49 protein-coding genes and 4 pseudogenes (2 of these 53 cut by a window edge) are annotated in these 57,671 nt (G+C 51.9%); 23 read left to right on the top strand and 30 right to left on the bottom strand.

All coding sequences use genetic code 11. The annotated features are described in order from the left end of the window. The 6 genes from ACFQI8_RS14390 to ACFQI8_RS14365 form a co-directional block, all read right to left on the bottom strand. A protein-coding gene (locus ACFQI8_RS14390) for a conjugal transfer protein (protein WP_390245941.1) crosses the window boundary here: on the bottom strand, nucleotides 1–3,003 show its 5' portion. 972 nt of this gene lie to the left of the window's left edge; the window shows 3,003 of its 3,975 coding nt (coding positions 1–3,003); its start codon is at nucleotides 3,001–3,003; the stop codon falls past the left edge of the window. Nucleotides 3,004–3,072: 69 nt separating this feature from the next. Continuing rightward, on the bottom strand, nucleotides 3,073–4,125 hold the full coding sequence (locus tag ACFQI8_RS14385) for a hypothetical protein (RefSeq protein ID WP_390245939.1): 1,053 nt from the start codon (nucleotides 4,123–4,125) through the stop codon (nucleotides 3,073–3,075). Between the two features lie 2 nt (nucleotides 4,126–4,127). After that, the gene (locus ACFQI8_RS14380; RefSeq protein ID WP_390245938.1) at nucleotides 4,128–6,026 is read right to left on the bottom strand and encodes a VirB4 family type IV secretion system protein; all 1,899 of its coding nucleotides are present in this window, start codon (nucleotides 6,024–6,026) and stop codon (nucleotides 4,128–4,130) included. Between the two features lie 2 nt (nucleotides 6,027–6,028). Further along, nucleotides 6,029–7,078: a hypothetical protein gene (locus ACFQI8_RS14375; RefSeq protein WP_390245936.1), complete on the bottom strand. Its 1,050-nt coding sequence runs from the start codon at nucleotides 7,076–7,078 to the stop codon at nucleotides 6,029–6,031. Beyond that, nucleotides 7,075–8,766, bottom strand: a complete 1,692-nt coding sequence (locus tag ACFQI8_RS14370; protein WP_390245934.1) for a hypothetical protein — start codon at nucleotides 8,764–8,766, stop codon at nucleotides 7,075–7,077. Before ACFQI8_RS14370 ends, ACFQI8_RS14375 begins: the two co-directional genes overlap by 4 nt. Before the next feature lie 27 nt (nucleotides 8,767–8,793). Then, entirely contained in the window at nucleotides 8,794–9,255 is a 462-nt protein-coding gene (locus ACFQI8_RS14365) for a hypothetical protein (RefSeq protein WP_390245932.1), read from the bottom strand. Nucleotides 9,256–9,425: 170 nt separating this feature from the next. Here ACFQI8_RS14365 and ACFQI8_RS14360 point away from each other — a divergent pair, with 170 nt between their 5' ends. Together ACFQI8_RS14360 and ACFQI8_RS14355 are read left to right on the top strand one after the other, a co-directional pair. Then, nucleotides 9,426–9,575 carry a hypothetical protein gene (locus ACFQI8_RS14360; protein ID WP_390245930.1) on the top strand — a complete coding sequence of 50 codons (150 nt, stop codon included), beginning with the start codon at nucleotides 9,426–9,428 and terminating at the stop codon, nucleotides 9,573–9,575. A 140-nt stretch (nucleotides 9,576–9,715) separates the two neighbouring features. Then, a complete protein-coding gene (locus tag ACFQI8_RS14355; RefSeq protein ID WP_390245928.1) occupies nucleotides 9,716–10,063 on the top strand; it encodes a hypothetical protein in 348 nt (115 codons plus the stop codon). A gap of 5 nt (nucleotides 10,064–10,068) precedes the next feature. Here ACFQI8_RS14355 and ACFQI8_RS14350 read toward each other — a convergent pair. Further along, nucleotides 10,069–10,618: pseudogene (locus ACFQI8_RS14350) on the bottom strand (IS6 family transposase); the annotation flags it as partial. Between the two features lie 373 nt (nucleotides 10,619–10,991). Here ACFQI8_RS14350 and ACFQI8_RS14345 point away from each other — a divergent pair. Further along, a complete protein-coding gene (locus ACFQI8_RS14345) occupies nucleotides 10,992–12,203 on the top strand; it encodes an orc1/cdc6 family replication initiation protein (protein ID WP_390245926.1) in 1,212 nt (403 codons plus the stop codon). A gap of 248 nt (nucleotides 12,204–12,451) precedes the next feature. On the opposite strand, the gene ACFQI8_RS14340 is transcribed toward ACFQI8_RS14345, so the two are convergent. Continuing rightward, the gene (locus ACFQI8_RS14340; RefSeq protein WP_390245924.1) at nucleotides 12,452–12,973 is read right to left on the bottom strand and encodes a DUF7970 domain-containing protein; all 522 of its coding nucleotides are present in this window, start codon (nucleotides 12,971–12,973) and stop codon (nucleotides 12,452–12,454) included. After that, nucleotides 12,973–13,854 carry a ParA family protein gene (locus tag ACFQI8_RS14335; RefSeq protein ID WP_390245922.1) on the bottom strand — a complete coding sequence of 294 codons (882 nt, stop codon included), beginning with the start codon at nucleotides 13,852–13,854 and terminating at the stop codon, nucleotides 12,973–12,975. The genes ACFQI8_RS14340 and ACFQI8_RS14335 overlap by 1 nt, the downstream gene beginning before the upstream one ends. A gap of 583 nt (nucleotides 13,855–14,437) precedes the next feature. On the opposite strand from ACFQI8_RS14335, the gene ACFQI8_RS19515 reads away from it, so the two are divergent. Then, the gene (locus tag ACFQI8_RS19515) at nucleotides 14,438–14,590 is read left to right on the top strand and encodes a DUF7837 family putative zinc-binding protein (RefSeq protein WP_465261718.1); all 153 of its coding nucleotides are present in this window, start codon (nucleotides 14,438–14,440) and stop codon (nucleotides 14,588–14,590) included. A 9-nt stretch (nucleotides 14,591–14,599) separates the two neighbouring features. Here ACFQI8_RS19515 and ACFQI8_RS14330 read toward each other — a convergent pair whose 3' ends face one another. Further along, entirely contained in the window at nucleotides 14,600–15,085 is a 486-nt protein-coding gene (locus tag ACFQI8_RS14330; protein WP_390245921.1) for a toxin-antitoxin system TumE family protein, read from the bottom strand. 5 nt (nucleotides 15,086–15,090) lie between these two features. Beyond that, a complete protein-coding gene (locus ACFQI8_RS14325; RefSeq protein WP_390245919.1) occupies nucleotides 15,091–15,636 on the bottom strand; it encodes a DUF7342 family protein in 546 nt (181 codons plus the stop codon). A 249-nt stretch (nucleotides 15,637–15,885) separates the two neighbouring features. Between ACFQI8_RS14325 and ACFQI8_RS14320 the strand changes: the two genes are divergently transcribed. After that, nucleotides 15,886–16,209 carry a DUF6788 family protein gene (locus ACFQI8_RS14320; RefSeq protein ID WP_390245917.1) on the top strand — a complete coding sequence of 108 codons (324 nt, stop codon included), beginning with the start codon at nucleotides 15,886–15,888 and terminating at the stop codon, nucleotides 16,207–16,209. Between the two features lie 430 nt (nucleotides 16,210–16,639). On the opposite strand, the gene ACFQI8_RS14315 is transcribed toward ACFQI8_RS14320, so the two are convergent. Both ACFQI8_RS14315 and ACFQI8_RS14310 read right to left on the bottom strand, forming a co-directional pair. Beyond that, a complete protein-coding gene (locus tag ACFQI8_RS14315) occupies nucleotides 16,640–17,482 on the bottom strand; it encodes a DUF6036 family nucleotidyltransferase (protein ID WP_390245915.1) in 843 nt (280 codons plus the stop codon). Further along, nucleotides 17,479–18,405: an HTH domain-containing protein gene (locus tag ACFQI8_RS14310; protein ID WP_390245913.1), complete on the bottom strand. Its 927-nt coding sequence runs from the start codon at nucleotides 18,403–18,405 to the stop codon at nucleotides 17,479–17,481. Before ACFQI8_RS14310 ends, ACFQI8_RS14315 begins: the two co-directional genes overlap by 4 nt. A gap of 667 nt (nucleotides 18,406–19,072) precedes the next feature. Between ACFQI8_RS14310 and ACFQI8_RS14305 the strand changes: the two genes are divergently transcribed. Then, entirely contained in the window at nucleotides 19,073–19,765 is a 693-nt protein-coding gene (locus ACFQI8_RS14305; protein WP_390245911.1) for a hypothetical protein, read from the top strand. Nucleotides 19,766–19,874: 109 nt separating this feature from the next. Then, entirely contained in the window at nucleotides 19,875–20,906 is a 1,032-nt protein-coding gene (locus ACFQI8_RS14300) for a DUF4238 domain-containing protein (RefSeq protein WP_390245909.1), read from the top strand. A 201-nt stretch (nucleotides 20,907–21,107) separates the two neighbouring features. Here ACFQI8_RS14300 and ACFQI8_RS19510 read toward each other — a convergent pair whose 3' ends face one another. From ACFQI8_RS19510 to ACFQI8_RS14285, 3 genes are all read right to left on the bottom strand, one after another. Continuing rightward, a complete protein-coding gene (locus ACFQI8_RS19510) occupies nucleotides 21,108–21,221 on the bottom strand; it encodes a DUF8053 family protein (RefSeq protein ID WP_465261717.1) in 114 nt (37 codons plus the stop codon). Between the two features lie 732 nt (nucleotides 21,222–21,953). Further along, nucleotides 21,954–22,568, bottom strand: a complete 615-nt coding sequence (locus tag ACFQI8_RS14290) for a RipA family octameric membrane protein (protein ID WP_390245905.1) — start codon at nucleotides 22,566–22,568, stop codon at nucleotides 21,954–21,956. After that, on the bottom strand, nucleotides 22,561–23,406 hold the full coding sequence (locus ACFQI8_RS14285; RefSeq protein ID WP_390245903.1) for a TIR domain-containing protein: 846 nt from the start codon (nucleotides 23,404–23,406) through the stop codon (nucleotides 22,561–22,563). The genes ACFQI8_RS14290 and ACFQI8_RS14285 overlap by 8 nt, the downstream gene beginning before the upstream one ends. 333 nt (nucleotides 23,407–23,739) lie before the next feature. Between ACFQI8_RS14285 and ACFQI8_RS14280 the strand changes: the two genes are divergently transcribed. The 5 genes and pseudogenes from ACFQI8_RS14280 to ACFQI8_RS14260 all read left to right on the top strand — a co-directional run bounded on the left by ACFQI8_RS14280 (nucleotide 23,740) and on the right by ACFQI8_RS14260 (nucleotide 33,198). Further along, a complete protein-coding gene (locus ACFQI8_RS14280; RefSeq protein ID WP_390245901.1) occupies nucleotides 23,740–24,375 on the top strand; it encodes an IS6 family transposase in 636 nt (211 codons plus the stop codon). A gap of 61 nt (nucleotides 24,376–24,436) precedes the next feature. Next, nucleotides 24,437–28,561 (top strand): Eco57I restriction-modification methylase domain-containing protein, encoded by a 4,125-nt coding sequence (locus tag ACFQI8_RS14275; RefSeq protein ID WP_390245899.1) that lies wholly within the window; start codon nucleotides 24,437–24,439, stop codon nucleotides 28,559–28,561. Between the two features lie 140 nt (nucleotides 28,562–28,701). Next, nucleotides 28,702–29,267: pseudogene (locus ACFQI8_RS14270) on the top strand (tyrosine-type recombinase/integrase). A gap of 168 nt (nucleotides 29,268–29,435) precedes the next feature. Then, the gene (locus tag ACFQI8_RS14265) at nucleotides 29,436–31,823 is read left to right on the top strand and encodes an AAA family ATPase (RefSeq protein WP_390245897.1); all 2,388 of its coding nucleotides are present in this window, start codon (nucleotides 29,436–29,438) and stop codon (nucleotides 31,821–31,823) included. A gap of 1 nt (nucleotide 31,824) precedes the next feature. After that, entirely contained in the window at nucleotides 31,825–33,198 is a 1,374-nt protein-coding gene (locus tag ACFQI8_RS14260) for a hypothetical protein (protein WP_390245895.1), read from the top strand. A 69-nt stretch (nucleotides 33,199–33,267) separates the two neighbouring features. Here the strand turns inward: ACFQI8_RS14260 and ACFQI8_RS14255 are convergent, their stop codons facing one another. Then, entirely contained in the window at nucleotides 33,268–34,482 is a 1,215-nt protein-coding gene (locus ACFQI8_RS14255; RefSeq protein ID WP_390245893.1) for a hypothetical protein, read from the bottom strand. Nucleotides 34,483–34,943: 461 nt separating this feature from the next. Here ACFQI8_RS14255 and ACFQI8_RS14250 point away from each other — a divergent pair, with 461 nt between their 5' ends. Then, the gene (locus ACFQI8_RS14250) at nucleotides 34,944–36,230 is read left to right on the top strand and encodes a Cdc6/Cdc18 family protein (RefSeq protein ID WP_390245891.1); all 1,287 of its coding nucleotides are present in this window, start codon (nucleotides 34,944–34,946) and stop codon (nucleotides 36,228–36,230) included. A gap of 364 nt (nucleotides 36,231–36,594) precedes the next feature. Here ACFQI8_RS14250 and ACFQI8_RS14245 read toward each other — a convergent pair whose 3' ends face one another. From ACFQI8_RS14245 to ACFQI8_RS14215, 7 genes and pseudogenes are all read right to left on the bottom strand, one after another. After that, nucleotides 36,595–37,197, bottom strand: coding sequence for a hypothetical protein (locus tag ACFQI8_RS14245; RefSeq protein WP_390245889.1), 603 nt, complete (start codon nucleotides 37,195–37,197; stop codon nucleotides 36,595–36,597). 252 nt (nucleotides 37,198–37,449) lie between these two features. Continuing rightward, complete coding sequence (locus tag ACFQI8_RS14240; RefSeq protein ID WP_390245887.1) at nucleotides 37,450–38,361, bottom strand: hypothetical protein; 912 nt, start codon at nucleotides 38,359–38,361, stop codon at nucleotides 37,450–37,452. Nucleotides 38,362–38,578: 217 nt separating this feature from the next. Further along, a complete protein-coding gene (locus tag ACFQI8_RS14235; RefSeq protein WP_390245885.1) occupies nucleotides 38,579–39,262 on the bottom strand; it encodes an FxLYD domain-containing protein in 684 nt (227 codons plus the stop codon). 149 nt (nucleotides 39,263–39,411) lie between these two features. Beyond that, nucleotides 39,412–40,140, bottom strand: coding sequence for a hypothetical protein (locus ACFQI8_RS14230; protein WP_390245883.1), 729 nt, complete (start codon nucleotides 40,138–40,140; stop codon nucleotides 39,412–39,414). A 309-nt stretch (nucleotides 40,141–40,449) separates the two neighbouring features. After that, entirely contained in the window at nucleotides 40,450–41,253 is an 804-nt protein-coding gene (locus ACFQI8_RS14225) for a hypothetical protein (protein ID WP_390245881.1), read from the bottom strand. Between the two features lie 288 nt (nucleotides 41,254–41,541). Continuing rightward, a complete protein-coding gene (locus ACFQI8_RS14220; RefSeq protein WP_390245879.1) occupies nucleotides 41,542–42,840 on the bottom strand; it encodes a hypothetical protein in 1,299 nt (432 codons plus the stop codon). A gap of 221 nt (nucleotides 42,841–43,061) precedes the next feature. After that, nucleotides 43,062–43,190: pseudogene (locus tag ACFQI8_RS14215) on the bottom strand (IS5/IS1182 family transposase); the annotation flags it as partial. Nucleotides 43,191–43,279: 89 nt separating this feature from the next. Here ACFQI8_RS14215 and ACFQI8_RS14210 point away from each other — a divergent pair. Continuing rightward, a complete protein-coding gene (locus ACFQI8_RS14210) occupies nucleotides 43,280–44,302 on the top strand; it encodes a hypothetical protein (protein WP_390245877.1) in 1,023 nt (340 codons plus the stop codon). A 419-nt stretch (nucleotides 44,303–44,721) separates the two neighbouring features. Beyond that, nucleotides 44,722–45,759 carry a hypothetical protein gene (locus ACFQI8_RS14205; RefSeq protein WP_390245875.1) on the top strand — a complete coding sequence of 346 codons (1,038 nt, stop codon included), beginning with the start codon at nucleotides 44,722–44,724 and terminating at the stop codon, nucleotides 45,757–45,759. 29 nt (nucleotides 45,760–45,788) lie between these two features. Here the strand turns inward: ACFQI8_RS14205 and ACFQI8_RS19505 are convergent. The 4 genes and pseudogenes from ACFQI8_RS19505 to merA all read right to left on the bottom strand — a co-directional run. Further along, a pseudogene (locus ACFQI8_RS19505) lies at nucleotides 45,789–46,043 on the bottom strand (DUF8053 family protein); the annotation flags it as partial. A gap of 255 nt (nucleotides 46,044–46,298) precedes the next feature. Then, entirely contained in the window at nucleotides 46,299–47,243 is a 945-nt protein-coding gene (locus ACFQI8_RS14195; protein ID WP_390245871.1) for a hypothetical protein, read from the bottom strand. Between the two features lie 184 nt (nucleotides 47,244–47,427). Next, nucleotides 47,428–48,627: a tyrosine-type recombinase/integrase gene (locus tag ACFQI8_RS14190; protein ID WP_390245869.1), complete on the bottom strand. Its 1,200-nt coding sequence runs from the start codon at nucleotides 48,625–48,627 to the stop codon at nucleotides 47,428–47,430. A gap of 407 nt (nucleotides 48,628–49,034) precedes the next feature. Continuing rightward, the gene (merA, locus tag ACFQI8_RS14185) at nucleotides 49,035–50,525 is read right to left on the bottom strand and encodes a mercury(II) reductase (protein ID WP_390245867.1); all 1,491 of its coding nucleotides are present in this window, start codon (nucleotides 50,523–50,525) and stop codon (nucleotides 49,035–49,037) included. Between the two features lie 78 nt (nucleotides 50,526–50,603). Here merA and ACFQI8_RS14180 point away from each other — a divergent pair, with 78 nt between their 5' ends. Together ACFQI8_RS14180 and ACFQI8_RS14175 are read left to right on the top strand one after the other, a co-directional pair. Next, on the top strand, nucleotides 50,604–50,945 hold the full coding sequence (locus ACFQI8_RS14180; RefSeq protein ID WP_390245865.1) for a winged helix-turn-helix transcriptional regulator: 342 nt from the start codon (nucleotides 50,604–50,606) through the stop codon (nucleotides 50,943–50,945). Nucleotides 50,946–51,124: 179 nt separating this feature from the next. Next, on the top strand, nucleotides 51,125–52,027 hold the full coding sequence (locus ACFQI8_RS14175) for a bile acid:sodium symporter family protein (RefSeq protein WP_390245863.1): 903 nt from the start codon (nucleotides 51,125–51,127) through the stop codon (nucleotides 52,025–52,027). Between the two features lie 103 nt (nucleotides 52,028–52,130). Here ACFQI8_RS14175 and ACFQI8_RS14170 read toward each other — a convergent pair whose 3' ends face one another. Then, the gene (locus ACFQI8_RS14170; protein WP_390245861.1) at nucleotides 52,131–52,865 is read right to left on the bottom strand and encodes a helix-turn-helix domain-containing protein; all 735 of its coding nucleotides are present in this window, start codon (nucleotides 52,863–52,865) and stop codon (nucleotides 52,131–52,133) included. 88 nt (nucleotides 52,866–52,953) lie between these two features. On the opposite strand from ACFQI8_RS14170, the gene ACFQI8_RS14165 reads away from it, so the two are divergent. The 3 genes from ACFQI8_RS14165 (at nucleotide 52,954) to ACFQI8_RS14155 (ending at nucleotide 56,017) form a co-directional block, all read left to right on the top strand. Further along, nucleotides 52,954–54,066 carry an MBL fold metallo-hydrolase gene (locus ACFQI8_RS14165; protein ID WP_390245859.1) on the top strand — a complete coding sequence of 371 codons (1,113 nt, stop codon included), beginning with the start codon at nucleotides 52,954–52,956 and terminating at the stop codon, nucleotides 54,064–54,066. Between the two features lie 3 nt (nucleotides 54,067–54,069). Continuing rightward, a complete protein-coding gene (locus ACFQI8_RS14160; RefSeq protein WP_390245857.1) occupies nucleotides 54,070–55,362 on the top strand; it encodes an MFS transporter in 1,293 nt (430 codons plus the stop codon). A 127-nt stretch (nucleotides 55,363–55,489) separates the two neighbouring features. Continuing rightward, nucleotides 55,490–56,017: a hypothetical protein gene (locus ACFQI8_RS14155; RefSeq protein WP_390245855.1), complete on the top strand. Its 528-nt coding sequence runs from the start codon at nucleotides 55,490–55,492 to the stop codon at nucleotides 56,015–56,017. Here ACFQI8_RS14155 and ACFQI8_RS14150 read toward each other — a convergent pair. Then, nucleotides 55,980–56,621, bottom strand: a complete 642-nt coding sequence (locus ACFQI8_RS14150; RefSeq protein WP_390245853.1) for a plastocyanin/azurin family copper-binding protein — start codon at nucleotides 56,619–56,621, stop codon at nucleotides 55,980–55,982. The two genes, ACFQI8_RS14155 and ACFQI8_RS14150, sit on opposite strands and share 38 nt — an antisense overlap. 146 nt (nucleotides 56,622–56,767) lie before the next feature. Between ACFQI8_RS14150 and ACFQI8_RS14145 the strand changes: the two genes are divergently transcribed. The 3 genes in view from ACFQI8_RS14145 to ACFQI8_RS14135 are tightly spaced (at most 4 nt apart) and all read left to right on the top strand, a layout consistent with a single transcriptional unit that may run on beyond the window. Then, the gene (locus tag ACFQI8_RS14145; protein ID WP_390245851.1) at nucleotides 56,768–57,118 is read left to right on the top strand and encodes a helix-turn-helix domain-containing protein; all 351 of its coding nucleotides are present in this window, start codon (nucleotides 56,768–56,770) and stop codon (nucleotides 57,116–57,118) included. A gap of 1 nt (nucleotide 57,119) precedes the next feature. Next, a complete protein-coding gene (locus ACFQI8_RS14140; protein WP_390245849.1) occupies nucleotides 57,120–57,407 on the top strand; it encodes a DUF7521 family protein in 288 nt (95 codons plus the stop codon). A gap of 4 nt (nucleotides 57,408–57,411) precedes the next feature. After that, nucleotides 57,412–57,671, top strand: partial view of a DUF7521 family protein gene (locus ACFQI8_RS14135; protein ID WP_390245847.1) — the 5' portion only. It continues 16 nt past the right edge of the window; 260 of the gene's 276 nt are visible here — the first part of the coding sequence; it begins with the start codon at nucleotides 57,412–57,414; its stop codon lies off the right edge, out of view.

The following is a 57,671-nucleotide window of genomic DNA, read 5'->3' as shown; positions in this document are numbered from 1 at the left end:
AGCTTCGAGGTCTGGATGGGTGGCTCTCGCGTCCGGTTTCTCACTGCCGTCTTGGGTGAGAATCGAGACGGTGAATCCCAGCGGTGACAACGCCTGTTCGATTTCGAGGAGTGCATCGTCGTGGTCCTGTCCACCAGCAGACCGCACATCGCCCGTATTGGGTGCGGCTACGGATTCACCCGCCTCTGTAAGTCGTACGATGAGCTCGTCAGCGTCGATATCGACCGTGGTGTCGAGCAAGCGCGACCGCTTGCGAATCTCGGTGAGCTCCTCGTAGGCAGGTGGCTCTGCCTCGACTCGCTCGTACAACTCTCGGAATGTCTCGTCGACCGTCTCGACACTCACCCATTCGTTATCGTCACGGACGCCATGGCGGAGTTGCACACTTCGGACGGTCTTCGCGATAGCGACGTCTAAGTCATCGGTGTGGACATCAAGGAGTTCACCAAGCTCGTCCGGCGTCCTCGCCGTTGGATCGGGTGTGTCTCGGGGAACGCCGAACTCTTGCTGCGTCCGCTCGTGCACCCGAGAGAGCGCATCTTGTAATCGCTGTTCTTCGGTGCCTGTGAGTGGTGAGTCACTTTCGGGATGCCCCGCTGGAATCGGGAGTGGTTCGATATTGAACGGATACGGACCCGTCTTGCCGAACGTCGGGCTCGGCAGCTGGGCAATCCACTCACCACGTGGGAGCGACCCAATCCGATTGGCGAATTCTTCGGGGGATAACTCCTCGAAGGCCATCGCATTCGCCAACTCGCGATCGACCTTGATCTTCCCGACGAGCAAGGTCCCGATGTTGTTGAGCAAGTTGAGATAGAGGCGTCGGCCACCCTCGGCTTGCATCTGTTCGGGGAACTGCATCGCCAGCCCAACCGAGAGACGGAAGCTGCGGCCTTTCTCGAGGAGATTGTTGAGGACCGGAGAGGCGGCCACAGAGGCTGCCTCGTCGATCATGAGGTTGACGACGTAGTCGTCGGGGCGTTGGGTCAGGTCGTCCTCGTTGGTCCGCAGTGCGTCTTCTAACATCGTAAGGATGAGTCCGGTCAGGATTTTCGCCGACTCGTCGCTTAGCCCCCCAAGGTCGAACAGAATGACCTGGTTACTATCGAGGATGTCTCTGAAATCAAATTGCTGAGCGGTGTTATCAAAAATTCGCCGAAGGTTGGGGTTCAGCGTGACGTACCCGAGGCGATTGGTCAGCCCATCAAGGACGTTCGAGAATGTGGTCTGATCCATCGAGACCCTCCGACGGAGTTCACGCCGAGCGGCAACGTCGGTCGTCTTTGGGAGGGCGTCCTCGTTCGGGTGTGGTGGGCCGGCCGCTCTGAGTTGGTCCGAGACATGTTCGAGTTGTTCGTGGCCGAAGTAGTCTGTGTGTTCTCGGTATGTGCCATTCTCACGGCCGTATTCCTCGTCGAACAGTGCAGTGATGAGTGACTGGATGAGGATTGGAGTGGTAGTTGCGCTCCGAACAACGTCTTTCCCCACGACGAGTTCGAGGATTTGCTGGTACTGGTCGGCCTTGCGCTTGACCGCGTCTATCCGTCGTACGCCACGCGAGAGCGCCGGTCGGAGGTCGAAAAACGAAAATCCAGGCAAGATTTCGGGAACTGGGAAATACAGCACGTTCTCCTCGAGATCGTCCATCCCGAAGCGCCGTCCATGGGCTCGCATGTAGTTTGCTGCCAACCCGTCGCCCTTGTGGTCGAGGACGATAACTGGACCATCGGTGTTAGAATACGCCGAAAGGATGTCGTTGAGCAGGGCTTTTGATTTCCCGCCACCAGTGGTTGCGGCTCGAAGATAGTGTGTGACCAGCGAAGAAGGCGGAATACACACCGGGGTGTCTTCGGGTGTGCCGTTTTCGTCGACGGGGTACCCAATCGTCATCCCCTCGCGCAACCTCGCCATGTGGTCGTGGTGTGGCAAAGGCAGCGAACTCTGACTCTCCTGTTCAGAGCGCGTTCGTCGTGCGCCTTCGACGCTCAGCTCGTTACCAGACGGGATGGTGATGAACTGCGCGAGTTCGTGGCCATTACAAATGAAATGTGGTGTGGTTTGTCCTCGACTCGTCTCAAGATCTCGATTGAGCAGTCGGTCGAACGTGTTGCGTGCGTGTTTCCGTTTCGTGCTTTCACGACGGCCATTATCTCGAAGGCGTTCACGCTCCACCTCGTAGAACTCCCCACCAATCGAGTCGAAAACCGTTTTCAGGTCATCGAGTTGGGCATCAACCACCGATTCATCTGTGTCGGTCGGCGGAACGGCGACTGCACGGAGATTGACGGTGAACGTTCGACGTGGGTTCTTGTCACCGAGTTCTTCGAGCCGCTGGGTTGTGGCATCGCTCAGGTGCTGTTGTTTCTCAGCCAACGTTCGCGTGTCGGTAAAGACGGTGCTGACGGCTTTGTCTATCCAGGTATCCGTCTGGTTCTGGAGGTTGAGCTTCCGATTCTCGGCTTTGGGTGACCAATCAGGCTTGCGCTGAAAGAGAACCTGGAAGGCGATTGGGGCTTCGACGTCTGCGAGTTCGTCGACGAGGGAAACGAGTGGGAGTGGGAGGGTATCGTCTACGAGCGGTGACTGGGAATCGTTCCGAGTGAGCAGCATCATCCAGTCATCCTTCCGCACGCTCGACCCCTGCCACCGCACGCCTCGTGGCGAAAGGTCATCACGAGTCAGCTCATCCGAGACGAGTTTCGACTCAACGTCGAAAGACTCCCGCGAGAGATCGAACGATGACGGGTAGATCCGTGTAAGCCGTTCTTCGAGTGTGTCGAGATGAATGTCGGCACCGTAGTAGAACTCAACTGGCTCATCAGTCCCCTCACTCAAAACGAGGAACTCAAACGTCGGTAGCGGACTCGAATGCAGCGGGTTTAGCCGCTGTGTAAGCGATGGCTGCTCGGCTGTGAGCTTGTGCAGACTCTCAAGAGCGGGGGGAATCCTGTTGGTCTGGAGTGTCTCAGAGGTCGGGGTGACTCGAATGTACTCACGGGTCATTCGAGGATACCTCTCTGGATGGTGTCTCCGGCGGTGTGACTGTCTGGGTGGTACGGCTGGCAGGCTGGGTTAATTGTCGTCATTGTCGCGAATACGAAAGATATCAAGCAGGCGGTCCTGTGCGGCGATACACTTGTCTCGAAACACCCGGTCGTGGGGCATTCGTGCGATGATATAGGCGGTGCTCACGGTCGGTGTGAGTGCTGCGAGGAGTGGTGTCGTGAGCGTCGGCAACGAGGCAAGGGGACCGACAGCAACGGCTGTGAGTGCAAGTACGAACCCATACCGCGTCGGGAACTCCCACAACTCACGTCGTGGTTCCCAGACCATCCGCACGAGGTCTAGTCTGAGTGCGTCTTTGATCTGGTAGGCGATGCCCAGCGACCCTACGAACCAGAGGATTTGCGCCCCGAAGCGTCGCCCAGCGGGTGCGTCGCCGACCGCGACGAGGATGAGCACAACTGCACCGTACAGGCCGATAACAGTGTAGACGGCAAGGGCGTACCACTTCGGCGGATTCCACTCGCCAGCCCAGCCCGTGGGGTCGTTGCGCTCACGCTCAGCAATGTGGGCGAAGTAGACTATTCCGAAAAGACCGGTGAACGCCCACGCGAGTGTGGATATGGACGTGTTGCGTATCCCAGTGATCGTTGTAATCGACTGGTCGAACCACTGCATACCCGTGTTTGGAGAGATGAACAGTGTACCAACGACTGCAGCAACAGGGGGAATGAATAGAAGTATCCCGACGAGAAGTAGTGCGAGAACCCCGAAGCGACGGGCGAAGAGGAAGCGTGCTGTTGGGTCAGTGAGGTAGTCTTTGAGAATGTGGGGCAGGTTTTGGGCTTTGCCGCGAAGTGACGTAGGTGGCAGTGGTTTCTCTTCTGCCCGCTTCTTTCGGACGGCTTCACGCCACCCATCGCGTTTCTCACAGCGGCGACAGAGGACTACGTGGTTCTCGGCAGTGAAGACGTTCGCCTCTAACAGAGCAATGATGAATGTGTCAAGGTCATTTCCATCAACTTCCCTTCCACAAGCTTCACAGTGGGAGCTCTCCCGGCCGAGAGCTTTCAGATATGCGCCAGCCATATCGTAATCCGGCTGAGGAGTGGCGTCTTTCATAGTTAGAACTGATTCGACGGACGTTTCGAAGACATCTCGATGAGTTGTGCCTCTTCTTCTAGCGCGGTTACTTTGACCGGGAAGGTTCCCTCGTCCTCAACCGAAACAAGTGCGTGGCTATACCCACGGTCTCGATCGCCGGGTTTTGCATTGCGAATGAACTCTGCCTCACGAGACGTCAACCCGAGCTTCGCGCGATTCTCTTCGGAGAGACCGGGAAGACGATAGAAAATCTTCATCGAACAGTTGTTCGCAATGGTCTCCGCTCGTGGGTGGACGAAGAAGTCCTTGAGTTCCTGGGTGATGAAATGGATGCTCAGATCATAGTGACGAGAGTGTCGCGTGGCACGGTCAAGCCACTGCAGACTCCCCTCGTGTTCCATGAGGTAATGCGCCTCGTCGATGGCGAGGATGACGCGCTTGTCTGTCTCCTTAGCTCGCTGGTAGACGTTGTCGAAGAGCAACTGCATCATCAACGCAATTTCACGGTCGGCCTCGCCTTGCTGGAGGTCAAGGTAGACAACCTTCTCACCGGAGATGTTGACCTCAGTCTTCCCCGCGAGGTTCGAGAATTCGCCATTGCCCATGAATGGGCGCATCGACATTCGAAGGTCGGCGGCGCGTTCTTGCCATTTCTCGACTTCCAATTTGGTTGGGTCAGCCGCGTCTGTATCGACCGAGTCAAGGAACGCTGCTGCGTCCTCTGCAATCTCGGCGAGGATCGAAATTACATCGCGAATCGTCGGACTCGCATTGCCGTGTGTGGAAGGGTCTGACGTGATTCCGTTGCGGCGGTAAGCATCTCGGACAGTGGTCCCGAGGACGGCGCGTTCTTTCTTGTCGAGGCCGTTGCCGACGTGAGCGAAGAACGTATCGAAGAAGCCCATGACACTGCTGAAACGCTGACTGAATGGGTCGATGTCGGGGACGTCACGCAGGACGTGCGCTGGTGTCTCCCTGATTTCGAGTGGGTTCAATCCTCGTGACCCACCGACCACGATATGTTCGCCATCGAGGGCATCGGAGAGACTGCGGAAGCCCTTCATTGGGTCGATCATGATGAGAATCGTGTCGGGGTCCTTTGCAAGCTGGCGCAGGTTCAGGAGCTTCGTCCCGAACGATTTCCCCGACCCAATCTTCGCTGCGGTGAGGATATTGTAGCCGTTTTGCCGGTCGAAGCGGTCCATGACAACCGGGGCGTCGGTCGTGGCGTGGTAGCCGACAAGTACACCACTTTCTTCGATAAGAGTACTCGCAGAGAAGGGGAACAACGCACCAGCAGCTTTGCCCAGCATCGGCGTCGTCTGTTGGAGCGTGTCCTTCGCAATCGGACTGTTGCTCACAAGGCCCTCGTCCTGAGTGTAATCGACGGACTTCGTGACCAGACGCTTCTTCATCAACTCCGACTGAAGACGGTTGGTCGTCTCTTTGACCTCCTTGTTCGTATCCCCACGAATAGTGAGGTAGACCGCGACCTCGAAAACCCGCTGTGAGCCATCGGTGAGTTGGGCAAGGACCTCTTTGTGCTCTTGGAGTCGGCGTTGGGTCGCCCCCAGTGATGCACCGCCACGCTGTTCTTTCTCTCGCCTCGTTGCATCGAGGTCCGTGATTGCACGCTCGAATTGCTTGATTGCCTGCTCCGACTCACGAGGACTGGCGTGAATGGAGATATCGATGTCAGCACTCGGGTGTGTCGTGAGCATATCGAGTAACCCGGGCGTTGCTGCTGCCGGGAAGTCTGCGAAGAACAGTGTCTTCGCCCAGCGGTCACCCGTCTGTGTGATGTCGGATTCGAGTTTGATGCTAGAGGGTGCAACGTTTTGGGCGTGCACTCGAATCTGGTCGTCCTCAGTATCGTTGGCTTCGAGACTGGTGAACCGTTCGATGAGGGTTTTGAGCATCTTCAGAACCTCCCCGAATCGTCGCCAGTCACAACGGGAATCGAACGAACCCGCTCATTTCGTTGGCCCTCACTCGGTCCGTAGTGGGTGCGTTCGCCACTCCAGTACTCTTCAAGTAGTGCCGAGAGTTCGTCGGCCGAAACACGTTCAGCGCCGCAGCCTTCGAGGTCACGGATACCGCTCTCGAGCGTACGGAGGCGACGTCCCAGTTCTTCTTTTTGTCGCTCGCGGATTTCCTCGTGTGTGAGCTGAGTGCTTTCGGCTCCAAACACCCGTATGAATCCGCCAATTACGGGAACATCACACAGTTTCGCCAGTGCACCACGGTCAGCAAGTTGTACTTCACGGATGCTGACGGGGATCAGGATGTGATACTCCCGGACACAGGTGCCACGGCTCTCGAACTCCGCCGGGAACCGCTCACGATAGACACGGATTATGTCTCCAAGAGCTGGGTTGTCGACGACGTCGGAATCGTCTAGCCGTTCACGATAGCCAGCAGTGATTCGATCAGGTTCAACTGGTCGGGCAGTCGAGTGAATCTGGAAATCAAAATCTAGTGCGTTCAGCACACTTCCAAATGAGTTGGCCATCGCCTCCCACTCTCTGTCAGTAGCGAGTGAGAGGTTGGCTGGACTCACGCGAAGTGCGGCGACGAGATAACCATCGGTACGCTCGACCAGATTCGAGACTGGCAGAAAGCGCTTGACTTGCGTGAGCGAATCGGTTTGTTTGGCGGGTGTTTCAGCGACTGCCGTTTTAGTGTGCTCTGCTCGTGAAAACATAATCATATCCGCCAACCATTGCTGTGGTGACTTGTGAGACGGGGTCACGAAAATGAACCCAGCGGTCAACAGGAGGATTCCAATCGTTGCGAGGAGTCCACCGATGTTCAGCCATTGGGGGGTTGCAAGCAGAATGAATCCACAGACAACCCCAGCCGGGAGGAATAGCTTCAGGTCGTTGAGACTGTAGTCGATTTCGATACCGAAGATCTCGTCACTCGTCCCGAACTCATCGAGGATTCGTCGAGGCGTATCGCGGTGACTCATTCGTTCTGCCCCCGCGTGTTGAAGACCGTTTCTCGACTCTCAGTAGTCTGTTGGGCGTACGAGTACGGGCCACCGTAACGTTGACTGGCGGCTGCCTCTCTCACGTCGTAGAACTGCTCGTCATCCGTACCTCGGAGTACAAGTGTCTCGTTCGAGAAGGCTTGTCCAATTCGTTCATAGCCTCTATTCAAGGCCCAGTCTCGTGAGACAGTCGCCCCACGCCCTGCATCTGTGAATTCACCGTGACTGTTGAAATATCCAGCCACGTACTTCTGGTCACTCGAAAGTTCGCGGGGGCTCGTGACTTCTGTCACGTCACGACGTTGTCGTACTGCGTCTCCTCTATTTGAAGAATGAGTCGACGACTCTGAAGCACCCATACTCGCCGTCACAGAACCACTCCGAGTAAGCCCACCTGAAGGGGTGCCCAGCGCACCGACTGCACTGGTTCCAGTCGAACTCGTGTTGTCGCTGGAAAACGGCGAGCCCACTATTGGATCTACACGCGGGCTAGAGGCAGCTGAACTCGCAGCACTCGTTGCTGCACTACTTGCTTTGCCGACCTTACTCGACGCACTCGCCAGAGTTGTCGCCGACACAGCACCGAGAACGCCAGCGGCCATCGACGAAAACGGACGCATCGAACGCATACCGACGAACAACATAATCGGCGATAAGAGTGCGATCACCCACAGACACAGCGTCAACAGCGCATAGACGCCGAGACCGGGGACAACTGACGCTGGGCCGGGCATGGAACTCCGAGCGGCGTTGATGATGGGATACCCAAAGCCCAACACGAGTGCTGTCGGGAACGGCAAGAACGCGACGGTGACGAAAAGATCACGCCCCATTTGGCCAACCTTCGAGACGATGCTCAGGGGGCCGAAATCGACCAATGAGAGGGCGATGAAAATGGGGAGTGCCGGGGCGAAAATGAACACCGACACCCACGAGAGGCCGAACACGAGTGCGATCAGGAGGAACAGCACACCCGACGACAACCACACGAGGATGATTCCAAGGCCTGCGGCGGCATTGTTCCCGCCAATCGATCCGAGGTCGGCTACAAGATCAGCACCATCTGGGGCAACCGCGAGGATCATGCCCTGTGAGAGATGCAAGACGACGGCGGCCCAGATCCACGAGGCGAGGATGAAGAACAGTCCAAACCAGCCCTTTTGTCGAAGTGTTTTGCTCCGGTGGGCTGCAGCCGAGCCACCTGGGAGGATCGTCGTGAGACGCAAAAGGACCATCCCAAAGCCCCACAGGGCAAGACCGATAGGTAGCCCTTTTGTGAACCACATATCGTAGGCTGTCCCCATCGGGGCGTTCGTGGGTCGGTCGACGAGTTCCATCTCACCATTTTGGAGGGGGACTGGCCGAGAGACGAGGAACTCAATCGACCACTCAGCGACGTCGCGAGCGAATTCAAGGTAGGCCTGTGCGATAGCTCGAATTGCATCAATGAAGCCGTTACAGACCTGTCCACTGACGGGGTTGATACCGCTACAGTAGTCTGCATCGTCGGCATCATCGCTGTTTTCATCACCGGACAATTGGTGGGGAGTGGTTCCGAGTTGCGCGTGACTTGTAGGGGCGTCGGCGGCGGCGAGGATAGGAACCACTCCAGCGCTCACGACGAGCGTCAATACAACCAGCACTGCGAGACGTGCGTTGTGTGTCATAGAAGAAAGACTCCGTGTGAAGTCCTCTCAGAAGAAGGGAACGAGACTGACACACTCAGCCGTCGAGGTCCCCGTGAAACCGATGAACATCTCGATGACGACGGCAAACAACGGCGTTGTCACCGCACTCATGGCGGCTCGGTTGCGCCAATTTTTGAACGTTTGAACCGACTGCGGGTCCTTCGGGAAGGCCGCAGCAGTGTGGAGAATGTACGAGAGGATTGCGGCCCCGATCATGAGCGTGCCCACGACCAGTGGGGCTGCTTGGTTGATCGTTTCGGCGAGTGGGGTACCACAGATACCACTGCCGACACCCTCCTGGGCAGCGGCAGTCGTACTCATCGTCACGACGATTAACCCAGCGGTGACGAGTGCGCGGCGACTGTATTTTAGCATATTTGACACGGGCGACGTTACGGTCAGTGAATTCATATCTGGTATTTGTAAATCGTTCGTTTCAGTCAATTTAAAGACCATTTTCCTAGACATTATGTCAGATTCTACCTAGGCGATGGGAATTATATTATTAGTATTTTTTGGCTAATTTTCAAACGATTGATGGGTGTGATGACCCAATCCTTTTGTAGTAGTTATTGACAGTCTTAGAACGCTATATGACACGTCCAAATGCGGATATTCCGGAGGGAGTTCACGGGAGTATGAAGGAGCTCGGCAAGATGTACGGGATCTCGACTGAAGAGGCCTATATTTTAGCTGCGAAAGTGCTGTTGAATCTTGAGTCAGGGATCGAGTACAATCCGGATGGCGAGCTCGTCGATACGTTCCTCGAGAAGCACGCTAATCGGTAAAGGTGAGACGGGTCCGAGTTGTGCACGTTTACACGAGCAGCAACGTACGTGATCCTCCCTCAGACTCCGATGTAGGAACAGGAAATGAGATTGAGTTGGCGTACAGAAAAAGATATTCAACAATAACGTTAGTAGAAGATATGGGTGATATCGAACCAGTCCGCGTGACTTTGGATTCAGGAAAAGAGCGGGAATACGATGCGGTTGTTCTGTTCGAGGATGTCGATTGGATGGATGAAAGTCCGTTTACACCAAATAAATGGTTGGTGGGAATTGACGAGGAGGCTGAGGTCTTGGATATAATTCAGCGAGAGAAGGTCTCAGTTATCCAGACGGAGCTTTACAGTATCAACAAGACAACTTTGGGTGAACTTGTTTATACACACCTACCGGATGATACCGACGACTTGTCAGAGGCTACTCAATTCACAAAGTTTGCTGAGGTTGCTAGAAGAGCACTGGGGCACGGATATTACGCGGAAGAATAGCTTAATTAGCGGAATAGGGGGCACTGTCTAGTTAGTGACCTCCTCACCGGGGTTCGTCCTTCGGGCGCTTGATGCGCTCGTTGGAAGTTATAGTATTGCACAAATTGTATGAGTCACTCGCGGGCGCTCGCAAGACTGCCCACCCGCGAATTATGGAAGCGGTCGATTCGCATTTTGAGGGTATGAAACCACTTTTCGATGAGGTTTCGCTCGACGTAGTCAAGCCGACCGCTCAATCCTAATCAAGAGAGGTCAGTCTGATATCCGTAGCCATCAACGAGAAACACAGCATCTGAAAGATCGTGTTTCTCCGAAAGTCGATGGAGAAACGCAGCAGCCGGATCAGTACCATGTCGTCCAAACAATTCGACGTCAAGAATCAGCTTCGTCTCGATGTCTATTGCAGCGTACAACCAAAACCACTTGCCATTGGTTTTGACAGCGGTCGACGAGACTGCTGTCAGCCAGCCGATGTACCCACTGACAAACAGCTTGATGAGAACGTTCTATGACGAGTAATCGCAGAATTTCTTTTGTCTCTCTGAGTGAACACCCGATCACAATTTCCCGGTCTGTTCTCGACCATCGTTTCCGAAGCTCCGGTTACTTATATACTACCCTCCCCCCACTGTTTCCGAAGCTAATCCACGAAGGAGTAGTGTCTTCTCAGCAAGTTACTATAATTCTAGCTACTACCAGTCGAAATGAACTAGTTTTAGTTTACTACGGGTCTGTTTTAACATACTATAATATAAATCTTTGTTTATGAATATTGTCTGATAGCGACTCCAGTTGTTCGAGTCGTTTCTCCGGAAACAGTGGGGGGAGGGGGTGTACTTAAATTATTTAAATGGCCTCCGAGCTTCGGAAACTACGGAAGCTTCGGAAGCCGTGGTTTTATGACTCATTAGACACATCGCGTCAATAGATGCCAGTCTTCACCCCCTCGACAGGGATCTTCGATGACCCTCGCGTCTTGTCTGAGGAGTACGTCCCCGAGAACATTCTCGGTCGGAATAGTGAACTGGAGAGTTACAAGAATGCTCTCCAGCCGATAATGGACGGCCAACCAACCAAATCTATCCTTCTCTACGGGAAAACAGGTGTCGGGAAAACAGTCTCGACGAAATATCTGCTTAACCACCTCAAGACAGACGTCAAAAAATACAGAGATGTTGACTTGACGACCGTCTGGGTACTGTGTGAAAACACCAATACGTCGTATCAATTGGCTGCGTCAATTATCAACTCTCTTCGAGAGCCAGAAAACCATATCCGTCCAACTGGCTACCCTGCCGAGGATATGTACCAGATGATGTATCGAGAGCTAGACGCACTTGGCGGACACGTTGTTATCGTCCTCGACGAGGTTGACAACCTCCAGTCTGACGACAAACTTCTTTACGAACTCCCGAGAGCACGAGCAAACGGACGGATCGAGAATGTCCGAGTTACTGTAATCGGTATCTCTAACGATCTCAAATTCAAAGATAACCTCCGTCAGAAGGTCAAATCAAGTCTTGCTCAACAGGAACTTCTCTTTCCACCGTACGACGCAAATCAACTCCGCGAAATTTTGTACGCTCGTGCAGACCAAGCCTTTCAGGATGATGTTCTTTCTGATGGTGTCATCCCACTTTGTGCTGCGTTTGCTGCTCAAGATATTGGCGACGCACGGCAAGCGTTGACGCTCCTCCGAGAAGCTGGCAACATCGCAAAAAAAGAAGATGCAACGAAGGTCACGGAAGACCACGTTCAAACCGCTCAGGATGATCTTGAGCAAGACCTCATCACGACAAGTGTCTCCAAACTAACGACGCAAGGAAAACTTGTGCTGGCAGCTACGCTATCACTCCATCTTGAGGATAAGACACCTGCTCGGAACAAGGACGTTTACACCCGGTACCAACGGTACGCTTCTCTTGCAGATGCAGAACCCGTTAGTCAACGTCGACTCCGTGACCATCTCGGCGACCTCTCGATGCAAACACTCCTTGATGAGCGAACTAGAAACACTGGCAGACAAGAGGGACGGTACAAGGAGTACTCTGTGTCGATCGATGCTCATTCGGTCGTATCTCATCTCCGTGCTGATGGGAGAATGGAGCCTGTGATCGTGGATCTCCAGAAGCGACTTTAACGCTGTTTTCAGCGGAAGTGATGGGGGGTGTTCGTTTAAATACTATCTCTTCATCGGAAACTACGGAAACTACGGAACCAATGGTGTGACGTGCGTCAGACGTGCCGATGTCTTTCGATTTCGACCTCTGATTCCGTAGAAAGCTGCCAGATCGGAATATGCCGAATTCTCCCGCATAGAGTCTTGAGATGGCCGTCTACTTCGGAAATAGTGGGGGGTGTCAATGGAGTTCTGTACTCATTCCTATCTTATCGCTTGCGAAGTTCAACCACCTTGTCGGCAACTGCGTCAGGATGTTCCATCACGAACTGAAGGATTGCTTCATGTATCTCTCGCTTCTCGTCATTTCGGATACCGTACTCTCTGAGCGCTTGTTTCACGTCGAATTGAATGAAGTCTTCAAACTCGTCGTGGGTGGTTCGTCGTGGGTATATCTGAGCTTGTACTGACTCAGAAAAGGGGAAACCGGGATTACTGTCCTCGAGAGATCCAGAAGTACTTGGCCTTACTTCTTGACTGGACTCTTGCCCTGGTCCATCGACTTCTGGTTGCTTACTCACCTCAGAACTACGTTCGAGGCTTTCATCTACGACTTTGGAGTCAACGTCAGACTCCATGTCTTCATCTTCGACCGTCACCTCGTCTCCTCCCTCTCCGGAGGTGTCCGTAGTTTCAGACTCGGCTGTGTTGGGTTCCTGCTCTTCGTCTTTGTCTTCGACTTCCGCGAGTTCCTCATCCAACCCTGCAAAGCGGTCGGTGTAGTCTCCCATTAGCGACGCACCTCACCGTGTTCAACGATGCTTGCGAGTTCTTCGAATGACGAGAGAATCGAATCTTCTGGTTCGTAGTCTCGAAGCGGTTTGTGGTCCCCAATTGCACGTGAAAGTGACTCTGAGTGGCGAATACCTGGCTTCGGGAGTGAGCCATCCCATTCCCCAGAATCGATTTTTTCCAGGTCAGCTGGAGAAATATACGCGAAGTTCGGGACCTTCGCAGCGAGATGTTCGCGCGTCACCAGCGACTCGATCAGTTCTCGGTCAAGGGTTTGCTGGTCGATACGACGTTGGAGGTCCGTTGGTACTATCGCAAGCAAGTCCAGCGAAATGAACTCTCGGAGTGGCTTGATTAGACGCTCGACCGTTCGCTCGAACCCTCCGAGTGACTCAGGACCTGGACGGAGTGGCACGAGAATCGATTCGGTTGCGACGAGTGCGTTGTCCGTGAGGTGGCCTGTACTCCCGGGCGTGTCGATGATGATGTAATCGTAGGTGTCGCCCAAGAGCGGCTCGACAAGGAACTGTCGCATCCTGACTGTCCCGTGGTTCACTGACCCAAGACGATCTTGGACGTCTTCGAGATCTGCTGTTGATGGGAAGAGATCAAACCCAAACTCAGTCGAAACGATTGCGTCATCTGGCTCTGCATCTCGATCTATGATGACTTCTCCAAGATCTGCGTGCTCATCGTCTAGATAGACTTCGCGGAAGTCGAGGCCAACTGTGAGGTGACCATTGGGGTCGAGGTCGACAAGCAGAACGTCGTGACCTCGCTCGGCTAACTCGCGGGCAGTGTTAAGCGAAATCGTTGTTTTCCCGACGCCACCTTTGAGCGTGTTCAGTGCGACAGCGTTTGGTTGGGGTTCCTGTGACATTGGAGTACACCTGAGTCACCTAAGGTAGCTGAGGTACCTGTGGTTGTGCGGATAGACTCACGCATATTGTATAATATTTCCTGACTCAACTACCTCACCTAAGTCACCTAAGGTACCTAAGGCAGGTAAGGTAGGTACCATTGTACAGCTTGATTCATCTCTGTTATCTATTGGTCCTGGCTCAACTACCTCACCTAAGGAGCCTGTGCTACCTTAGCTACCTTAGGTGCCTAAGGTACATGGGACAACTAAGCCAACTGAGGTGGTTCCTCGTCTTGGATTGGTGTTCAGAAATGTCTCTGTCCTACCGCCTCTACCTTAGGTGACTTAGCTACCTCAGGTACCTAACCTGCTCCTAATAATATGCGAGACAGAGTCAGTAACTGTCGAAGTTTCAAGTTAGCCAATTTCAAAATAGGCTATTCTGAAATTGGTTATCGCGGTTCGAAATCTCAACAGCCAGTGTCGACCACAGTTCCGGAGAAACCATGGGAGGCTCGCGAACTGGCCAAACATCTTTGCTGTGGGATCGTGTGGACACTAGTGGAGACAGACTGTGTCACATGCGTCTCCACAATCCCCCATGACGAGTGATTCGACGGCGCTTGGCCGATGTCCTGATTGCGGCGAAGAGATTGAAGCCTATCAGTCGATTATTGAGTTCGAGGATGGCGATGGGACAACTGGCGTGTTCGCAGATTGCTATTCATGCGATGAAGTCGTCCGTCCAGAGTGACAAACTGCGCTACGTGTCCACGAGGTAGTCTGCGCCGTATTCCTTCTCGAATTCGTATTCTGACGGGAAAACCGGATCTGTTGTCGCCCAAATATCGTTGATTCGTTTCTCGATAGTCTGAAGAACGACCCGAAGCACGTCATTCGGATCATCTGAGTAGACTGCATCGACCGCACTCTCTTCTCGCGGTTGTGGTGGTACGTGGTAGTGATCGCGTGTGTTGTGTGTATTCGGGTGGCGGTCCCATCGACACGACCAGTGTTCCCCAGTCCATTCCTCAAAATACTGGATATTGAACTCTCCATTCAGTCGAAGACGGATTTCGAGAGTGGTAGTATCCACAACGTTGGGATAGTAACTCGACTGAAGAGTGGCAACAACACGGTCTTCTTTTCCAGATGGGAAGTACTGGACGGTCTCGATTACCGAGAGGTCTGCGAGGCGGCCACCGAGAATTCGCATCCGTTCTTCGTTGAGGTCATCTGTGCGTCCCATCGAGGTTAAGGGAACGAGGAGGCTGGACTCCCACCGTGATTTGACTCGAGGCGGAATTTGGCTTCACGAAGTTCGCGAAGGCGACGAGTGATAGTTCGCCATTCACTCAACCTGTCGTACGCCTCATCGAGATCTTCGTACGTCGTCTCGGAAAGAACAACCGCCTCGGGTGAGGATTCAGCGAAGTAGCTCGAGAGTTCTCGTTCGCGGGTTCGGTACTCGTCGATTGCTTCCTCGGCGGCTTCTGGTGTATTGAACTCTCGGGTTAGTTCGGTGATGCGACGGAACTCAAAGTAGGCCTCGTTTCGGACGAAGAGTGCAGGGTTGTCCGCGACTTTTTCGAGGACCCCGACTTCGACGAACCACTCAAGATGGGGACGAGCACCTTCTTTTGTACAGTCAGCACGTTCTGCGACGTCCGCAACAGTGGTTGGGGACGTGAGCGTCGTCGCCGCTTCGTACACACGATCTTTGACCGTCCGACTCTCGACGGCTTTGTCCCACTCACTGGCCAGATTCATGTCCGGTGGAGACGGTGTATCCTCAGTCATTGTCCTAGAGACGGATTGCGCTCATATTAGTTTGTGGGTGCAAAGATATGTTTGCAATCACGCTAACATACTTCAGAGTATGATACTTTGAAGTACGATAATCCTGGGTTGGCGCTTCGACCCGTGGATGGTGAGCTGAAAAGAGGGTGTATGGGTTTGTTCTGAGTCTTGGATACGATTAGCGGCACTGTCTTAACCAACAAAATTTTTGATTAGCGACTTGTGTTGGTTAACACGAGTCAACAGCCGATGTCCTACGAACCACCAACGCCGCCGCCGAACCTACCCACAGAAGTCGTCAACGCTCTCAATGAACCATCGCCGAACCGTCTTCGGGACGTTGGTCGTTATGCCGAAGAGCTGGCCGAACACAAGGAGCGGGAGGTTCGTCTCGAGGACGAGTCACCGGAAGGCGAGATCGAAGAACGGTCGGACGATCTTCCAGACGATGTCCCCACGAAGGCGACGATCACCATCAAAGAGATCAACGACAACCGCTACTACTACTGGCAGTGGAGAGAGGGAGACAAAATCAAGTCGAAGTATAAAGGCCCAGTCAATCCGGACGGGTGAACGAGAGACACGCGCAAGTACGGTTCAGCACCCCGTGTGCAAGATGAAAAATTGAGGAAGAGAAGGTTGGTGATGAAGGGCTCTCGCGTAGGGATAGAATTGTTTTGGCTCTGTTGAAATCCTATTATTTCTACAACTTTTTCGCAGGAATAGCTGTTAGGTAGGTGTGTGAGTGGATTAGCTCAGACGTCGAATCCGTTTCGCCTGAGTGCCTCTGCCAGCTCCCCGTCAGGGTCAGCCGCAAACTCAACCAACGATGACTCAGGCCTTGTTGTCGTATATAATTCAGAGTCAATATTGTCTGGGATTTCGTTCGTGTGCGTCTTATCTACGACTGCAACTGATATTTTTGGTCTCGTGTCCGCGTCTGTTGACTCACTCATTAACTGATTGTGCGAGGAAACGATGTTTGGCTTTTACCATTCGAGTATCAAATTTTCTCTTGGAGGACGAGTGACCCGTCCTCACCGTATCTTACGAGCCCGATCTGTTGGAGCCATTTAATACCAGACGTGGCTGTCTCCTCACCAACTCTCGATTCGACTGTCCGTTCGGGAACTCCTTCGTACAGGTCGTCATCGTATTCGGTTTCCGCAAGTAGTCGAATACACTGAGCGACCCGTTCACCGTCCACGGTTCGCGAGTGCAAACGTTCGATTTCATCTTGGATGTCGAACGAGTACCCTTGCTCTTTGAGGCGGGCGAGTTTGTGTTTCATGGCACCGACGAACTCGTCTCGACCAATAAGCGACAACTGGGTGTGCACCTCTTGGACGATTAACTCCTCATCGATCCCTGCTTGTGCGAGTACAACCATGTCGTCGACGTCATCGTCTCTGTTCGCGACCGATTTGAAGAGGAAGATATCGTCGAGCGACACCATCCGGACAGTCAACGGTCCGTCTTCGAAGAGGTGCTGGCTTCGGGCCTCCATGTCGTCACTCAGCATGAGTACGCCGGCGACTTGTCTGTGGAAGACGTCGAATCGACGCTTACCGTTCTCGAGGATGAACGCCGCATCAAGTTCGTCATACTCTTGTTCGAGATCTTCTGGCGGTTCATATCCCGCTGCGGTGAGTGCTGCCCAAAGCTGCTTGAGTTCGTACTCTTCTCTAACAATGAGGTCGATATCTTTTGTCGCGTTCTTGAGCTCTTGGAGTGTAAGAGCGCCTCCCCCAATGAGGTAAACCGTGATCGGTTCGTTGATTAGGTCCGCGAGTTCGTGAAACTGTTCTCGAATCGCCGTGTATTCCAATGTCGATTCGCGGGTCATATCTCTACCTCGTAGTCACGAGCGAGCGATTCCATTTCAGACCAGGGTGGGGTTTGCGCTGAGGACTGTTCGCCTTCTGTTCGTAGGTACGTCAAGAGAGGTGAAATGATGTTTTCGACTCCGTAGGATGTTGCGACTTCGCGAACGTCTTCGTGGGATGTGTTGGTCGCGGTAATGAGAAGCATAGCGTACTTTCGGTGGCGAGCGTCGTTCTCGATGAGGAGTAGGTGACAGACCAAGTCGGCCGGTGAGAGTGACTCTCGACTTTCTGAGTAGAAGTAATAGTTCCCCGAGCGCGTGAAGAACTGCAGACCGTATTCGCTGAATGCATCGAGTCCTGTCAGCAGGTACTGACTGTCGTTAACAACCTCGTCTGTTCGCACAATGAACTCGTCATAAGATTCCCACAGAAGTGTTCCACCTCCGATGTCGGTCTGGATTTGCATACGGTGGTGTTGGTGCCGGAGTTCCACAGCGAACTTGTGAAGTCCTGAGAATTGTTCGGTGAGGCGGTATCTAGTTCCTTGCTTAAGAGCTATTGCCCGGTTTGTAAGCGTCTTGAGCGTCCGATAGACAGTTGCTCGTGACACATCGGTTCGTTGGGCAAGCTCGGCTGCCGACACCGTTTCATCGGCGTGGAGATAATAGAGGACGCGAAGCATCGACGACGTCAGCAATTCCGGGAAGTCAACGTGGGAGTTGGTTGCCGTGAGGTCCTGATACACCTCGAGGCACTTCGCAGACGTAGGGTGTATTATCGTCTCGTTGCCCATCCGTTCGCGGGTGACCAATCCCAATTTTTCGAGATGTATCACAGCGTTCGTGATGGTCCCCGGCTCGTACCCGAGTTCAGCGGCAAGTGCTCGGCGCTTTTTAGGGGAACCCAGTGTCGCCATGATTCGCAACTCATTCTCCTCTAGCATGGTGTCTCAAATTGGATGTACTTGTAATAAAGCACTACATCAGATATGAGACTTTTGGTGATGGTTGTTGAGAAATTTGATTGTTCTCTGCCGTAGAGAGCACACTGTGTTCAAGGACAATATTGTGGCTCTGGAATTGCGTCCGACAAAGACATTGAGCGTTTCCAGATAGCCTCGCTTAGGTGGAAAAGTGAGGGTGTGGTTTTTGACGACTAATTCGAAGCTATTCTACAGGGAAGGATTGTTTTTTCAGGTCAGTGTTCTCGTTCTACTTCCGACTCTCAACTACTCTCCGAGGAATAGAGTTATTGTTGGTTCGTTCAGACAAGAATGAATCATGACTGACTTATCCGATTTCGGTGGAGGTGTATCCTCTGATAACCCAAATGCAGAATCCGAGTCGTAGCGATCTACCATGCTGTCATATACTTGAACATGCTGGGCTTGTAGCTCCGATTGGTGACGAGGAAGATCCAGAGTTATTCGAAATAACAGATTGGGGTGAGTTGTATCTCGCTGGAGAAGTGAATGCAAGTCTGATACAGCCACTTCCTCAAACTCGTCCCCTTGATAAGGGACGTCCAATCTGGTGGTCGAAAACAATACGAAATCGAATAGACACTATTTAATGAATTGTCGCAATACTAACTAGTGGTTCTTATGACCAGTGAACGCGTTCAACTTAGGCTCAAAAGCAAATATCTACGTCGATACTAACGACGACGGCGTCACCGTCCGCTTCGGCAGTGACACACTCGGGTTCAACACCACCTCTACCGGGTTCTCAGTCACTAATGACTGGAACAACCGTCACTTCACACTCGGATTCGATGAGAATTCCATCCTTTATCACGTAACCAGAGAAGACATCGACGACAGGAGAAGCGGGAATGGGAATCTCCCTCCAGAGGAATTCGTCGCTGAGATCTACGGATACATTCGATCCTTAGCTCCCCCTGTCCCTGTTGATCAGATTCCCTTTGAGATCGTTGGGAAAGTCAAAATGGATGCGGTGAGAGAGTATCTGTTCGACCGCGGTGTTATTCGAGACACTAGTGCTGGGTTACGAGTGAATGGACAGAAGAGAGTTGAGTTGGTCGAAAAGTGGAATTCAGACCTCTCGGAGCGAGGTAAGTTCTATCAACAAGTCCTTGAGCCGGTAAAATTCGAGGATGCGAAGAAAGACAACAGTGGGGAGAATATCTATGCGTATCCGAAAGTGGATCGGGTGTATGTTCTTTTCTTTTTCCCCGACAAGTATGTTGGAGTAACTACTCTCCAGGACTTAGTTGGCTTCGCCTCCATAGCCGGTGGCTCACAGATATTTGACCACTTGCTTCGATCTATAAGCGACCAGTGAGTATACTGAAGACCCGGACGAGGAACCATTCTCTGAATAGAGGTGGATAACCTGACCTCACCGAATAGAATTTGGAGCAGCCAATACGTTTCATTACTCGACTGCACTGATGGTAAACGAACATTACGTCCAGAGATCCTATCTGCGATTATTCTCCCCTGCCAATGAGAGCGTGATATCCAGATATTCGTTAGTAGAGAAGCATGGTGGAGGTGACTACTACGACCCCATAGATAGGTTCTCCGTGGAGAACGCAGCCTCCACAGAGAACTACGCTGATGGTTTGTTTGAGAGTAACGAGACTACTCGAGCAGAAAAGGCGATGGTGGAATCCCTGAGGAAAATAGATAATGGAAGCGATCTCTCAGAAGAAGACATCGCTAATATCTCTCAGTTTATCGTTTTTCAAAGAGACCGGTCTCCTAAAGCCAAGACGTTCCACAGATTGAGACATGAGATTTTCCAAGCCGCAGGGGTTCCGGTTGAAGCGGATTGGGAATCGATCATAGAAATCGATTCACAGGAACGCTACGAAGGCTTCCAATTCATGGGGTGGAGGGTTATAGAGAATAAGACTGATCTCTCTTTCTTCACTTCCGATAGTCCTGTTGTTATGTATCAGGATGAGCACCCAGATAAAACCGTATTTGATGAACTCCAGTTCACAGGAAAGGAAGTCTTCTGTCCGATTAGTACTGACAAGTTGTTACTCTTATTAGATCCAAATACGTTCAACATTGAACCTCAATTCCCTTCGACCGAAATATCTCGCCTTGAGTTAAACGATACACAGGAGGTTTGGAAGTACAATTTTCTTCAGGGAATTAATGCCTTCCATGAGATATTTGGTCCGGTTGGATATGGAGAAAAATTAGAGTCAATGATTGAAACCCTGTGCGAACGCTTCCCCGATGACGATTATATCCGAGGTAACCGGTGGGATACAGATAGAATACTAGATGCTCAGAGATATGGGTTCAGGGAAGCAACTGACCGTCCAGATCAGCTTACGATCCCTCCAGAAGAGAGAGAGGTGATCACAGCCAGTAAAAAAGTAGCAGATGCTCCTTGGATGTACAAGCACAAGATTTCGCTTATCAGCCAACTGCGTCGCGAAGAACCGGTAGATAACTACTGGTGAAAGTAACAAGACCAATACCCGCAAACTCCTTGCTGGTCTTCTAGTAGGTAACTGAGACTCACTACATTCGTTTCTCTGTGCTCATCTCTCCCCAACGAGCCCTTGCAGAAGTTCGGTCTCGTGCAGGGGCTTCATCGCCCCATCCTCCGGCACCGGTCAAACGACGTAGACGCCTTTACCGAGTCGTTGGACGTGCATGTTCTAGTCCTCACGTTTGTCCTCGTCTGCAGCGATGACGCCGTCGAGGACGAGATCGTCACGGTCGAGTGCAACGAGCGGAGTACCGTCGTGGTTTCGGAGCTTTCGGAATACCATTGCTGACACCCCATCGGCCACCCAATCCTACTTAGTTCTATCTCCAATGTGACTCGTTACGAATACAGGCTGTGGTCGGTCTCGAACGTCAAACCAACAGACAGCGTACACTGCGAGAATCCACCACCACCAGACACCTCCCGTGGTCGCATACTTACTAACACAGTGGTGTGGGTTGGCGGGGTCCCGGTGGTGACCGATCTCCGGGGGAAGTCTCGATCTTGGGTGTTGGGTCGCTCAAGGGGCTTCGAGATAGGCGTGGGTCAAAAAATGAAAACTCAGAGCATATTTCGAATCCAGAATAGATATGCGAGGACGCAAATCACGGAAGCAAACCCAATGGCACCCCACCCAAACGTTGCAGTCTGTATGGTTAGTCCACCAACATCGTAAACTCGAGCCAACTCTCCACGTTCACGTAACACAAGAACACCAACGCCGATTCCTGCGATTATCAGGTATCTAGATAGGTCTCCGACATTAACACTCATGATATAAATAATTATACCTATCGTGATAAGTTTGAGGGAATATCTTGACTGTGGCAATGCACCGTTGTCACCCAATTTGAATACAAAGGAATGCCATTCCGGGTGCGTCACGTGGAGCTACGGAGAGTTATTTTTGAAAGCTGCGACGTAATCACACTATGGGACGGTTTGGCGGTGTCTCGGTACCGCTAAGGCTTGTGGGTCTACTTCGAAACCCACTTTCGAAGTGACATTTCAACACCTAACCCGTCACCAGATTAAATATCAAACCTATCCCGTACACCGTAAGAAGAGCATACAGAAGTGCTAGGAGTGCAGCAATAGTCTTCTCAACTGTTGTTTGCTCGTAATATTGGACTTCATCTGTGTTTCGAGTAATGTCCCACAGAACCTCGAGAAGCATCTGAATACGAGGGAATCGATTTCTCTTTTGTTCGCTCACTCCGGTTGGTCCAATTTTGTCCCACTCTTCCTTGTACACCGGATACGCGAGTTCGGACTCCATATTGTGGAGGATCTCGTACTTTGCTTGATTCAATCGACGGTGGGAGTCCACAGTCTGATACCAAAGTCCACAAAGACAAACTCCAAGGAGACCAACTGTAACCAATCCAACCTGTTGAGCACGAGAAAGTGGACCTTGGGCAATAAACGTAATTACAACCAGAATGCCCGACAGGAGTGAAACATAAAACCGATTTGTGCTAAGCCTTCGGTCGGACACTGCCATTGCACTTCCTGCGTAGTGCGTATATTGATCAATGAGAGTCTCGTCACGATCGAGGTTAGTGGAGTTGTCTGATTCATTATTTGAACCAGTAGGAAGATTTCCCTCGTTCCTATCCTCCTTAGCCATGTTTCGCAATTGCGTTCACAATCGACTTTTGCCTCCATCCAACGATATCAACTGCTGCTTCCTGCACCGACGCTGGGATTCGCTGATTCCCATTCGGTCTTACACCGATAATGGGCTTATCAAAGTGTTCTGCCATCTCGATTTCTTCTTCGATCCATTCGCTATGCGAAACATACATCCCTGCGATGACGATGATAACGTTCGCTTGTCGAACCTGCTGGTAGAGTTTCTGACGAAGGTCGTTTCTATCTTCGAATTCTAGGGGATCGTCTTCTGGGATGCTGAAGTTATGCCATTCAAGTCGGTCATCGTCATCAAGGAACTCTTGGATACGCTCGAAGTGTTCGGAGTATTTCCACGAATGACTCACAAACAGCCTATATGCCCGATTTTCTAAGGGTAGGCGTGGTTGTGTGCGTGATTTAGCCTTGTCTGAAGTCGAAGCAGATGATGCCAGACTACCAAGTCCTTGTATCCCCTTGTATGAGAGATACCCCGCTACAACGGCAGCGACAATCAACTCAGGAGAGTCGTGCAACAGATACCTGACGGGGTCCTCATGGGGGTCGTGCTCAAATTCTCCTTCTTTCCACTCTGCGTACCCGGAGAGGAGACTTTTCCCGAGATTGAGGTAATCTGGGTTCTGTTTGTTGGTAGTCGGTACAGGAACGGTATTTGCGTTAGTTGGAAGACCTCCGTCGGTTGTATCCGTGAACAAATCAGCAAACTGGTCGTCATTGTTTGCATTAACAAGAGAGTTCACGTCGAGGCTCCCGTTGGACCTTTCAGCCTCAACTGTTGGGATACTGGTGACGTGGTCTTTTTCGTTCGGCGTCACAATCACATTACGGGATTTGGATTTATAAAGCCATGGGAGCATGTCACAGTGTTTGGGTGCCACTCTTTCCAATAATGCCACGGGTACATTCAAATCCACATTTCTGCTGCATCAACTAGAAGCTAAAGCTCTGATTCAGTTGGCAATATGGACAGAGCTTCCAGAGTAGTTGATGGAAGTGAGAAGATCGAGCGCACCACCTCAGCAAGTTCAAACCATACTGGGAGGCTGAATCCCATCCAATCCATAATCTGTAGAAACATATACGCGGCAAGCAACGGCGGTGTTCAGATAAGGATTGAAAGGTGAGGCAAAGCGTTTTCCGAGTGCTCTATGCCCGAAAACGCTCGCCTCGGCGGTAATCTCGACCAGATCGAGTTAGAGTTTGTGGAACGAGAAGCGACACCGCAACTGCTGATGAAGCTCAGTATTCAACCCCATCTCGCTGGGTTGTCGCTTTCGAATACTGTTTCTGTTCTTGAGGTATTCGGTGTCGAACGGGCTCGTTCCACGGTTCATAACTGGGTGCACAAGGCCGATCTACAGCCCGACGATGGTCGAAGCCCGAATCACGTTGCGGTTGACGAAACCGTGATTCGACTCAATGATGAGCAGTACTGGCTGTACGCGGCTGTCGATCCAGAAACAAATGAATTACTCCATACAACACTTGAACCAACGAGAACCAAGGTTCTCGCTCATTCGTTCTTCGGCGAACTCCGCGAGAAACACGACGTCGACGACGCCGTGTTTCTCGTCGATGGCGCGAAACCACTGCAAGACGCCTGCATTCGACACGGACTGCGATTCCGCTATGAGAAACACGGGAATCGAAACAGTGTCGAACGTGTCTTTCGTGAGATAAAACGTAGAACATCCTCGTTCTCAAACTGTTTCAGCAACGCCGAAGCAGACACAGCCGACGATTGGCTCAGATCGTTCGCCTTCGCATGGAATCAGCTTATCTGAACACTACCGTTTGCCGAACCCCTGTATTAATCAATGTAGAACAACGGGTAAGGAGTAACAGATGAGCCAAGCCACGCTCGGGTCTGCTCCCTATCTAAATTCGAACCTTTTCTCGGGGTATTATCTCGACGAGCGCGTCGCGGATCGTGACGCGTGGGACTGTGACGAGGAGGCAGAAGCGGTATTTGAGGAGTTGCGGACGTTGTGGAGAAACGAGAAAACGCTTGTTGAGGGGTACAACGAAGACACACTTCTCGGCTCGTGGATTGATCAGATGCTTGACGTACTCGGATTCGACACAATTCAGGAAACCTCACTCCCGAACTCAGGTGGATTCATTGACCGCGTGTTGTACGACTCGCCGGAAGACCGCCGAGACGCGATGGCGATGAAGCAAGACGGTATGCTATCGGGAACGTTTGGGCGGGCATCAGCGCTCCTTGAGGCGAAACAATGGGATGCAGGCTTCAACAAGACGTTCAGTGAACAGCGACAGTACCGCGACGCTTCCCACCAAGTGAAGTACTATCTCGAACGGACACCGGACTCGCTCAAGTGGGGAATCCTCACGAACGGTCGTAAGTGGCGTCTGTACGGAATCAAAGACTACGAGACACAGACGTATTACGAGGTCGACCTCCCAGAGCTATTGGAGTCTGGAAGCGTAGAGGCGTTCAAATACTTTTACGTCTTCTTCCGACCGGATGCGTTCCGCGAGGTGGCGGGTACATCGTTCCTTGATACCGTCTGGAATGAATCTGAGACTGCTGCGCAGGAACTCGGTGAAGACCTCCAAGACAACGTTTTTACTGCACTCCGGGTGCTTGGCGAAGGTTTCGTTGAGACGAACAACCTTGGGATTGGACCCGAAGACGATGACAAACGCAAGGAACTGAAAGAGCAGTCCCTGGTGTTACTGTATCGGCTCATGTTCGTACTCTACGCCGAGTCACGGGGACTGATCAGTCCGAACGAGCCGGGAAAACGATCGGAGTTCGAGGAGAACTTCAGTCTCGACGAACTCCGGCGAGAGATACACGATGAGATCACGTCCGGGGGATCATTCGATGACTTCAGCGAACTTTCCACGTCCATGTGGGGCCGGTTAGAGGACCTTTTCCGGCTTGTCGACGCGGGTGAGGAGTCACTCGGAATCCCACCGTACAACGGAGGGTTATTTGAGCGAGAGTCTCACGAGTTCCTCGCCGAGCACGAAGTGGCCAACCGTTACATCGCTGAAGTCGTCTACCGCCTGGGAACAACACATGCCGAGGATGGTAGCGGCTTCGTACTTGCAGACTACGCCGATCTTGATACCCGCCACCTCGGCACTATTTACGAAGGCCTACTTGAACATGAATTTCGAATCGCACCAGAACAGTTTGCCGCCGTTACTGAGGGTGGCGGACAAGTGTGGAAACCCGCGACAAAAGTGAGTGTCGCGGATGCCATTGAAACAGTCGAAGAAGGGGAGTTGTACGTTGTCAACGACAACGGGGAAAGGAAGGCTACGGGTTCGTACTACACACCCGACTATGTCGTGACGTATATCGTTGAGGAGACAATCGATCCGCTGGTCGGAGAAATTGAGAAGGGACTTGACGAGCGTGGACTTGAACCAGGCACTCAGGAGTATGTGTTCCGTTTCGCCGACGAAATCCTCGATTTATCTGTGCTCGACCCCGCGATGGGGTCCGGTCATTTCCTCACGAAGGCTACGGGCTACCTCGCTGAACGCATCATGGAGTTGGGTCGTGAGGTTGAGGAGACTGCTGGCGTGCTCAACGAGCAGGACATTAGGCGGCGTGTCTCACGGGAGTGCATCTATGGTGTAGATATTAACGGGATGGCCGTTGAGTTGGCAAAGCTTTCCATGTGGCTGGAGACGCTCGCTGAGGAGAAACCGCTCGCATTCTTAGACCACCACCTAAAAGATGGGAACTCGCTTGTCGGTTCCGACATTACCGAGGTTCTCTCTGAGGACAATCCCGAGGAAGACGACGGACAGATAACACTGTTTCAGGCGGTTGCTCGGGCTCGCCAGCGGACACTTGAGCACGTGATGGACCGAATGTCAGAGTTGTTAGCCATCGACAACGAGGTGTACGAGGACATCAAGTCGATGGAAGAACTGTACGCCGAAATCCGTGAGGATCCTTTGTACGGACGACTCTTTGAGTTAGCAAATGTGCACACTGCAGAGCTCTTTGGGTTGGAAGTGCCCGACGGCGTCTACGAGAAGATGGCCAATGCGATCGAGGACGAAGACGATTGGTCCGAGATACGTGGCGAAGATTGGTATCAGACAGCACAGGCGATGGCGGACGAAGAGAACTTCTTCCACTGGGAACTTGAATACCCAGAGATTTTCTTCGGGGCCGAAGGGGAGAAACGAGAAGATGCAGGATTCGACGCAGTAATCGGGAATCCACCATATGTGCGCCAAGAACAATTGACGAGAAACAAGCCGTTTTTCAAGAGCAAGTACGAGTCGTACGACAGCTCAGCCGATCTATACACTTATTTCCTCGAAAAGTTCTGCAAGATGGTCAGTCCTGGCGGTGATCTGGGATATGTTGTGTCAAATAAGTTCTTGCATGCAGAGTATGGGTCGGGGCTTCGCGATTTCTTGTCGTCTGAGGTTGAACTCCGAACTGCCATCGATTTCCACTCATTACCCGTGTTTGGAAGAGACGTTTCCGCGTATCCGTTGATATTCATTGCAGAGAAGAGGGGGTCTGATGAGAATGTTACGCTCGCTCGCCCGACCGATCTTGACTTCCAAAGCGTCAGGGATATGGTCTCAAATATCGGCTACGAGATCCCAAAAGACGAATTCATTGATTCCGGATGGAGAATTCAATCCGCAGAGGTCACCGAGATTCTGGACCGAATAAGTGAAAGATCCGATAAATTGACTGAATATCTTGATGTCGACCTACGGAGAGGCTTACTCACCGGGTTGAATGATGCATTCATATTCTCCGGAGAGCTCGGGGAGACATTCTCTGACGAATTACCACACATTCGAAACCTGCTAAAAGGAAGTGATGTCCACCGATACCACACGGAATATCAGGATCGACATATTATTGCAATTCCATCCGGGTGGACAAAATCTACAGCCGGTGTTGATACAGAGGAGGCCGCTTGGCAATGGTTCTGCGAGGAATTCCCAGAGGTAGCCAACCATCTTTCTCAATTTGAGTCAGATGCACGTGATCGACATGACCGAGGAGAGTGTTGGTGGGAACTCAGACCATGCGACTATTATGATGAATTAGAGGAGACCAAGATCGTATACCCCGTCATTGCTGACGGTCCAAATTTCACAATGGATACGGATGGTTACTACATCAATGACAAGTTGTATTCAATCCCGCAAGAAGACTATGCGCTTCTCTCAATTCTCAATTCTAACCTCACACGGTTTTGGGTTAAAGCGGAGCTCTCTGGGCTCAGAGGTGGGTATCAAGAGTTCAGAGCAGTACACGTCGAACAAGTGCCGGTCAGTAAAGGCATTTCAGACAATGAGGAGTTAGCGGACCTATCAAGGGAAGCAATCAGTCTCCGGAACCAACGTTCGGCTCTCAACACATCTCTCCTTGATCACCTTGGGAGCTACAATGATGGCCCAACGCTCGCAGAGGTAGGACTAACACAACCACCACAGAACGCTGCCGATTCAGTGCTTCAAGAGACAGCTGAACAGAAGCCAAATATCCGGGTTGGGCACGCTGAGGTCGTTCGTGAATCTAATTCAACTGTGGAAGTCCGACTTACTGCGCGGTACAAACCTGACGAAGATAGTTCTCACGAGACCGATCGCTGGGGTTACACAGAGACCGACTCACTCTCTGCTCTCCGAATTACGGACCTCACCGAGAACGAGGTAAAACTCATTGAAACGTTCGTACCCCTTGCTGTCGACAAAGCGGGTGGTTTTGCGAACTTCCGCGAGACAGCGACGAAGACGAATTCTTTGGTGGACCGCCTGAAAGACCTGACTCTACCCCAAGTTGAGGACGTACGTGACGGTCTTGAGAACTACTTGGAAACTATGAATCGTGCTGAGAAACTGGAAGAGAAAATTGAGCAGACGGACACCCTCATCGACGAGATCGTTTATGAACTGTACGGGCTGACCGAAGAAGACATTGAGATAATTGAGGAAGCAGTTGCTTAATGAAGCGCAGATAACCTACACCAACATACGATTCAATTTTGGATTTTCTCGAGGACTCCAAAGTTCAAGTGCCTACTACCCCTCTTTCTTTTTTAAGCAGGTAGTCACCAAGTGACCGAAATCGCAAACTCCATGCAAAGGTGTGGTTAACGCCCGATCAAGTCGACGCGCTTCGCACCGCGTGTTACGACGGCGGTGCGTCGTACCTCCAACAGCGAAACGAGACGATCATCGCGTTGACCTACGACACCGGGCTTCGTGTCGGAGAGCTGGTCGACGTCGATGTCGAGATGCTGCGAGAGGGTAACAGCGAGCTGTATGTACCGGACCACATTCAGAAGGACTACCCGAACGACGGTAGCCCCGAGCCGGTGGCGATGGAGCTGTCGACTGACGTGACTCGACTCGTCTCCTCGTACCTGAACAACCGCTGGAAAGAGTCTCCGGCTCTGTTCTCTGGACGGTCGTCTGACCGTATCAGCACGCAGAGTGTCCGAAACATGCTTCACAAAGTTGCTGAGACGGACGAGGTTCGTCCGTATCGGCTCAACGGGTCCCGAGGTTAGGAGACGTGACGCCACACGCGCTCCGTCATAGCGTCGCCTATCGGATGGTGAACGCCGAGGATGGGAACATGCTGTACGACGTCCGGCATCGGTCGATTCAGACGATAGAGCGGGTCTACGACCACCTAATCAAGGTGTGAACCAGGCGTATAAACCAATCCGAAGCGTGTGAAGTCCGTATTCAGGCTCTGTTCATTTGTGATACGATATCCGCACGTTCGTCGATAGCCTCCATCGCCCTTCCTCCGGCTGAATACGAAACCCCACCAATGAGGAGATTCAATAGCCAGACCTCTCATTAGCCATCCATGTCAGACATTTCTATCGATGATCTCAAGTCCGTGCTCGGGGCCTTTCTCAAGGACCGGACTGTGTACACTGCCAAGATCTCAAGCGGGATATGGCAGGATATGCGGGATAACCACGTGTTGAAGACTCCGGATTCGGTACACGAGAGTCTGGATACCGATGCAGTGAGTGTCTGGGAAGCCTGCGAAGCAGGTGACGTCGTCATCGCCTATGAACAAAACGGAGACACACCGTATTTTTATGGTATTGGTGTAGTTGCAAATACTCCGTTGTCGACCTTCAGTCTTGAATGGCCACGGAAACCCGAGGACATGGACCGCGATTACAAGACAGTCTACTGGGTCACGATTGCCGGAAATGGGGAGCGGTTCGATGCCAAACCAATCGACAGCCCCCCATCGGAGGAATTCGCCATCGTTGAGCATGGGTATCTTTGGAAGGTGATGGATGCAGCAAGCGCGGAGTCAATGCCTCCCTCAACTGAGGAACTCCTGCATCGACTCGTGGCCGCGGACCGGCTTCGAGACGTGGACACACTTCTCGACGAACACCTTCCTGACACATGGAATGATGCCGAGAAAAAAGGGCATCAAATCCGAGCCGTCGTGCTTGAGGCCCTCTTGGACAGAGGCTCAAAGAACTCTATCCAATCAGATCGTCAATTCGCACAGGGGATAATCGCACATCGAGAAGAGGTTACTGAAGGAACGATCGGTGATTCGTGTGGACGTCGGCTGTTTGAGGACGTTGACGGCGTCGATGAGTTCCTCGAAAACGGCTTCGACCCGGCCCTATCGAGAATCGAGGATAACGCTCGAAGCTTCAGTGAAATCATCGAGAATCGCCACGGCGGTACAATGTCTGAACCGGACGATTCGAACTACTTTATACTCCGTACTGGGACCGATTTGAACCCAGAGACACCGACATCAGAGTATGTTTTCGAAGGTGAATCATATGGAGGAGAGGAACTCCGGGCGGCCGCAAACGGTGGAAAATTTATTTATCTTGAGGATGGTCGGTGCTACGCAGTTGGCGAGTTGGGTTCAGTGAAGGTGGATGCAGATGAAGGAGTCGATAATGGAAATTCTGTCGTCCGAATCGACGAGTACCAGGAGATCGATCCAGTCCGACTTGATGCTGTGCGTGACCATCTCACAATCTTGATACCAACTGAGGAGCCAATCATCGAAATCGAGGAAGCAGACTACGAACTCATCCGGTATGGAGAGGTTTGGCGAAAGCGCATTTTGAGCCTACTTGAGAAAGAATCCCACCAAGCAGCACTCTACCGACAGTCATTGGCGCATCTCGTAGCAGGTAAGAACCTCCTGTTCTATGGCCCACCAGGAACAGGCAAGACCAGGGCAGCAAAGCTGTTGACCAACGCAGTCTGCGCTGACTATCGGCTTGTGACGGCGAACGCTGAATGGTCGAACCACCAAGTTGTTGGAGGGTACCGCCCGGCGGGGAAAGGCTGGGATACAGAGGCAGGGTTTCTGACTAAGACAGCTATTGACTGTCGGCGGTCGATCGATCAGGTGGGTGAGCCAACCTGGTTGCTCATCGATGAGATCAATCGGGCTAACCTGGATCAGGCTTTCGGAGAGGTGTTTACCCTTCTTGATATCGACTATCGTGAGCAGGTCCCGCTCTCCTTTGCCGACACGGATGAACCGGTCCCCCTGGCGTTTCGGATTATCGGGACAATGAACACCTACGACCAAGCCCAGTTGTTCTCTCTGGGGTATGCCTTCCGGCGACGGTTCGCGTTCGTGCACGTTCCTTCGCTGCTTGAGTCACAGGACCTGCCAGAAACAACCACAAACAATTATCTGTCCGATGCGAAGAAGGAGCTGTCCAAGGAAAGCGAGTACGTCGTGGAACTGCTTGCTGATACCATCCCCGGGGATTTCCAAGTGACTGCCGACGAGGGAACGAGTGCAGCAGATACAGGCGTGGTTTTCGCGGAACTTGCGAACGACCCAGCAGAGAAGCTCGCAGACCTCCGAAATAACGAGGAACTCTGCACCGACGAGTTTGATTTGTTGGAGACTCTGACGTATTTCGCACAGATCGCCACTGAAAACGATGTCATCGACATTGGGCAAGCACTATTGCTTGATGCCGCTCGTTTTATCCTCGCCCATGAGCTGCTGTTTGCGGGAGAGACGACGAGAGAAACACTTGATCAGGCAGTTGTTTCCTATCTTGTCCCACAGTTTGAGCAGTTCATGTCTGAACTCCGCCGAGCGGAAACCATAGGTAACAGCAATGCTGTCGAACGTTTCGAGAACGTAATCGCGGTTGCTGAGGAACTGCAACTCCCCCGAACAGCTAAGATCCTTTCTGAGGCCAAAGAGACCAAACAGGTTCTGGAGTCGTAACATGCCGCTTGGAACATATGAGCGGGCAAGCCGAACGGAGTTAGGTCTCTCGCCCGAAGAATGGGATGAGTTGCAGACATACTTGTTAGACGTGCAATCGGCTTTCGAAGAAGAACAAGCCAACCTGCCTGCTGTCGAACGAGTCGAAGAAGAACCTCCAGAGATTGTCGATGGGAAGTTTTGCCCGTATGGTTGGGTGGGCCACTACCCTGGCGATATTATTGTCACCTCTGATCGGCTTGAGCGTGGTGAGGAACGGACAATGCTGCGCGATATTCAGTCCTGGGTCGAAACCATCGGTAGCCGTTCGTTTGAGGCTGCCTTTCCCGTAACGCCCGATCTCCTTCTTGATCGGCGAGCGCAGTTGGCGGCCTACAGTAAGGTGTTGATCGATTTGACTGAAATCGTCCGTTCGAACCGCCTTCCGGTTGCAGTAACACGCAAGCAGTCTCGAGGGATGGTTCCCGATGGGCGACCACTGATGGCTCAATCCATGCAGCTGGCAGCAGAGGGTTCACAAGAAATCGTTACAGAGTCCGTCAATTTTTCTTTTGAGACACTTACAAACTACTTATTGGTCCGGTTTCACGCCGACTTAGCCGGGCAGATGCGTCCGTTGGTTGAGTCCTATGCGTACTATGAGCGGGGGTTCGGCAGCCAGCTTCAGTATCACGAGACGTTTCTGGACGAGCAGCTACCGAAACGGTTGATTGGGTCGGCACTGGAGACGAATTTTTCCGATCCCAAAATATTGGCTCAGATAAGGCGGGAAGCCACCGGAGATATCGCTGAGATCGTTGATCTATGGGAAGCGTTCCAACATGGGCAGAGCCTCTCCTTGCGGCTAAGTAAAAACCTCAATACGGCAGTCAAGCCTATGAGCAAGGTCTATGAGTTATGGTGCCTCGGATTGCTCATAGACATTCTGACGGAGATTTGTGGTCAACCACCAGAGGTTGACACCATTCAGGGGAGTTATTCGTTCGGAAACAACGTGACGCTGTACTACAATCGCAGCCTGAGTCGCCACAGCAACTACCTCAAGCCGGCCTTTGGTGTTGGTGCCCGACAATCACCCGATTTCGCGCTGGAAATCGATCGGAAGCTCGTCTGGATTGGTGATGCGAAGTTCAAGCCTTGGGGGAAACTCAACTTGAGCGACTACAGACGGTTTTTGACCTACGTTCTGGACTTCTTATCCCCTGGCGATACTGGGTCGATTCTCTATGTGGATTCGGTGAAAACCCACCGCGAGCAAATTGTTCGGGATTTTCAGATCGATCATCACTCAGTGCGTCCAAACCGAACAGAGCAGGCCAGGGCGAAGCTTCTGGAGATGTTGAATGAAAGGCTCGAATCGGCAAGAGAAGCGTAGACCGAGAATACGCCTACGCCTGATTAAGGCGTGACATCAGTCAGCAATCGCGCGACAAACCAAGAGACGCTATTCGGTCCGATACTGACCGAATATTTTCCCGTCCTCGAAGAAGTAGTCGTGGAAGAATTCGAGTTCTGAAGCGAACGACTCGACCGTCTCTCTTGGCGTTTCCTCCTCGGATGAGAACCGACCAATCATCACACGCTTTCCGTTTTTCGTCCCTATTTTCTCCTCGACAAAGTCGCTGATTTCAGCACGCGTTGTGAGGTCTTTAGGGGGGAAGTCGTAGTGGCAGTGGCTGTTCCGGGAAATCCGTAAGAACATGTCATTCTCTAACACGGAGTCAACGATCTCTTCCTGGTTGGCTTCAATGACATCCTTAGACCATCCATCGTACATGGGGTTGAGGTCAAGAAATACCCCAACCTCATCATCGTGGTAGTTCCCGTATAGGCTCACATGAGCACTCTTTCCGTAGTTGTTGACGGGTACACCGGCGTCGGTCGTAAACGGAACAAACAGGGCCACAGCAGCGGGCTGATGATATGGTTCTTCTAAGTTAGACGAGGACGTATTCTTGCTCGCAAACGACGGCAGATTCTGACCACTTCCCCGATTGAGATACAGCGGCCCGGAATGAAGCACCGTCTCAAGATCGTACATCAGATGTTTGAATTGCTGTAGCCACTCGAGATACACCGCGCTATCGAGCGCAGGTTCCGGAAAGCCCTCGAACTGCAGTGTGTAGCCTGTGTCGTCGAATAAGTCGTTCACCATGTGTCTAATTGGCTCGTATCCGTCACTCAGTTCTTCTTCAAATTGAAGCGCGATTCTATGCCATGAGGACCAGAGCACGGTGTGCTCGGTCTCTTTGTCAACTCGCTCGATTACGCCGGGACGGTTGGTGTCCTCGGTCACAGCAAGAAGGACGACGTCACGACCTTCTGCATTTTGCTCAAGCACCCGAAGCTCCCTATCCAGCTGGTTCTTTGTGAGGTCGTCGTCTCGCTTAGACTCGATTCCAACGATAGTGGTTCGGTCTATGAACGCGATGTCGATTTGGCAGTCACTCACATCCTCGTCGATCGTCTCGTCAAGCTCCGAGTAGTCTTGGAGAGCGACCAGTCTCGTTTCATCATCAAGTGTAACCCGTTGATGAACCACTTCAATTAGATCAGAACCCGTCGCGAGCGAGTATCCCAGCAGTGCCCCAAATTGGTAATTGAAAGGAACCTCTTTGGAGGCAATCTTGCTGAAGATACTCGAACGGAGATCAACCATAGTTTATACGATATGACACCGGTGTGAAATAGTTGTGGCCAACCTGGAGAGCCAATTGTTCCACTTTGTAGAACATTTCCCTTGTCGCCACAACGAGCGCTCGGGGAGGGAGGGGTGCGTCCAGTGTAACGAGACGCACGGAAGTAACCCAGAAAATCACCCCTCAGAGAGGGGGGTGCGTCCAGTGTACTCAGCTGAGCGTCTAAGTCGCCAACAGTTCAAAAGAACCCCCTCCAATTTAATTCTCTACCCAATACGGTTCCGGTTGAATAGGCCGCTACTTAGTACTTTCCACGGGAATAGGCAGCGACTGTACTCTCATCGATTTTCGAGAGTGTACACTGGACGCACCCCCCTCTCCCTCCTATATGAGAATGAACTGTTTGTCAGTGGATGTACCCCCCTCTCTTTGGCGTCATTGGACATGGGGGTTTTATGTAGTCACCAGCAAGAAATCACCTATGCGAGAGTTCGGCGAGGAGCAGACAATCTTCGACGATATGGACGTGTTGAACCCAAACAAGGGGTACCGTCCTCGTGAGCTTCCAGAGCGCGAGATGGAACTCGACGAACTCCACAGTGCTCTCCGTCCCGCCACGTTGGGGTCAACGCCCCTCAACGTATTCGTCTATGGTCCTACTGGGCAGGGAAAGACGGCCGCAATCAATCTCAAAACTCACCAACTACAGAGTTTCGCCGATGAGCAGGGGATCGACGTCACTGTGGTGAATGTCAAGTGCAAAGGGCTGGACAAGTCGTACCACCTACTCACCCATCTGGTGAAAGAACTTCGAGGCCCCGGTGCTGAACTTCCGAAAGGCCACCAAAAGAAGGCGCTCTTCCAGATGGTGACTACAGAACTCCGCAGAATTGGTGGCACAATCATCGTGATTCTCGACGAGATCGACGCCATCGGCGACGACGATTACGTACTCTATGAGCTTCCTCGACTTGAGCTTGATGACGTTCGACTCTCCATCATCGGAATCACGAATGACCTGCAGTTTCGGGAGAACCTGAACGCAGACGTCCGCTCTTCACTCGGGGAAGACGAAATCGAGTTCTCACCCTACAACGCTAACCAACTCCGCGCTATTCTCGCTCGCCGTGCAGCGAAGGGGCTCACAGATACAGAGTTCGTCGACAGGGTTGCTGAAGACTCCCGCCCTACTGTTGCAACCAACGGGATCGACGGCAAAGTCCTAGTCAGTGATGTACTCGAACCAGACGTCATTCCGCTGGCAGCGGCTTTCGCGGCAGCCGATTCTGGGGACGCACGCCAGGCAATCAAGTTGCTCTTCCGCGCCTGCCGACTCGTTGACGACGCCGGAGAGCAATCCGTGACCGAACAGCACGTTCGCGATGCACGCGATTACATCGAACGGAGGGCCGTCGAACGAGGAATCCATTCCCTCCCAACACACGCGAAAATCGCACTCATGGCCGTCACGTACTACACAGTTCGCGACGACGCAACGTGGATCGAGACGAACAAGCTCTACGACTACCACAAACAGGTCTGCGCTCAGTACGGTGTCGAGAGTCTCTCTGACCGTCGCTATCGGGAGAAGCTGAATAACCTCTCGCACTCGAACATCCTCAAGAAGAAGACAACTGGACGGGGACAGGGCAAGGGCGTTACGAACCGCTACTCACTCGCTGTCGGCATCGAAACCGCTATCGAGAATCTCCCCAACTCCGACGACCGACTTGGCGGTGGTGCTGATGTCATTCGCGATATGGCGTAGTGGACTTCCAGCCAAACACTCTGTCCAGACTGAGCTAAGCGCCCTTATGCTGGATACCGCCCTGCAGACCGTATATCGGTTTCCACTGGACTACGTTGTAGACTCTACGTGTTGTAGGTAATAAACTGCAGCGTCGACAGTCATTGGCTTACGGTGATTCAACGAATGGTGCTGTTTTGCGAGGGTGGTGAACACGTAGGGTCGTATGTGTAGGCTCTGTTTGTATCCCTCAGAACATGACAGGAAGTGCGTGACACATACAGAGGTTGTACTTTCTGGAGTCCAATTCTCAGTTTCGCTCAACCAATTGTGGTTAGTAGAGACAAAGATGAATGAATTAATATCATAATTTATATAATTGTGGTCAAGCTGCAGCAGGCGCTGCAACAAAAATTCCATTAGCAAACGCCCCCATTAATTGGATAATGAAACCAATTGCAATAAGAACCAATCCTTCTTTGCGTTGTGCTTGATTAAGATTTCGTTCTATATTCCTCAAATACGACATGTGTAAAGATCCATCCTTAATAACTTCTTTTTCAATCTCACCCATTTCCTCAAGATCCAATTCAGGTCCAGCCGGGGTATTCTGAGAATCTCGATTTATTCTTAGCTTTGAACCATAGGATTCGTATGATTCAACATTAGAGATAACAATCCCATTCCCCGGACGCCAAGGCATTAACTTTGGTGAGAGAAAAACTACCTCTTCCGGAGGGATGGAAGTGTGTTCATTTAGAACCTTTTGAACAGGTTCAATATTGGGTGTGTCTGGTTCGAGGGCTTGACCGGCTTCAATGAGTTTTATCGCGGTCTCAGCTGCTTTTCGCTTTCTATGGCTACTAAAAAGGCGAGAAATCGAATTGCTATCTGGGCGTGCCAACAAGATCACCCCAAATAAGTCAAAACACAATCCAATGAAGGTAAGACCCGGACCAAGTTGAAATAATGGACTAGTTATTACCATAATATTCTCTATTCAGAACGAATACAAATAATATCGCATGGGAGGGCCCAGCAATGTTCCTTCAATATTACCACTAAAAATACCCGTTGGAGCCCTAACCCAGTGTCTTGAAAGTGTAAGACTCGCACTCTGTATTCAACACGACTCCGAGAACATATCTCCGATTGAGGGGTTCAACAGAGCCTATGTGCCCTTTAAGTATGGACTCGTAACAACGTATTTGATGAGAGGCTTATACTGAAAAGGAGACAGTCAGTTACAGTCGTCTAATACACTGAATCGTTTTCTCATCATGTGAAGCAGTGCCTTGTTCGTCGTCTTCCGCATATATTCTAAGGATGGTACTTCAAAATCCGCTTGTTGAAGCAAACCAGGGACGTCTCCCTTGTCTGGATGCTTTAGTCTGTTAACTGCCCTTCTCCACTTATCTGCATCATCTTCAGTCATATCGGTGACTTCTGCTATGCGTGTAACCGGCTTGGATCGACGTCCTGAGCATAAGACATTCTCACAGACAAAGAACAGATTTGACATGGACGTCCAGAGAGAAGAACTCAGAGCATCATCGTACATATGCAGACCTACTCGTATGTCCATATCTACGTCTGACTCAATCTGAGTTGATCTGAACGTCCGAACCATCTCATAGATCTCTTCGATTGACTCGGATACCTGCACTTGCTGTGGAATTTCATTCATCGTCAGTAGAGCAAGTGGGAAACTTCCACGGGATAAGTCACCTCGATACTCTAACGTACCTCGCCTAACCCTGTATGCCCCACTAACTGTCTGTCCAGGATCCTGTGAAAATGAAACAGGAGCATCGATACAGAGATTTAGAGCCAATAGTAGGTCAAAAATATCAGCGTGATCTCTCAGAGCTGGATTAAGATTCTCTAAGAGTCCATCTGTGATAATCCACCAATGACGGTTAGGGTTCTCAACCTCCATAGGCACCTTCACCTTTCTCCCGTGTTCGATTACGGTCTTACCTTGAACTCCCTCTTCATACCTCCATACAGGTACTTCGTCAGTCTGTTTGAATTGAACTCTACTTCCAGGAGACGTGATCTCATTGACCTCTTCAACTTTGTCTTCCACATATGATTCGAGGCCAGTGTTCTGTTGGCTTAGAGGTCGTAGAAATGCAGGAATATAGTGCATAGTCTGGTATTCGTAACTATCCTCGTAAAACTTCAGGTTGGTAATAACTCTATTCACATGGGGGGTAGCAAAATTAGGACGCGTAGGTTCCTATGTAGCAGGGATATATCCCGAATACGAGAGATCCGTTTGCTCATTTTCAGTTTAAATATACACTCGTAACAACGTATTAGTTGAAGGAGCCTTGTCGGGCAGAGTCTGATTAGAGCAAATCGATTTACTGTACGTGAAACATTAGTTCGACATTGCTACCGACCTCGTCGCTGAGAGTGGTGACTTGGGATAATGGTATCAAGAACTTCCATTCACTATCTGGAATCCGTGTGTCACTATCGCTACCAACGTGAGAAATCCATCCAGAATCATACGTCACTGCCACTACTTCAACAGCCGTTTCCTCGTTACGGTTGTGGTCGACAATGCCAGTGATTGCGGGTATACTCTCTTGAAATTCAATAGACTGAGCCACTAAGTCACTGGACACATATCGATCCTCATATTCGACATATGCATCGAAGTCACTGACCTCGAAAGGAGCAGACGTCTCTACCTGAATATTCCAAGCTTTGTCAGGATGGAGTGTTGGTATAGACACTTGATCGTTACCGACATAATGGCCGTCTGAATCAAACCATTGAGTGACTACGGTAACAAAACCACTCTGAGCCGTACCATTGTTTCCGATTATATACTCTACTCTCTCTCCATCAGTCTCCCACGTAGCATCATCAATAACAATCTCTGCTGTGTCAGCATCAGACTGTGTAGATTCTGTTTGTGACTGTCCTTCTGTGGTTTGTGTAGTCAATGAGTCTGTGTCTTGCTCAGATTCAGTGTTATCGGCCCCACATCCAGCGAGTAAGGCAGTACCGGATGTTGTCAGAAATGCCCTTCTTTTCATATTTGGATGATATTGTCATTCGCTCTTATATGTTGACAATAGCACATAGGATGGTGTTTCTCAGTCTGATTTTCTGTGACAGTTCAAGAGTGACTGAAAGTCGGTTACTGGAGGGGCAATGAGTCTGGCTCGCCTAACTCTACATCAAATCAGTCGTCGTATCGCCAAGGCTCCTCGAGATATGCATCGACCTGGCTTTGACGTTCTTGTTCAACAAGGGCGTCTACTGCTTCTTCATAATCCACTTCGTGATCTAGCTCTTTCGCTTTGGAGAATATGTCCACTAGTTCTCTAGTGATTTCATTAGAGTCTCCCTCGATTCGCTCTAACTCATCTAGCATCTCCTGAGCCTGAGTTTTTGTCTCCTCAAAGAACACTGCGCTCGAACTCAACCATTCTGATTCTTGTCTTACCTCTTGAAGCGTATTCCGAGTTAGCTGAATCAACGTCTGTCGAGCGTCTTGCTCTCGTTCTACTTCATGATACTCGATCGCCTGTTCTGTAAGCCACTCTTTCCACTCTGGAGCAAGTTCTCGGAGATCTGCTATGCGCCCGGCTGGTGGTTCATAATCATAGTCATGGGCGACGCGATCACGAATCTGCTTCAGAGAGGGTGCAATGGAACTGTACTCGCCAGGCACCGATTGGTTATCAAGAGATTGGATTCTAACGTTAATCTTGCCCCACTGAGACATGAGATTCATATCTCTCATCTTGTCATCTAGCCCAAAATATTCCCGTCCAATATCGGCCATAAATTTGCCATAGACGTCCTCTAGAATGTAGACACCAATCCTTCTGTCAGCTACTTCCTCTGTGTCCAACTGGTCAAATAGACTAAGCAGCGATCCATTGTCACGAATTGTACTACTAGGCATGTAGCCTTGGGTTTAGTAGTAACGCAAATTCGTGTTTTTCACGCGACCGGCTATCCGGAGATCTTTATTTTATTCATCAATCTGTTAAACGACAATAGAGTAGTTGAGATTGGTGCAAATTTTAAACAATTAAATCGTTTTGAGAATTGTAATCGAATCCAGCTCTATCATATCTCTTTGCCGACTGGTGATTCATTCCCTTCTGAGCAAAACCAAGGTCGTTCATAGAACATCAAACATTGTCACAACGCGATCTGTTCGCGATGTCAAATCACTGCAGGCATTCCTCGTTGAACTTTAATTATCTATTCACTCAGGTTGCTCTTCACACTCATGTTCAACAGTGATGTCTGCGTTGATCTGCTCCATGAACTCTGCGAGTGAGTCAAGGGCGACGGGGTACCCTGCTAGGAATGATCCCAATTTCCGTGCTTTGTCTTCATCGGGCCAGGTGTGGTCGTAGTCTTCAACTTTCCCAGCGTGATGGAGCTCTAATAGATAACGCAGGACGTACTGGTCAACCTCATCCTGTACATTCTGTAGTAAATCAACCCCGTCTGCAACCTTGCGACGGTATTCTCCGGCGGACCCGTCAAATCGGATTTTCATCTCTAACTTATCGGACTGGAGTTCGTGTGTCTGTGCGACACGCATTTGCGGAATCGAAGAAACTGGCCCATCTATTGGCACCTGACCGTCAAACCGTATTGATTTCGTTGACGTAACATAGCCCAGGGACAATCCAGGTGGTCGAACATCTTCGATGCTTCCGCCGTCAATCGTAAGTTGGAGGACAGTAATCCAACGATCTTTGAGGATTGCTTCGAAGCGCTCTCTCGGCGTCGCTTTGGACCGCTCCGTTTCTAGCGAACTAAATATATTGTCGAATTCGAGTTGCTCGATCCCACCGTCGTATGACTGTGGACGGTATTTTGGACGGACGGTGACCGATTCGACTCTGAGTGTGACCTCTTTGCCGTCGTAATTAGTGATTTCCCACTCCTCACCCGCAAATTGAGTATTCAGTTCCTGTTCGACCTCACGTCCTGTTTGTTGATCTCTGGCGATGTCGATACTGACCTTTAGTGCAGAGACGAATAAATTCACTAACATGATTAAAAGTTCTCGGGACAAGACTAATATTTTGGCTCTGTTGAAATCCTCAGAGAGTTACAGGTTCGCCTAGTAATCTGACCGGATGGAAGCCCTCCCGAAGTCGCGATTACTCCGGTTCGTTGAGCAAGCGATGTACTTGGCTCGGCGAGATATGGAAACGATTCTCCTGCTTCGAACCTTCTATCCGGCACCTGTTCGAGGTAGGCGTCGTACTTTCTCTTCTTGTCGACGACTCAAGCGGCGTTCTCTATAAGTAGTTTTTCGGGGTGTCCCTCAAAGTACGGATTACAACACAACTCCATCATCGTCCAGAAGCAGAGAGGCAATATCACCTGTATCGAGCTCAGATTGTTGATATTGGGACAGATATTCGTATAATTGGCTTGAGGTAACTGCTTTAAAACCCATCTTTTCTAGGCGTTCGTATGCATTGTCTGCCACTATTGCTCTCTCTTCACGTTCTTCAACGGGCGTTTGTCGGTATGGGTTGACTACGAGTAGGCCACTAACATCGGATTCTGGGTACTCACGTTTCGTATCCTCAACCCATGTGATTAGTTGTTGAACTTTCTTTAGCCCTGCTTTCTTGTTTGTCCCAAATGTTTCTATTGCGAATATACAATTGTTGACAGATACTAACCCATCTCGTTCACCAGCGTCTTCCGGTTTGGTCTCAAAGCCAAGTTCACGAAAGGCGTCGATTACTGCTTCTTCAAGAGCGTCACCGGTCCCGTCAAGAAGGTGTTTGTATCTATTCCAACTCTTGTAGTCTTCTCGTATCTGCTCAAGCTCATTTTTAACTTCGTGGTACTGCTCTCTAAGCTCTCGCTGACGTGGGAGTTCCCATTCATCTAGCCATTCAGGTGGTGACGGGTCTTCAGAAGACAACTTCACCCCATATCTCTGTGACAATATTCCTCTAACGGCTCTATCATAGCCAAATTCCGGGACGATAGGGAGTAGATAGACGGATCCGGAGGACTGTGACTCATTAACCATCGACCGATTTTTAGCTAGTGCTCCTCCGAGAGCCTGAAATGCTTTTGACGTGGATACCGAGGTCGCAATTACCTCATCCGACACTGTGGATGCAATTGAAAAATCGTGAGCCATATACCCTAAAGGCCGGCTCTCTCTGATTGATTTCTTTAGTGAAATATAATCGAATACCATCGGCCAGTCGAAGTGGTCGTTAAAATACCACTGCCAATCTTCATCAACTTCATCGCTCTTCACAGATTTCCCCACCTTTTCGCTAGTTCCGATTTCAAATGGGAGCCACGAGATAAGGTCTACAGGGATTCCACCGTGATTCTCTCCTTGGGAGATTTGCTTCAGTTCTTGCGTCCTCGTCTGAGGTAGGAACACGAACATCTCGTTCCCAGACTCAATCAATTGTATCACTGCGTCCTGCTGAGGGAATTCTATGCGCTCTGGAATGCCGTCACTATCGGGAGATGTGTATCTACTCGAATTCTGAACGATGTCGTCGAGGTTCAGGAAGACGATATTGTAATCCATGACGTTGGTTTCCTGATTCCAAGATTTGTTCTCAACCCCATCTCCAGAAATCTCTCCTCCCACAGAAAGTATCCTCATAGATGTGTGCCTGAATCCTAAGTTTACCCCATCTTAAGAAAATGTTGTCGTCGGTGTCTCACGAACTATTTTTTCATAAAACTCCTCCGTCACCACTCGTTCACTTATTATCTCATATACCGAAAACAGCCTCTCGAACTGCGAGTCGGAACAGCCGTGAAAAACTGATAAAATCTACTGCGATTAGAGGCAGGGTTGATCGTGATCCGAATCCGAGGCATCTTGATGAGTTCGTCAAGCAGCATCCGGTACGTCTGATTCTTCCGTACTTTAGGACAGAGGTGGACCATGTACTGGTGGAGTGTGTACCGTTGTTTCGAGAACTTCGAAGAGTAGGAGCAACTCTCTTCTGGAGTGTAGTACGCATTTTTAAGCACGTTCCACGAAAGGTTTATTGTCAAAACAGATTCATAATTGTATTATAATGAAAAGAAGAACCTTCATTCAATCCACTGCTATCGGATTGGGTTTAGGGGTAGGTGACGTGGGGGCGATGAGTTCACACGGAGAACTGGAATTCATCGATGAATTCGGTTATGGAGTAGCGGACTTCTTTCACAATAGCTGGGGTGTGGGAGATCTTGAAGATGAACTCGAAGAAGTCGTCGACTTCACGTGCTATGCATACGGTGAAATAGAGGAGCTGGGGTCCGATGAGGAACAAGAGACCCCGAAAGAGCCGGGATTCCTTGACGGTTTTCAGACACTCGCTCTCGAAGAGCTGGACGATAATCCGGAAACCTACGACTGGATTTTGAACCACATCGAAGATGTGGTGACCCTCCTCGATTATATAGACGTATTCCCCGACGACTTGGGGGAAAAGCTGGACGGGGTCACCACGTATGGGAAGAAGCTCACAAAATTCATCCCGCTTGTGGCAAATGTGAAACAGATCCTCGACACCGGGTGTAATATCTACGACAAAATCAGCGCGGGGAAGTCTCCTTCCGAGAGCACTTACGTTGAATTCTTCAAATACGTCGCGCTCACCATCATTGAGGTAATTCTCCTAGTCACGGGTGCATCTGTGTCGTACAGAGTCGCATTCGGAGCTACTGGGTGGGCCAATCGACGCATGATCAATGTCGTTGGGAGAAGGTTAGGATGGCGTGCGTATTCTTGGGTTTTGAGTCAGGTTCACTGGGGGGTCAGGATCTCCTTCGCAGAGGGACTAGGACAAGCAATCAGCGATGTGACTGAGATAGTATCTCAGCAACTGGTTTCTGCATCAACAGATGCTGGCAACCCTCTATCCAAATCAGAGGCACAGGAAATTGCAAAAAACGACGTGAGGACGATGGCGGCTTACACAGACGGGTGGGGGATGGCCTACGAAACCTGGAAATTAGGCCAGTGGCGAAAGCGGCAAATCCGCGAGGCTTCCCAACAGAGGGAGCAGATTACGGAGCAGGTCGACACCTTTCTGGAAAGTCTACCAATATAGTAGGTTCCGAAAATTAACCCTTGAACATGGAACAACAGAATGGTGGCTACTGAATTATCCCTCTTTGTTCAGCACTCGAATGGTTCTCCGGGTCAATATTTGATGATTTTAACGGTGCCGAATATCTCTGAAAAGTCCAATTGAAATAGCAAAATATGCACCGACGGTCGTTTTGCGTACCTCTGGAATGAGCAACCGTCGATTCCTCTTATAGTCCAGTGACCCCCGACCGCAATCGTCCCGGCCATTAGGTCAAAATGGTCCGAACCTATGCGCGGTGACCGTCGCCACTGTCAACAAAGGTGCATACATCAAGGATGCTATATATATATTCACGCGTGACCCCCCGAGGTCAGCCAGGCAAAAAACGTGAACTTTGTCGATTATCTTTACAATCTTAGTTACAGAATGGCTATCTGATGGATACCGAAGTGAAGGAAGGGATAGATGATGAGGAAGGCTATTTCGCTCATGAAATCTCGAAACAAAAATTGTTTGCTGAGACTCCTGGGCGAGTCCAGTACCTGAATCGAAAATCCCCGAATGGCGAGGTTGAACATCGCCTCTATCAAACAGCCGATGCGCGACTCAAATTTGATCGATTAGAAGCAGAAGGAGATGTATTTTCGTGCGATACCGAGATTGCCGAACTCCCGGAAAGTAATAGCTACTCAGTTACCATAGTCTGGAAACCTGACCAGTTGAAAATGGGTGTAAAGTCCGAGGACATGGATCAGATGAAAAGAGACGTCTGTGACGAACCGGTAGGACGGACTCGACGAGACGATAACGGAAACTTGGTCCGAATTGGTGACTCTGGTGTCGAAGTAGGCGACTACCAAGTCCATGTAGATGGAGAACGAGTCTTGAAACCGACCGCGATTGAGATGGCCGAGTTCAATTTCAAAAAGGCGGATCATCTATTACGAGCGGCCGACAGTGAGGAATTCTTGATTGAGACTACGATAGTGCAACAAATGATCGGGCTGATGGTTACTGTCATAGAAACGTACTTGAAAGAGAAATACGTGGAATTGTCGAGAGAGAACCTCTCTGAACAAGAAACAATCAATTCGTTATTACAGATTTATCCTGGTGATGAAAAGAAACTCCGAAAGGTAGGGAAAAAACGTGGTTTGGACCCTGCTGAATTTGCAACCATGCGAGAAATGAATTTCCAAGATATATCGAACGCTCACAAGGTGTACAACTCTGGCTTGGGTTTCAATCTCCAGCAGTTCCTAAACTCGAACGGATTTCGACCCGCTATCGAGAAAAACATCAACAGGCGGCATGAGATTATCCATGAAGGCCCGGACAAGGCAATGCTTGAAACAAGTGGCCCCGACGGCACTCCTGTCTTCGCCGATAAAGAGTACGGTGAAAATCTAGTCTCGGAGTTTAGTGAGTGTATCTCCCGATTGGAGCAGAAGCTGGAGGCGCAGGACTTCTCCTAATCTAACTCCGAGGGTTTGAGAGTATAAGATTAGAAGTCCACCACGGATGTCGTCGAAATGTTTTCTCTTATTCTCTGAATTTCCTGCCAAATCAGCCCCTGAACCAGCTCAGTCTCCACCAACGGCGTGATCGGCCCGTCTTCCGGCACTGGACGAACCACGTACACCTCCTTCCCAAGCCGCTGAACGTGCATGGTCTTCTCTTCACGGTCGCCTTCGTCAGCAGAGATGACGCTGTAGAGGACGATATCGTCACGATCGAGTGCAACGAGCGGTGTGCCGTCGTGGTTTCGGAGCTATCGGAATACCATTGTTGACACCCCATCGGCCACCCAATCCTACTTAGTTCTATCTCCAATGTGACTCGTTACGAATGCGGGCTGTGGTCGTCCCTAAACGTCGAACCAACAGACAGCGAACATTTCAAGAAGCCACCACCACCAGACACCCCCCGTGGTCGCATACTTACTAACACTATGGTGGAATTTCGATGGTGGCCAAACCATAGTACATAGACCAGACTTGTCTAACCGGAGTATTCAGTTGTTCTGACTCTGAACAGCATTTTGGGTTTCAATATTACTGGACTCAATATCTACTTCTTCGTTCTCATCCCGTTTGGAAAGTGGGGAATCGGGCAACTCTGTATTACTACCGGTCACCCGGACCCAGACGAACCGCAATGTCCAAAAGAACCCAATCAACCAAACAACCAGAACAGTAATTGGTTCAATAAGTGCAACCGCTGGAGACACAATAATTACAAATCCCAATTCATGCAAGAAGCGGATAAGTAGCGGAAAGATTACTGAAAGAGAAATTGGAATAACTGCTGCCTTTATGCTATCTTGGAGTTGTTCAGGATTTAAAGACTCGAATTGTTCTTCAAGAACAGTCCGCTCTTCTTTTAGTTGCTGAACCTCCCTTCGTGCCTCAAGAGCTTTCGACTCGTGCGCTTTGTATTGCTCTCGATCGTAGATGTTCCATAGGGCCTCAATTATCCAATTCGCAGCAGTAATCGACGCATCTGTCATATTTACTTGTGGCATCTCAAGTGGCCCTCGTGGTTGGAGTTCATCGATTATCTCGTCCCATCGACGTTCGATGAGCTCTGCATGGTGCATTATTAAATCATCTTCAGATACATCTTGATGCTCAACTAATCCATCCAAAGCATCCTCAACCGTGAGGCCTTCGGGTGAAGGAGACCAATCGCTTCCTACATCGTACTTAATAAACTGATCTACGTGGTTCTCTGCGTCCTCACGCACCCACCGTTCTTCTGTCTCACTAAGCCTCTCAATTCTATAATCGTGGTCCTTAAGCAAAACCTCTAACTCGGTATCAATTGATTCAATCCTCTGTTTCAGGCGTGACCTCTCTGACAATAAGTTGGACAATCTGGTAACCAGGTATGCAGTGAGAATACCAACAAATACACTGGCCGTAGTAGCAAGAGAGCCGTAAAATTGGATCAGTGTCATAGGTTGGTGTTATGATAATAACACATAACAGTTTTTCAAATGACTGTGTGCTCGCAAAATGATTCTACAGAATTTCCATTGCATCAACTGGAGCTGCGGAGGCAGAGGGTTATTTTTTGAAAGTTGTGACGTTAGTCACACTGTATTACCTCGATTAACCCAATTGCTTCACAGCGCCACTGTTCTATTGCCCAAACGCCGTCTCCAACTTCTCGTACATCCGTCTCCGTCGAGCCTTCCGCTCTTGTTCCCTCGACAGATAGTTCCGTAACACAACCTCCGTCGACGAACTCCCCTGATCTTCGGCAACCCCCTCCAAACCCTCTAGAACCTCCCCAACAGCCTCCTGATAGGCCGAGTACCAGAACCGCCGCCCCATCTTCGGCGTCGGTGTCTCTCCATCAACGACGACGCCAGCACTGTCAGCAAGCTGTTTAAACCGCCGACGTATCGTACTAGCTGACACATGGCCCGTCGATGAAGAACGAGACGGGAACAGATACCCGTTCCAGGTCTCACGGTCAGTAAGTGCATCAATCCGATCAGCGACGACGTCCACACCATACAACAGCGTCACCTCACCAGGCCCGTTCTTGCGCTCTCCATCACCGAACGACAAGTGCGGATCTTCAGACTCCAAAGCCACCTGCTCAACGTGCAACGCGGCAACCTCCGACGGTCGTAACCCCCACCCAGCAAGCGCAACAACGAGCAACTCTGCCTCGGGCGAATCTACCTCACTGTAGATTCGACGCACTTGCAACGCCGACAGTGCCTTTGGGTCTGGTTCGCTGGCTTCCCAGCCGAACTCTTCGCCGGCTTCGGCGAGTGGGTTGTACTTCGCGTACTTCCGGCGTTTCACGAACGCGTACCACGCACGGGCGACATGCAGGTACTCGAGTTTCGACCGGTCCGTCGATAGCTCCTCGTCGAACACGTCGAGGACAGCGAGACAGCGTTCTATCTCTCTCGGCTGCTGGTCAAGCTCAGACAGTGGTTCAAGCAAAGCGTCCGCCCCGTGCAACTCCCGGTATGTCCGGACCCACTTGGCCAACCTCGTCCGATGGGTCTCGACGGTACTCTCTGCCCGTCCACCACGGGTCTCTATCGACGTGAGATACGCTTCGAGCGCGTTCACAGTAGCGTCGTGGTCAACGTTCCACTCCCACCCTTCTGACTCTTCGTCTTCGAGGCCGACGATGGCAACGAAGAACTGCTTGGGCGTCAAATCGTGGTGCTCGCGCAACGCGTACGCGATACCACTGTATCCGTGTTCGGTGAGCCAGTTGTAGGTTGGAACGTCGCGGTCCTCGTCGAACCCATCGCGATAGCGCTTCGGTGCGATGTCTTGCCAGTAGACGTCGACGAGTTCGTCGAGGCTCATCTGGGACCATTTGTAGCGGCGCTCTCTCGTCCCTTTGTCTGAAGCTGTCTCTTCAATGCTCGAACCCTGGGAGTCAGCCTCCGAATTCACGCCTGCTCACCGGGGAGTAACCCGCCCACTGTGCATTGGGATAATTTTGAATGTGAGATTTTCATTGGTCTACGACAATCTCACACTAAGTTAATACTTCGGCTTGTACTGTTGTGGGTGCTACACAACGAAAATTAGTAAAATAGGGCTGTTTTGCCACTGCTCAGTATATATTGTATATCGCTATACACAATCGAATAAAAATCCGACTCACAGTTTCAGAGGATAGCCAGTTTCACAGTGGCTTCGCCAAGATACTTCGGGAGAAGTTGTCCCTATGCAGTACTGGCTGTGCTTTCCGGAATATTCTCTGCTCTTCACTCGACGCAACAACTCATCGTAGACATATCACGCCTGAACGCTTGGCAGGCGTGCTTCAACGCCTCCGAGAACGTTGGGAAGGGATGGATGGTGTCGATGATGTCGTCGACAGTCAAGCCGGACTTCACGGCCAGCGTCGCCTCGGGAATCATGTCTGCTGCCCGTGGGCCGACCATGTGAACGCCGGCGATTTCGTCGGTCTCGTGGTGTTTGACAACCTGTATGAGGCCACGGGTGTCCTTCACGGCTTTTGCTTTCGGCACGTCTGCCATTTCCACCGTCCGACACGAGCAGGTGCCGTGTTCGTCCATGTACTCCAGTTCGGTCGTCCCGACCGCTGCAACCTCCGGACTGGTGAACACCACTTTTGGAACCGCGTTGTAATCGATTGTCACCCCCTCGTCGCCAAAGGCATTCTTTACGGTGTGGTTCCCTTCCTTCGCGGCGACAGTTTCGAGCATCGGCTCGCCGATGCAATCCCCTGCGGCGTACACATCTGGGTTGGTCGTCCGGAACTCGTCGTCCACGATAACCGCTCCGGAGCCATCGGTTTCGACACCGATTTTGTCCAGTCCGATATCCTCCGTATTCGGTTGAACGCCGGTAGCGACGAACAGATCGCTGGCTGTGAACGTACGGGAACCACCCTCGACGGTCGCTTCGATGCCGATGGAAGACACACCATCGGTCACGGTTGTCTCTTTCACGCGATCGACCGCGACGTTGGTCACGACAGAGATTCCTTCCTCCTCGAAACACCGCTGAAGTTCACGACCAAGCTGTCCTTCCATCCCAGAAAGAACGTGTCCCGACCGCTGGAGAATCGTCACGTCCGTCCCCATGTGATGCAGGATCTGCCCCCACTCCAGTGCAACGTAGCCACCACCGACTATTACGACGCTCTCGGGGAGGTTGCGTCGGTCGAGAATCGTCTCGCTGGTCTCGAAGTTGACGTCCTCGATACCCTCGATTGGAGCGATGTATGGTGAGCTGCCGGTCGCGACGAGCGCCTTCTCTCCAGTAATCACAGAACCAGCATCTTCACCGTCAACGATCTCTATCGTCACGTCGTCGCCGGATGTAGGCTGGTTGCTCGTCGAGCGTTGCTCCACGCCGTCGACGAACCGACCGTATCCCTCGTAGATGTCTGTCTCGAAGTGCTCGGCCACGTTCACGTAATTCTGTTCACGGAGCGACGCGACGACGTCGTCTTTCTCGTCGATGGCTGCAGCCCAGTCTATCGTCGGTTGGCCGTCTTCGTAGTCCACCGCATCGAACGGATTCCGTGGTGGCTCGAAGGCGGTCTTCCCCACTTCGAGGAGATGCTTACTGGGGACACACCCGACGTTGACGCACGTTCCGCCGAGAGGTAGCCCGGCGTTCACTATCGCTGTCGAGAGTCCACGACGGTCAGCCTCTGTAATGGCAGCGAATGCCGCTGCACCGCCACCAAGGATCACGAGGTCGTACGAACCAGAGGAAGTCATGTATACCGTTACTTTACGACGCGAAGTTATTATACTGTAGAGTCCGAAGTCACGAAGTAAGTTGGAGGCCTCAAAGTAATGGCAGACGCCACTTCTCCCCCGGAACCGACGTGTGATGTAGACGGAACGTGTTACTGTCCGTTGACTGGCGTGATCAATACACTCAGTCGTAAGTACGCGATGCAACTGGTCAGTATCATCGGTGCCCACGAATCGCTCCGATTCGCTGAAATCGAAGCTCACCTTACGAGTGCCAGCACATCGACCATCTCGAAGCGACTAGACGAGTTCGAGGAGGCTGGACTGGTGTCTCGTACGCAGTACAACGAGATTCCACCCCGAGTGGAGTATGCCCTCACAGCTGATGGCCACGAGGTTCGCAACCGACTCGAACCACTTCTTGAGTGGGCATCGAAGTGAGGAATTGTCTACTTGAGTGAGTTGAACGTCTGATTTGACGCTGTAGGTGTTCGAATTGTGGTGTGCTCATTGCAGCCGCAATTTTCAACGAGGTTGGCACCTCAACTCGCAATGATACCCCTTCACGGCACCGACGTAATGATACGATGACGGCAGAAATGACGAATTGATTGAACCGAATGAACCTGACTGACCTCATCGAGGACTATCTCTTCTTGTGGATACTGCTCTCCGTTGGTCTGGGTATCGCTCTTCCGCCGATTGCAGTCGTGACACGTGCCTCGACGGTCATTCTTGCAGTAATGATCGGAAGCATCTCGCTGACGCTCTCGGTAGAACAGTTCGACCAAATTAGCGTCCGGGCCATAGCACAGATTCTCGTGGGGCATGTGACCATGCCATTTCTCGCATTCGGTATCGCAAATGGACTCGGCTTATCGCCCGATCTGACCATTGGATTCGTCATTCTCGGCGCAGTGACGCCGGAACTCGTGACGCCGGTAATGACCGAACTAGCCGACGGCGACACAGCTCTGTCGACGACTGCACTGGTCGTCATTGGCGTTGGCAGTGTGGGGTTCGTTCCGCTTATCGTCGGTCTTCTCGCCGGGGGGACCGATGTTCCGACGATGCCGATCGTCGAGCAGTTGATCGTAGCCGTCGTCGTGCCGATGTTGGTCGCAGTCGGCGCACGGGCGTGGCAACCCGACCATGTCGGCCGCTACGATACCTACTACCCAGCGGTCTCAGCGATGATGGTGATCCTAATCATCGGTGGCGTGACCGCCGCGAACGCCGAAGTCATTCGGACGAACTTGTCGCTATTGGCCGGGGTTGGTGTCGGCGTCATTGCGTTGAACGGACTCGGCTACGCGGTTGGTTTTCTCGTGGGAGCTCAGGAGCCGAGACCGACACGGATTGCTTCGATACTCTCGGTGGGAATGCGAGACTTCGCTGTTGCGGCGGCGCTCGTGGTTGCGACCGGACTCCCGACGATTGCGTCGCTTCCGGCCGTCGCGTTTGGCGTCGTTGAGATGGTGTCGAGTGCCGGCCTCGCAAAGTGGCTCAATCAAGAGATGTGAACCCGTATCTATCATCTAAGTGATCACAACGGGTTCATCACCAAGTCGGCGGTATTGGCCGGAAGAAACTCCAGTACTGCGGCATTTCGATTGGAAATTTCAGTTAGTCAACAGCTTGCTCAGCTTGGCGAGTCTTTTCGACCTCTAATGGATCTGCCGTCGATGTCGCCGTAACCAGGCGCAAGAACTGACCCGCGCTCGTGAGGATTTTGTTCTCGGCCTTCCGGAGGTGTTCTTCGTACGTCGAACGAGCGACGGCCGTCTTGTCGGCCAACTCCCTGAGCGACGTCTGCCGTGGCTGTTGGTAGTACCCGCTCTCTAAGGCCAACCGAAGCGCTGCCATCTGTCGTTCGGTCACGTTCTCGAACAACTGGTCGACCGGAGCCAACATACTGTGCGGGATTCGCTGCGCTGTAATCGCCGTCTTCGAGAGCACCTCGATGTCGCGGTCAGCCTCCAACTCGTGAAGAAGCTCTCTGATATCGCTCTCGTCGAAGGCAATCACCGAATAGTGTTCCCAACCCTGTCGATGAATTGTGGGCGGCTGATACAGGCAATTGTGCGCTTCGAATCGTTCGATGATGGAGTCTTCCAGTGAGCACAGGCACGATTGCGTGACGACGTGGAGTCCAGTATCGTCGACTGACTCGTGAAGAACCGTCCCTAAGCGATCGATCTCGTCGAGGAGGTCGTCAGTCGGAGACCCCGGTGCAGTTATTTCGATCACCTGGCAGTCATCCAGATACCACTCACGAATCGTGAGTTCCGGATGTCGCTCCGAAATCTCTCGATACGGACACTCGTGTTTGACGCGAAACGATGCTTCGTAGAGACTCATACTGGCACATTCGTCTATGAGGGATTAACAGTACCGGTCATGTCCGGCAGTACCTATATTCTACTACTCCCCATACCGAAGAACACTGATGTCGGATATTTCCCCCGAGGAACTTGGAGAACAATTGCAGACTGACGAAAGCGGTCTGCTCGTAGTCGACATTCGCCACAAAGAAGAGTTCGACGACTGGCACGTACCGGGTAGCGTCAACGTCGACATCTACGACGAGTTAGCTGATGACCCTGACAAAGCCAAAGACGCTCTTTCGGTCCTCCCTAAAGAGAAGGAGATCGTAACTGTCTGTGGTGCAGGCATCGCTGCGGAGACGGCAGCGGACGTCCTTCAAGAGATGAACTACAACGCGGCGACACTCGAAGATGGGATGAACGGCTGGAGTCGCGTTCACCGCCACGCGCCAGTTCTGGCTGACCTCGACGGCACACTCGTTCAGGTCGCACGGCCGGGAAAAGGCTGTCTCTCGCATGTACTCATCTCCGATGGTGAAGCCGCTGTCTTCGACCCATCACACTACCTCGAAGAGTACGACGCGATTCTCGACGAGTACGACGCCGAACTCGTCGGTGTCTTCGATACGCACGCCCACGCCGACCACGTTTCGGGCGCTGCAGAGCTGGCCGACCGTCACGACGTCCCCTACTACCTCCACCCGAAGGATGCACTGGCAATCGACGCGTCTCCCATCGACGACGAACAGACTGTCTCGGCCGGCAGCCTCAATATTGAGGTCATCCACACGCCGGGACACAGTGAAGGAAGCGTCTCTTTCGATATCGACGGCGCGGCATTAATCACGGGCGACACGCTCTTCCACGAGAGCGTGGGTCGCGTCGAACTCGGCGTCGAAGCAGGAATCGAGGACTCCAACGTCGAGCAGAACGCCGCGACACTCTACGAAAGCCTCCAGCGACTCCAGGACCGGCCAGACGCCGCACTCGTCCTCCCAGCCCACGATCCCGGTTCGCCGGAACCACCAGTGACCGCTACGCTGGGCGAGGTCCGAGAGCGGAACGAAGACCTCGGCGGTGACCGCGAGGAGTTCATTCAGGAACTCGCGTCGGATATCCCGGATCACCCGCCGAACTTCGAGCGCGTCAAGCGAACGAACGTGGGACAGGAATCAGTCCCCACCGACGAGCTGGCAGAGCTCGAACTGGGTCCCAACAACTGCGCAGCGGAGTGATCGATGAGTACAGAAACTGACCTCAAACAGGGTATTCGCGAGCACTTCGGACAGTTCTCACTCCACGTCCTCCTGGTGTTCGCCACCGGGTTGACGATCGGGTCTGAGCGCGCCGTCGTGCCCGTGTTGGGTCGCGACGTCCTCGGCGTCGAGTCGCTGTTCGTCATCGGGTCGTTCGTCGTCTCGTTCGGGTTCGTCAAGGCGCTGTTAAACCTCTACGCCGGCAAGTGGGGTAGTGAATACGGCCGCAAGCCCGTGCTCATCCTCGGATGGGTGACCGCACTCCCACTCCCTGTCATCCTCATCTTTGCCCCGAGCTGGGGCTGGATAACTGTCGGGAACATTCTGTTGGGCATCAACCAGGCATTGACCTGGAGTATGGCCATCAACGCAAAAATCGACATCGCAGGGCCCGAGCAGCGAGGACTCGCCGTCGGCATTGACGAGGCCTTCGGATACAGCGGCGTCGCCGTCGGGGCGTGGGTCACGGGCATCATCGCCGCCCAGACGAGTCTCCGCCCCGAACCGTTCTATTTCCTCGCGGTCGTCGTCGTGCTGGCGTTCCTCATCTCGGTCTTCCTAATCAAGGAGACGGTCCAACTCGCAGAAGTAGAGATCGACGACGAAGACCACCACGACGCGAACCTTCCGTTTGGCGAGGTACTGAAGCGTGCAACCTACGGCGACAAGACGCTGTTCGCCGCGGCACAGGCGGGTCACATCGAGAAGTTCGTCGATACGCTGTTTTGGCTCGCCGTCCCGCTGTATCTCACGAGTCAAGGGCTCGGAATCGCAGCGGTTGGGTTCATTGTCGGCGTCCACAGCGCGATGTACTTCCTCCAGATTGCAACCGGCGGACTCGCGGACCGAATCGGTCGCCGTCCGCCCGTCGTTGCAGGGATGTTCTTGACCGGCGCGGGTGTCCTCGGGATGGTCCTCGTCGACGGGTACATCCTGTGGGCCGTCCTCTCGGGTGTCTCCGGTCTCGGGATGGCGTTACTCTACCCGAATCTGATGACTGTCCCCGGCGACGCCGCCCACCCGACGTGGCGGGCGACTGGGATGGGTGTCTACCGGATGTGGCGTGACTCGGGGTATGGAGTCGGCGCAATCCTCATTGGCCTCTCGATGGAGTTCGTGAATGCCGAAGCCGCATTCTACATGACTGCTGCCCTGATGTTCGTCTCTGGGGCAATCGTGTACGTGTGGATGGAAGAGACCCACCCCGAGTTCGGGACGCATGAGCCTCCTGCTCCTGCGGGGAAGCCTTCGACCCAGGTAGTCGCTCAAGACTAACTACGGAATTCAACCGTCGTTGGTAACGTGGTTCGGTCTTATGGAAGTTGCAAGGCTAAAACCCGCCCTTCACAGTAGTTGCCGAACCTAACTGAGATTCTTCACGCTGTGCTGCGTTGGTTGAAAGATGGTCCAGACAGGAGAGGCGAAACAACTCTGTCGTGCTGTTTCGACGGTGCTGTTCCCAGAACTTGAATTCGACGTCAAACCGTGCGGGAAGTACACGAGAGAGGATTTCCACGAAATCCTCTCTCGTATCGCCATCGACCACGAGTTCGCAAACACGGGTGGTAAGACGCTCCAACTTGATCGCGACGAGCAAGTGGACGTGACGTCCACTGCTCGAAACCCTCTCGCCAAATCGCTGTTGTACCACTTGCGAAACCTCTCACCGGATGCCATCGACGACCAGTTCGATGGCGTCCGAGATCGCGTGTTCGAAGTCCTCCGGTCTCAGCGGCGACTTCCTGCGTTCGTCGATGTCGCCATCGACCTCCACGAATGGCGGTTCTATGGGTCTGCCGACACTGACCACGTGATAACGACGTATCCTGATCTCGGAACAAACAGAGCATTCTGTTTTGCAACGCTGTGTATCGTTGCGCCACGCACGCGGTTTACGCTTGATCGTGATCGTCTCCAAGCGCCGTTCTGACCATCCCGTTCAGTTCTTCGAGTTTCTTCTGGACTGCATCGGGCTTGTCAGCGGGTGTCTTTTCTAATGCAACCTGTTCGTGAGGGTCCGGTTCCCCAACGATGACGGTTCCAACCATGCCGAGGGCCTCGTGTGGGATACAGTAGTAGTGATAGACGCCTTCGGTCTCGAAGGTGTGTTCGAAGGTTGCACCTTCCTCCGACAGGATACCACTATCCCAAGATGCTGCCCCACCGGGAACGAGCTGTGGTTGGTCGTTGTCCGGGTGGTAGGCAGTCGTCGAGTGCGTGCCACTCTCGTTGTGGAATGTGACCGTTCCACCGACGTTCACTCGCACAACGTGTGGTTCGAAGTGATACCCATTGTCAGTGGACACCATCGTCACTTCGGCAGTGTCAGTTGGTGCACCGATTGCTTCGTCATGGCCGTCTTCTTCCTCTCTGTGACCGCCTTCTTCCTCGTTGTGTCCACTTTCACTGTCACCGTCTTCTGCTGCTTCAGTCGTCGTCTGGGGTTTCTCTACCTGGTTCTGTCCGTCGTTCGTTGGTGCTCTGGCACAGCCAGCAACTCCGATTACTGCGGCACTGCCGGTCAACTGAAGCATCCGTCGCCGGGTGAGATGATTGTCGGACATAGTCCTGATCTCCTTACAGATGAAGATTCGACACCGAAGAATATCGTACGGAAAACAGATTTGCTGGGCGAGCAAATCGCCGTTCTTTTTTATACCACACTCTCGAAATATGGGTTGTGAACGAGGAGCGAGACGGTCGGGAGATCTTCGCCATCCTCGACGATGACTATGCACGCGCAATTCTCGAAGCGACACGACGACAGCAACTTTCTGCAAAAGCACTCAGTGAAGAGTGTGGAATGTCTGTCTCGACGGTCTCCAGACGGGTCAACACGCTACTGGAGCACGGCTTGCTCGTCGAACGAACACACATCGACCCGGATGGACACCACTACAGTGAGTATGAAGCTCAGCTCGAAGGAGTCGACGTCAGGCTACTCGAAACTGGGTTCGACGTTCGGGTCGAATTCCGTGAAGATGCGGCGGATCGATTCACGCGCATCTGGGACAAAATGAGGAAACGATAATATGCACGTCGGACTCGTCATTGCGAAGCTCATCACGATGCTTCTCGGATTTTTGATTGCCTATCAGGCCTACCGGGGATACCGACGGAACGACAGTCAACCGATGTTCTACGTCGCAGTTGGCTTCGTCTTCATCAGCTTCGGTGCAGTCATCGAAGGAATTTTATTCGACGTTATCGGCCTTTCACTCTTCGATTCGGGGACAGTGGCGACGATAATCGTTGCACTCGGAATGTTGAGTGTGCTCTACGCATTGTACGGGGGTGATTACAGGGGGAACCGGGGGTAACCCGGTGGTCGATACGATAACCGCCGTGTTGGTCGGTGTTCGGTTGGTCGTTCTTTCTCTGGGCGTCCTCATCACGTTCTACAGCTATCAGGCATACCAGAAGACAAGCGCACACTACCTCCGTAACGCCTCGATTGGCTTCGGTATCATCACCGCCGGCGTGTTTATCGAAGGGATGCTCTTTGGATTTGGTGGGTTCGATATCGTCGTCGTGCACCTAATCGAATCCATCAGTATCGGCTTCGGATTCGTGGTTCTTCTCGC

It is taken from the genome of Haloferax chudinovii (assembly GCF_042663345.1).
Taxonomy (GTDB): domain Archaea; phylum Halobacteriota; class Halobacteria; order Halobacteriales; family Haloferacaceae; genus Haloferax; species Haloferax chudinovii.
Note: the sequence above shows the minus strand (reverse complement) of the source record. Positions and strands in the feature narration are given on the sequence as shown.

Excerpts from the sequence above, each read along its gene's own strand:
- ACFQI8_RS14160 (WP_390245857.1), top strand. The coding sequence starts at position 54,070 with ATGAGTACAGAAACTGACCTCAAACAGGGTATTCGCGAGCACTTCGGA.
- ACFQI8_RS14385 (WP_390245939.1), bottom strand. The coding sequence starts at position 4,125 with ATGAAAGACGCCACTCCTCAGCCGGATTACGATATGGCTGGCGCATAT.
- ACFQI8_RS14335 (WP_390245922.1), bottom strand. The coding sequence starts at position 13,854 with ATGTCACAGGAACCCCAACCAAACGCTGTCGCACTGAACACGCTCAAA.
- ACFQI8_RS14205 (WP_390245875.1), top strand. The coding sequence starts at position 44,722 with ATGGATACCGAAGTGAAGGAAGGGATAGATGATGAGGAAGGCTATTTC.
- ACFQI8_RS14255 (WP_390245893.1), bottom strand. The coding sequence starts at position 34,482 with ATGGTTGATCTCCGTTCGAGTATCTTCAGCAAGATTGCCTCCAAAGAG.
- ACFQI8_RS14195 (WP_390245871.1), bottom strand. The coding sequence starts at position 47,243 with ATGACACTGATCCAATTTTACGGCTCTCTTGCTACTACGGCCAGTGTA.
- merA (WP_390245867.1), bottom strand. The coding sequence starts at position 50,525 with ATGACTTCCTCTGGTTCGTACGACCTCGTGATCCTTGGTGGCGGTGCA.
- ACFQI8_RS14225 (WP_390245881.1), bottom strand. The coding sequence starts at position 41,253 with ATGTTAGTGAATTTATTCGTCTCTGCACTAAAGGTCAGTATCGACATC.
- ACFQI8_RS14210 (WP_390245877.1), top strand. The coding sequence starts at position 43,280 with ATGAAAAGAAGAACCTTCATTCAATCCACTGCTATCGGATTGGGTTTA.
- ACFQI8_RS14165 (WP_390245859.1), top strand. The coding sequence starts at position 52,954 with ATGTCGGATATTTCCCCCGAGGAACTTGGAGAACAATTGCAGACTGAC.
- ACFQI8_RS14340 (WP_390245924.1), bottom strand. The coding sequence starts at position 12,973 with ATGGGAGACTACACCGACCGCTTTGCAGGGTTGGATGAGGAACTCGCG.
- ACFQI8_RS14250 (WP_390245891.1), top strand. The coding sequence starts at position 34,944 with ATGCGAGAGTTCGGCGAGGAGCAGACAATCTTCGACGATATGGACGTG.
- ACFQI8_RS14260 (WP_390245895.1), top strand. The coding sequence starts at position 31,825 with ATGCCGCTTGGAACATATGAGCGGGCAAGCCGAACGGAGTTAGGTCTC.
- ACFQI8_RS14265 (WP_390245897.1), top strand. The coding sequence starts at position 29,436 with ATGTCAGACATTTCTATCGATGATCTCAAGTCCGTGCTCGGGGCCTTT.
- ACFQI8_RS14180 (WP_390245865.1), top strand. The coding sequence starts at position 50,604 with ATGGCAGACGCCACTTCTCCCCCGGAACCGACGTGTGATGTAGACGGA.
- ACFQI8_RS14310 (WP_390245913.1), bottom strand. The coding sequence starts at position 18,405 with ATGCTAGAGGAGAATGAGTTGCGAATCATGGCGACACTGGGTTCCCCT.
- ACFQI8_RS14275 (WP_390245899.1), top strand. The coding sequence starts at position 24,437 with ATGAGCCAAGCCACGCTCGGGTCTGCTCCCTATCTAAATTCGAACCTT.
- ACFQI8_RS14155 (WP_390245855.1), top strand. The coding sequence starts at position 55,490 with ATGGTCCAGACAGGAGAGGCGAAACAACTCTGTCGTGCTGTTTCGACG.
- ACFQI8_RS19515 (WP_465261718.1), top strand. The coding sequence starts at position 14,438 with ATGACGAGTGATTCGACGGCGCTTGGCCGATGTCCTGATTGCGGCGAA.
- ACFQI8_RS14175 (WP_390245863.1), top strand. The coding sequence starts at position 51,125 with ATGAACCTGACTGACCTCATCGAGGACTATCTCTTCTTGTGGATACTG.
- ACFQI8_RS14315 (WP_390245915.1), bottom strand. The coding sequence starts at position 17,482 with ATGACCCGCGAATCGACATTGGAATACACGGCGATTCGAGAACAGTTT.
- ACFQI8_RS14280 (WP_390245901.1), top strand. The coding sequence starts at position 23,740 with ATGCCCGAAAACGCTCGCCTCGGCGGTAATCTCGACCAGATCGAGTTA.
- ACFQI8_RS14365 (WP_390245932.1), bottom strand. The coding sequence starts at position 9,255 with ATGTCTAGGAAAATGGTCTTTAAATTGACTGAAACGAACGATTTACAA.
- ACFQI8_RS14320 (WP_390245917.1), top strand. The coding sequence starts at position 15,886 with ATGTCCTACGAACCACCAACGCCGCCGCCGAACCTACCCACAGAAGTC.
- ACFQI8_RS14150 (WP_390245853.1), bottom strand. The coding sequence starts at position 56,621 with ATGCTTCAGTTGACCGGCAGTGCCGCAGTAATCGGAGTTGCTGGCTGT.
- ACFQI8_RS14360 (WP_390245930.1), top strand. The coding sequence starts at position 9,426 with ATGAAGGAGCTCGGCAAGATGTACGGGATCTCGACTGAAGAGGCCTAT.
- ACFQI8_RS14235 (WP_390245885.1), bottom strand. The coding sequence starts at position 39,262 with ATGAAAAGAAGGGCATTTCTGACAACATCCGGTACTGCCTTACTCGCT.
- ACFQI8_RS14345 (WP_390245926.1), top strand. The coding sequence starts at position 10,992 with ATGCCAGTCTTCACCCCCTCGACAGGGATCTTCGATGACCCTCGCGTC.
- ACFQI8_RS14375 (WP_390245936.1), bottom strand. The coding sequence starts at position 7,078 with ATGAGTCACCGCGATACGCCTCGACGAATCCTCGATGAGTTCGGGACG.
- ACFQI8_RS14170 (WP_390245861.1), bottom strand. The coding sequence starts at position 52,865 with ATGAGTCTCTACGAAGCATCGTTTCGCGTCAAACACGAGTGTCCGTAT.
- ACFQI8_RS14380 (WP_390245938.1), bottom strand. The coding sequence starts at position 6,026 with ATGCTCAAAACCCTCATCGAACGGTTCACCAGTCTCGAAGCCAACGAT.
- ACFQI8_RS19510 (WP_465261717.1), bottom strand. The coding sequence starts at position 21,221 with ATGGTATTCCGAAAGCTCCGAAACCACGACGGTACTCCGCTCGTTGCA.
- ACFQI8_RS14290 (WP_390245905.1), bottom strand. The coding sequence starts at position 22,568 with ATGGCTAAGGAGGATAGGAACGAGGGAAATCTTCCTACTGGTTCAAAT.
- ACFQI8_RS14245 (WP_390245889.1), bottom strand. The coding sequence starts at position 37,197 with ATGGTAATAACTAGTCCATTATTTCAACTTGGTCCGGGTCTTACCTTC.
- ACFQI8_RS14355 (WP_390245928.1), top strand. The coding sequence starts at position 9,716 with ATGGGTGATATCGAACCAGTCCGCGTGACTTTGGATTCAGGAAAAGAG.
- ACFQI8_RS14140 (WP_390245849.1), top strand. The coding sequence starts at position 57,120 with ATGCACGTCGGACTCGTCATTGCGAAGCTCATCACGATGCTTCTCGGA.
- ACFQI8_RS14325 (WP_390245919.1), bottom strand. The coding sequence starts at position 15,636 with ATGACTGAGGATACACCGTCTCCACCGGACATGAATCTGGCCAGTGAG.
- ACFQI8_RS14300 (WP_390245909.1), top strand. The coding sequence starts at position 19,875 with ATGGTAAACGAACATTACGTCCAGAGATCCTATCTGCGATTATTCTCC.
- ACFQI8_RS14240 (WP_390245887.1), bottom strand. The coding sequence starts at position 38,361 with ATGCACTATATTCCTGCATTTCTACGACCTCTAAGCCAACAGAACACT.
- ACFQI8_RS14190 (WP_390245869.1), bottom strand. The coding sequence starts at position 48,627 with ATGAGCCTCGACGAACTCGTCGACGTCTACTGGCAAGACATCGCACCG.
- ACFQI8_RS14230 (WP_390245883.1), bottom strand. The coding sequence starts at position 40,140 with ATGCCTAGTAGTACAATTCGTGACAATGGATCGCTGCTTAGTCTATTT.
- ACFQI8_RS14330 (WP_390245921.1), bottom strand. The coding sequence starts at position 15,085 with ATGGGACGCACAGATGACCTCAACGAAGAACGGATGCGAATTCTCGGT.
- ACFQI8_RS14370 (WP_390245934.1), bottom strand. The coding sequence starts at position 8,766 with ATGACACACAACGCACGTCTCGCAGTGCTGGTTGTATTGACGCTCGTC.